At 69.5% G+C, this 56947-nt stretch carries 49 protein-coding genes and 2 pseudogenes (1 of these 51 only partly in view); 26 read left to right on the forward strand and 25 right to left on the reverse strand.

The annotated features are described in order from the left end of the window. From ACFYRY_RS00830 to ACFYRY_RS00840, 3 genes are all read left to right on the forward strand, one after another. Positions 1-239, forward strand: the 3' portion of a protein-coding gene (locus tag ACFYRY_RS00830) for a VOC family protein (RefSeq protein ID WP_389138662.1). Its footprint begins 190 nt before the window's first position; the window shows 239 of its 429 coding nt (coding positions 191-429); its start codon lies beyond the left edge, outside the window; the stop codon is at positions 237-239. A 723-nt stretch (positions 240-962) separates the two neighbouring features. Beyond that, the gene (locus tag ACFYRY_RS00835; RefSeq protein ID WP_389138664.1) at positions 963-1640 is read left to right on the forward strand and encodes a class I SAM-dependent methyltransferase; all 678 of its coding nucleotides are present in this window, start codon (positions 963-965) and stop codon (positions 1638-1640) included. A 470-nt stretch (positions 1641-2110) separates the two neighbouring features. Continuing rightward, the gene (locus ACFYRY_RS00840; RefSeq protein WP_389138665.1) at positions 2111-2635 is read left to right on the forward strand and encodes a hypothetical protein; all 525 of its coding nucleotides are present in this window, start codon (positions 2111-2113) and stop codon (positions 2633-2635) included. A gap of 213 nt (positions 2636-2848) precedes the next feature. On the opposite strand, the gene tpg is transcribed toward ACFYRY_RS00840, so the two are convergent. The 5 genes from tpg to ACFYRY_RS00865 all read right to left on the reverse strand — a co-directional run bounded on the left by tpg (position 2849) and on the right by ACFYRY_RS00865 (position 10304). Next, entirely contained in the window at positions 2849-3406 is a 558-nt protein-coding gene (tpg, locus tag ACFYRY_RS00845; RefSeq protein ID WP_389138667.1) for a telomere-protecting terminal protein Tpg, read from the reverse strand. A gap of 12 nt (positions 3407-3418) precedes the next feature. Further along, positions 3419-5659 carry a telomere-associated protein Tap gene (gene tap / locus ACFYRY_RS00850; protein ID WP_389138669.1) on the reverse strand — a complete coding sequence of 747 codons (2241 nt, stop codon included), beginning with the start codon at positions 5657-5659 and terminating at the stop codon, positions 3419-3421. A 1111-nt stretch (positions 5660-6770) separates the two neighbouring features. Next, positions 6771-7895: a PQQ-dependent sugar dehydrogenase gene (locus tag ACFYRY_RS00855; protein ID WP_389138671.1), complete on the reverse strand. Its 1125-nt coding sequence runs from the start codon at positions 7893-7895 to the stop codon at positions 6771-6773. Positions 7896-8431: 536 nt separating this feature from the next. After that, on the reverse strand, positions 8432-9334 hold the full coding sequence (locus ACFYRY_RS00860; protein ID WP_389138673.1) for an aminoglycoside phosphotransferase family protein: 903 nt from the start codon (positions 9332-9334) through the stop codon (positions 8432-8434). 142 nt (positions 9335-9476) lie between these two features. Beyond that, complete coding sequence (locus tag ACFYRY_RS00865) at positions 9477-10304, reverse strand: methyltransferase domain-containing protein (protein ID WP_389138674.1); 828 nt, start codon at positions 10302-10304, stop codon at positions 9477-9479. 188 nt (positions 10305-10492) lie between these two features. Here ACFYRY_RS00865 and ACFYRY_RS00870 point away from each other — a divergent pair, with 188 nt between their 5' ends. The 4 genes from ACFYRY_RS00870 to ACFYRY_RS00885 all read left to right on the forward strand — a co-directional run bounded on the left by ACFYRY_RS00870 (position 10493) and on the right by ACFYRY_RS00885 (position 15617). Then, positions 10493-10963: a DIP1984 family protein gene (locus ACFYRY_RS00870; protein ID WP_389140996.1), complete on the forward strand. Its 471-nt coding sequence runs from the start codon at positions 10493-10495 to the stop codon at positions 10961-10963. 610 nt (positions 10964-11573) lie between these two features. Next, the gene (locus tag ACFYRY_RS00875; protein ID WP_389138675.1) at positions 11574-12407 is read left to right on the forward strand and encodes a PIG-L family deacetylase; all 834 of its coding nucleotides are present in this window, start codon (positions 11574-11576) and stop codon (positions 12405-12407) included. A gap of 242 nt (positions 12408-12649) precedes the next feature. After that, a complete protein-coding gene (locus tag ACFYRY_RS00880) occupies positions 12650-13270 on the forward strand; it encodes an SRPBCC family protein (protein WP_389138676.1) in 621 nt (206 codons plus the stop codon). Positions 13271-13304: 34 nt separating this feature from the next. Then, positions 13305-15617 carry an FdhF/YdeP family oxidoreductase gene (locus ACFYRY_RS00885; RefSeq protein ID WP_389138677.1) on the forward strand — a complete coding sequence of 771 codons (2313 nt, stop codon included), beginning with the start codon at positions 13305-13307 and terminating at the stop codon, positions 15615-15617. A 145-nt stretch (positions 15618-15762) separates the two neighbouring features. Here the strand turns inward: ACFYRY_RS00885 and ACFYRY_RS00890 are convergent, their stop codons facing one another. Next, complete coding sequence (locus tag ACFYRY_RS00890) at positions 15763-18045, reverse strand: polyprenyl synthetase family protein (protein ID WP_389138678.1); 2283 nt, start codon at positions 18043-18045, stop codon at positions 15763-15765. A gap of 151 nt (positions 18046-18196) precedes the next feature. Here ACFYRY_RS00890 and ACFYRY_RS00895 point away from each other — a divergent pair, with 151 nt between their 5' ends. Beyond that, positions 18197-18805: an ABC transporter ATP-binding protein gene (locus ACFYRY_RS00895; protein ID WP_389138680.1), complete on the forward strand. Its 609-nt coding sequence runs from the start codon at positions 18197-18199 to the stop codon at positions 18803-18805. Next, positions 18802-19692, forward strand: a complete 891-nt coding sequence (locus ACFYRY_RS00900) for an ABC transporter permease (protein WP_389138681.1) — start codon at positions 18802-18804, stop codon at positions 19690-19692. Before ACFYRY_RS00895 ends, ACFYRY_RS00900 begins: the two co-directional genes overlap by 4 nt. 230 nt (positions 19693-19922) lie before the next feature. Here the strand turns inward: ACFYRY_RS00900 and ACFYRY_RS00905 are convergent, their stop codons facing one another. The 6 genes from ACFYRY_RS00905 to ACFYRY_RS00930 form a co-directional block, all read right to left on the reverse strand. Then, positions 19923-21542, reverse strand: coding sequence for a multicopper oxidase family protein (locus tag ACFYRY_RS00905; protein WP_389138683.1), 1620 nt, complete (start codon positions 21540-21542; stop codon positions 19923-19925). Positions 21543-21634: 92 nt separating this feature from the next. Then, entirely contained in the window at positions 21635-22069 is a 435-nt protein-coding gene (locus ACFYRY_RS00910; protein ID WP_389138685.1) for a DUF6153 family protein, read from the reverse strand. Between the two features lie 238 nt (positions 22070-22307). Continuing rightward, positions 22308-23009: a response regulator gene (locus ACFYRY_RS00915; RefSeq protein ID WP_389138687.1), complete on the reverse strand. Its 702-nt coding sequence runs from the start codon at positions 23007-23009 to the stop codon at positions 22308-22310. 66 nt (positions 23010-23075) lie between these two features. Then, positions 23076-25091, reverse strand: a complete 2016-nt coding sequence (locus ACFYRY_RS00920) for an FtsX-like permease family protein (protein WP_389138689.1) — start codon at positions 25089-25091, stop codon at positions 23076-23078. Positions 25092-25110: 19 nt separating this feature from the next. After that, positions 25111-25794, reverse strand: coding sequence for an ABC transporter ATP-binding protein (locus ACFYRY_RS00925; protein ID WP_389138690.1), 684 nt, complete (start codon positions 25792-25794; stop codon positions 25111-25113). A gap of 22 nt (positions 25795-25816) precedes the next feature. Continuing rightward, positions 25817-26188: a DUF4333 domain-containing protein gene (locus ACFYRY_RS00930; RefSeq protein ID WP_389138692.1), complete on the reverse strand. Its 372-nt coding sequence runs from the start codon at positions 26186-26188 to the stop codon at positions 25817-25819. 150 nt (positions 26189-26338) lie between these two features. On the opposite strand from ACFYRY_RS00930, the gene ACFYRY_RS00935 reads away from it, so the two are divergent. After that, positions 26339-27532 (forward strand): sensor histidine kinase, encoded by a 1194-nt coding sequence (locus ACFYRY_RS00935; RefSeq protein WP_389138694.1) that lies wholly within the window; start codon positions 26339-26341, stop codon positions 27530-27532. A gap of 224 nt (positions 27533-27756) precedes the next feature. On the opposite strand, the gene ACFYRY_RS00940 is transcribed toward ACFYRY_RS00935, so the two are convergent. Continuing rightward, positions 27757-28512: a TetR/AcrR family transcriptional regulator gene (locus ACFYRY_RS00940; RefSeq protein ID WP_389138696.1), complete on the reverse strand. Its 756-nt coding sequence runs from the start codon at positions 28510-28512 to the stop codon at positions 27757-27759. A gap of 250 nt (positions 28513-28762) precedes the next feature. Between ACFYRY_RS00940 and ACFYRY_RS00945 the strand changes: the two genes are divergently transcribed. After that, positions 28763-31003, forward strand: coding sequence for an MMPL family transporter (locus ACFYRY_RS00945; RefSeq protein ID WP_389138697.1), 2241 nt, complete (start codon positions 28763-28765; stop codon positions 31001-31003). A gap of 240 nt (positions 31004-31243) precedes the next feature. Here the strand turns inward: ACFYRY_RS00945 and ACFYRY_RS00950 are convergent, their stop codons facing one another. Both ACFYRY_RS00950 and ACFYRY_RS00955 read right to left on the reverse strand, forming a co-directional pair. Continuing rightward, positions 31244-31912, reverse strand: coding sequence for a Type 1 glutamine amidotransferase-like domain-containing protein (locus tag ACFYRY_RS00950; protein WP_389140998.1), 669 nt, complete (start codon positions 31910-31912; stop codon positions 31244-31246). Between the two features lie 681 nt (positions 31913-32593). Beyond that, positions 32594-34048 carry an APC family permease gene (locus ACFYRY_RS00955; RefSeq protein ID WP_389138698.1) on the reverse strand — a complete coding sequence of 485 codons (1455 nt, stop codon included), beginning with the start codon at positions 34046-34048 and terminating at the stop codon, positions 32594-32596. Between the two features lie 131 nt (positions 34049-34179). Between ACFYRY_RS00955 and ACFYRY_RS00960 the strand changes: the two genes are divergently transcribed. Both ACFYRY_RS00960 and ACFYRY_RS00965 read left to right on the forward strand, forming a co-directional pair. Continuing rightward, on the forward strand, positions 34180-35352 hold the full coding sequence (locus ACFYRY_RS00960; protein ID WP_389138700.1) for an ROK family protein: 1173 nt from the start codon (positions 34180-34182) through the stop codon (positions 35350-35352). 160 nt (positions 35353-35512) lie between these two features. Next, positions 35513-38266 carry an exo-beta-D-glucosaminidase gene (locus tag ACFYRY_RS00965; protein ID WP_389138702.1) on the forward strand — a complete coding sequence of 918 codons (2754 nt, stop codon included), beginning with the start codon at positions 35513-35515 and terminating at the stop codon, positions 38264-38266. Between the two features lie 147 nt (positions 38267-38413). Here the strand turns inward: ACFYRY_RS00965 and ACFYRY_RS00970 are convergent, their stop codons facing one another. Both ACFYRY_RS00970 and ACFYRY_RS00975 read right to left on the reverse strand, forming a co-directional pair. Further along, entirely contained in the window at positions 38414-39094 is a 681-nt protein-coding gene (locus ACFYRY_RS00970; protein ID WP_389138704.1) for a hypothetical protein, read from the reverse strand. Positions 39095-39198: 104 nt separating this feature from the next. Then, positions 39199-39478: pseudogene (locus ACFYRY_RS00975) on the reverse strand (RidA family protein). Here ACFYRY_RS00975 and ACFYRY_RS00980 point away from each other — a divergent pair. Continuing rightward, positions 39440-39991: pseudogene (locus tag ACFYRY_RS00980) on the forward strand (helix-turn-helix transcriptional regulator); the annotation flags it as partial. The pseudogenes ACFYRY_RS00975 and ACFYRY_RS00980 overlap by 39 nt on opposite strands. A gap of 89 nt (positions 39992-40080) precedes the next feature. Here ACFYRY_RS00980 and glpK read toward each other — a convergent pair. The 4 genes from glpK to ACFYRY_RS01000 all read right to left on the reverse strand — a co-directional run bounded on the left by glpK (position 40081) and on the right by ACFYRY_RS01000 (position 43637). Next, on the reverse strand, positions 40081-41598 hold the full coding sequence (gene glpK / locus ACFYRY_RS00985) for a glycerol kinase GlpK (RefSeq protein ID WP_389138706.1): 1518 nt from the start codon (positions 41596-41598) through the stop codon (positions 40081-40083). A 205-nt stretch (positions 41599-41803) separates the two neighbouring features. Beyond that, positions 41804-42637 carry an MIP/aquaporin family protein gene (locus ACFYRY_RS00990; RefSeq protein WP_389141000.1) on the reverse strand — a complete coding sequence of 278 codons (834 nt, stop codon included), beginning with the start codon at positions 42635-42637 and terminating at the stop codon, positions 41804-41806. Positions 42638-42933: 296 nt separating this feature from the next. Next, the gene (locus tag ACFYRY_RS00995) at positions 42934-43248 is read right to left on the reverse strand and encodes a DUF202 domain-containing protein (protein WP_389138708.1); all 315 of its coding nucleotides are present in this window, start codon (positions 43246-43248) and stop codon (positions 42934-42936) included. After that, on the reverse strand, positions 43245-43637 hold the full coding sequence (locus ACFYRY_RS01000) for a YidH family protein (RefSeq protein WP_389138710.1): 393 nt from the start codon (positions 43635-43637) through the stop codon (positions 43245-43247). Before ACFYRY_RS01000 ends, ACFYRY_RS00995 begins: the two co-directional genes overlap by 4 nt. Positions 43638-43902: 265 nt before the next feature. Between ACFYRY_RS01000 and ACFYRY_RS01005 the strand changes: the two genes are divergently transcribed. The 4 genes from ACFYRY_RS01005 to ACFYRY_RS01020 all read left to right on the forward strand — a co-directional run bounded on the left by ACFYRY_RS01005 (position 43903) and on the right by ACFYRY_RS01020 (position 48070). Beyond that, a complete protein-coding gene (locus ACFYRY_RS01005) occupies positions 43903-44508 on the forward strand; it encodes a PadR family transcriptional regulator (RefSeq protein ID WP_389138712.1) in 606 nt (201 codons plus the stop codon). A gap of 36 nt (positions 44509-44544) precedes the next feature. Further along, positions 44545-46323 (forward strand): sulfatase, encoded by a 1779-nt coding sequence (locus tag ACFYRY_RS01010; RefSeq protein WP_389138714.1) that lies wholly within the window; start codon positions 44545-44547, stop codon positions 46321-46323. After that, complete coding sequence (locus ACFYRY_RS01015) at positions 46320-47672, forward strand: MFS transporter (RefSeq protein WP_389138716.1); 1353 nt, start codon at positions 46320-46322, stop codon at positions 47670-47672. Before ACFYRY_RS01010 ends, ACFYRY_RS01015 begins: the two co-directional genes overlap by 4 nt. A gap of 71 nt (positions 47673-47743) precedes the next feature. Beyond that, positions 47744-48070 carry a glycoside hydrolase family 3 C-terminal domain-containing protein gene (locus tag ACFYRY_RS01020; RefSeq protein WP_389138718.1) on the forward strand — a complete coding sequence of 109 codons (327 nt, stop codon included), beginning with the start codon at positions 47744-47746 and terminating at the stop codon, positions 48068-48070. 146 nt (positions 48071-48216) lie between these two features. On the opposite strand, the gene ACFYRY_RS01025 is transcribed toward ACFYRY_RS01020, so the two are convergent. After that, complete coding sequence (locus tag ACFYRY_RS01025; protein ID WP_389138720.1) at positions 48217-49227, reverse strand: NADP-dependent oxidoreductase; 1011 nt, start codon at positions 49225-49227, stop codon at positions 48217-48219. Between the two features lie 111 nt (positions 49228-49338). Between ACFYRY_RS01025 and ACFYRY_RS01030 the strand changes: the two genes are divergently transcribed. Both ACFYRY_RS01030 and ACFYRY_RS01035 read left to right on the forward strand, forming a co-directional pair. Beyond that, positions 49339-49887 carry a TetR/AcrR family transcriptional regulator gene (locus tag ACFYRY_RS01030; RefSeq protein WP_389138721.1) on the forward strand — a complete coding sequence of 183 codons (549 nt, stop codon included), beginning with the start codon at positions 49339-49341 and terminating at the stop codon, positions 49885-49887. 177 nt (positions 49888-50064) lie between these two features. Further along, a complete protein-coding gene (locus tag ACFYRY_RS01035) occupies positions 50065-50754 on the forward strand; it encodes an NADPH-dependent F420 reductase (RefSeq protein WP_389138722.1) in 690 nt (229 codons plus the stop codon). 75 nt (positions 50755-50829) lie between these two features. On the opposite strand, the gene ACFYRY_RS01040 is transcribed toward ACFYRY_RS01035, so the two are convergent. From ACFYRY_RS01040 to ACFYRY_RS01050, 3 genes are all read right to left on the reverse strand, one after another. Next, complete coding sequence (locus ACFYRY_RS01040) at positions 50830-51243, reverse strand: cytidine deaminase family protein (RefSeq protein ID WP_389138724.1); 414 nt, start codon at positions 51241-51243, stop codon at positions 50830-50832. A gap of 96 nt (positions 51244-51339) precedes the next feature. Further along, positions 51340-51660 (reverse strand): GYD domain-containing protein, encoded by a 321-nt coding sequence (locus tag ACFYRY_RS01045; protein WP_389138726.1) that lies wholly within the window; start codon positions 51658-51660, stop codon positions 51340-51342. Positions 51661-51805: 145 nt separating this feature from the next. Then, positions 51806-52348 (reverse strand): MOSC domain-containing protein, encoded by a 543-nt coding sequence (locus ACFYRY_RS01050; protein WP_389138727.1) that lies wholly within the window; start codon positions 52346-52348, stop codon positions 51806-51808. A gap of 292 nt (positions 52349-52640) precedes the next feature. Between ACFYRY_RS01050 and ACFYRY_RS01055 the strand changes: the two genes are divergently transcribed. The 6 genes from ACFYRY_RS01055 to pqqE all read left to right on the forward strand — a co-directional run bounded on the left by ACFYRY_RS01055 (position 52641) and on the right by pqqE (position 56745). After that, positions 52641-52913, forward strand: a complete 273-nt coding sequence (locus ACFYRY_RS01055) for a hypothetical protein (protein ID WP_389138729.1) — start codon at positions 52641-52643, stop codon at positions 52911-52913. 604 nt (positions 52914-53517) lie between these two features. Next, complete coding sequence (gene pqqA / locus ACFYRY_RS01060; protein WP_389138731.1) at positions 53518-53658, forward strand: pyrroloquinoline quinone precursor peptide PqqA; 141 nt, start codon at positions 53518-53520, stop codon at positions 53656-53658. Positions 53659-53667: 9 nt separating this feature from the next. Then, a complete protein-coding gene (gene pqqB, locus ACFYRY_RS01065) occupies positions 53668-54582 on the forward strand; it encodes a pyrroloquinoline quinone biosynthesis protein PqqB (protein ID WP_389138733.1) in 915 nt (304 codons plus the stop codon). Continuing rightward, positions 54579-55340, forward strand: a complete 762-nt coding sequence (gene pqqC, locus ACFYRY_RS01070; protein ID WP_389138735.1) for a pyrroloquinoline-quinone synthase PqqC — start codon at positions 54579-54581, stop codon at positions 55338-55340. Before pqqB ends, pqqC begins: the two co-directional genes overlap by 4 nt. Then, entirely contained in the window at positions 55337-55606 is a 270-nt protein-coding gene (gene pqqD, locus ACFYRY_RS01075; RefSeq protein ID WP_389138737.1) for a pyrroloquinoline quinone biosynthesis peptide chaperone PqqD, read from the forward strand. Before pqqC ends, pqqD begins: the two co-directional genes overlap by 4 nt. Beyond that, positions 55594-56745, forward strand: a complete 1152-nt coding sequence (gene pqqE, locus ACFYRY_RS01080; RefSeq protein WP_389141002.1) for a pyrroloquinoline quinone biosynthesis protein PqqE — start codon at positions 55594-55596, stop codon at positions 56743-56745. The genes pqqD and pqqE overlap by 13 nt, the downstream gene beginning before the upstream one ends. The last annotated feature ends 202 nt before the right edge of the window (positions 56746-56947 follow it).

The following is a 56947-nucleotide window of genomic DNA, read 5'->3' on the forward strand; positions in this document are numbered from 1 at the left end:
GTGTGGGCCCTCGCCTGTACTTCCAGCGCGTCCCCGAGGGAAAGGCGGCCAAGAACCGGCTGCATCTTGACGTGCGGGTCGGCACCGGACTCGTAGGTGAAGAGCGCCTCGCCGCACTTGAGGCCGAGTGCGCACGGCTGGTCCCGCTCGGAGCGGTACACGTGCGAACGCTGTATGACGGCAATGATTCGTGCATCCCGATGCTGGACATCGAGGGCAACGAGTTCTGTATTGACTGAGGGGCCGCGAACGTGTCCTCGTTTCTGATGGGCCCAGTGGTCTGCGTCTCACTCCGTCTCGCCCACCGCAGCCCACCGGCGACGCTCGGCGCCAGGTTGGACACGAGAAGACCCGCCCGTGGTCTCAAGTGATCTGGTTCTCGGGGTGTATGAAGCGGGTGGTCGCTCGTTGGGGTGACACCTTCCGTATCCGGGGCAGGGCATCGCGTTGGATGTCCGACGCTCGCAGTGAGGGGCGAGCCTCGGGGAGGGAGCCGTGGGCGACCCTGCGGAGGCGGGATCCGGCTGGGATCACGCGTCGGACGTACAGGTGGGGTTCGTCGGGCTACGCCAGTCTCGTCGAGAGCGCCGACTACGTCCCCCTCGCACTGACCGGGGAGGGCTACGTCGAACTGCTGCCTGCGACCTGGCGTGCCGTCAACTCCCACTGCGTCAAGATCAACCACCGCATCTACGACTGGCGGAACTGGGCCCCTTTGGGCGCCAGCCTTCCGGGGTCACTCGCAAGCGGAACTTGTGGGTGGCCCACCGCAGACCCCTATGACGCCAACTGGATCTGGGTTCGCTGACCGTGGAGTTCGCCCGCTTCCTGGGCCTGCCCGTCACCACCCGGGCCAACATCACCGACGTCATCGAAGCCGTCTGCGGGTCGATCGTCAGTACGGCCCTTACTCTCGTACGCCGCCGGACAACCGTTGTGGCACGCCTCCGGCAGGTGCGACGATGCAAGTCGGCGATCGAAGGGACACCGACGTGAGGCACGAGGACCAACGGCCGCCCGCCGCCGTGCTGTTCGACGCGCTGGGCCACGACTACGAGAAGGCGTTCGCCCATGCCCCCGCGCACCTGTCCGCACTGGAGTGGCTGATCGAGCGGCTGCCGCCCGCCGCACGGACACTGGACGTGGGCAGCGGCACCGGGCGACCGACCGCGGCCGCGCTCATCGAGGCGGGGCACTCGGTGCTGGGCGTCGACATCTCCCCCGTCATGATCGAAATCGCCACCCGTCAGGTCCCCGAGGCCGAGTTCCGCTGCGGTGACATTCGGGAACTCCCGCTCGAAGCGGACTCGTTCGACGGCGTGTGCGTGTTCTTCTCGCTGCTGCAGATGACCCGCGCCGAGCAGTCGGCCGTGACGCGACGCCTGGCCTCGGCCCTGAAACCCGGCGGCCATCTGGTGCTGGCCACCGTGCCCGCGGACGTGGAGGACGTCGAATTGGTCTTCATGGGCCAACCGGTCCGCGCAACGAGCTTCGCCGAGAGGGACATCCCCGGCATCGTGGAGGCAGCGGGGCTGACAGTGCTGTCCGGGCACAGTACCTCCTTCACCCCACACCACCCCGACGCCGAACCCGAGCCCCACCTCTTCTTGCACTGCCGCCGGGAAGAAACCAGGCACTGACGCTCAGGAGGTCTTCCACAGGAGAGCCACTGCCCAAGTTCTTCGTGAGCGCGCGGTGCGCATGGTCGCGGAGATCCGTCCCGACTACCCCACCGAGTGGGCCGCGATGAAGGCGCCGGACCTTCTTGCGCAGAGAGCGGCGTTCTCCGCCTCCAACGAGGTCGGCGGCTCGGCCAGCACTTCGCCCGGAGCCCCCGGGGTCGGCTCCCTACGGCTGCCCGGCCCCAGTTCCGCAAGGTCTCGGGATTGATTCCGGCGGCGACCTGCCGGATCGTCGCCTCGGGCCGCGACCGGTACAGCGCGACCGCTTCCGCCTTGCACTGCTGCGGACAGTTCTTCATGGCCACGAGATGTCCGTTCTCAGATCCCCAGGATCCAGTGTCTCGTGTGTCCAGAATCAAGGGCCAAGGCCCGTTGCGTGACTGATCCCCAATGAGGGTTGTCAAGCAGCGAGCCATAGGCTGCGGTTCATGGAATCGTTGATCGCTGCCGTCCGTGAGCAGGAAGAAGCTGCCCGTTTTCTTGCTTGGCCGGGTGACTTCGACCTGGACCGAGGCGACCATGTCGAGGAAGTGCACCTCGCCTCAGGCGCCGCGCTCGAGGGGTTCGCCGGCGACGGTGCGGGCGGCACGTACTTCTTCTGCGGTGAAGGCGGCGAGGAACGTCCCGTCCTCTATGCCGGCTCCGAAGGAGGTGCGGCTCTGGTTGCCGTCGGCCTGCCCGAGTTGCTGCGGCTGCTGCTGGTCGTCCCGTGGTGGCGCGACTGCCAGGCATTCACGGACGAGGAGAGTCGCGAGCTTGAGGCCGAGTATCTGGAGGACATGCCGGACCTCGTGGCCCGGAGAGACCGCGCCGCCGCAGCCCTTGGCCTCGGGCTCCCGGACCAGGCAGAGGCCCTGGCCCGCTTGCGAGAGGTAGCCACCCAGTTGGGAGAAGACTTCGTGCTGATCTTCACGCCGGAGGGCCACCCCTATGAGCCGCTCTTCACGCCCTGAGCGCGCCACAGGCTCAAGCCGCGACGAGACCCCGCTGAGGGGGTTGAGCCTCGAAGGTTCGCTGATCACGTATGACTGCCCCTAGGACGGCCCGGCCCGCTCGCGGTCGTAGACGGGGAGGTGGAGGAGCCGCCGACCATGGCTGGTCAGGAGGGCGATCAGCAGAGCGCCCCGCCAGCCGCGTTCGGCGGTCCGGGGCGCGGTCGTCAGGATCTACAGGTCGAACTCGAGGTGTTCGACGTCGGTGAAGCGCACCTGCTCCAGCTGTCCGGCGCGGCGGCCGCCGTCCTGGAAGTACACCTCCTTGAGCGCCTCAGTGGCGATCTCCCTGAGGCGCTGCTCGGTGGCGCCCTGCTCCTGGGCCTCGAAGAGACGGGCGGCGTAGCGGGGCGGGAGTGCCACCGTGAGATGACGGAGCCGGTCCTCGTCAGTCGAGCCGATCGGCGCGGTGTAGCCGATCCGGGCCCGGGTGTCGATGACGATGCCGCCGGTGGTCGCGGCCTTCTCGCGGGCTTTGGCCCGGATCTGCGGCTGCCAGCGGGCCTTCACCTCGCGCTCCAGGCGCGCGGCGAGGTCCGGGCGCGGCTTCTTGATCTGGTCCTTCACGTACCGTTCGACGGTGCGCTGGGAGATGCGCAGCATCTGGGCGACGGCCTTGGTTCCCTTGAGCTGCTTGACCAGGTACCGCATCTGCGCGGGCGCGCTCTTGGGCGCCGGGCGGGTGAAGGACTTCTGCACCGCGGCGTCCAGGCCGTCCCCGAACAGGCTCATCGTCGCCCTCTCCTACTCTCCGTTGTCGACGTCGGTGACGGTGCCGTCCTTGATGTACCGGGCGAGGTTGAGCTCCGCGGCGTTGAACCGGTCGCGGACCTCTTCGCCCCACAGGACGCTCTGGGTGCCTTCATGCTTGACCAGGCCCGGGTTGATGCCGAGCTTGAACCCGCCGGGCAGCGGCTTGCCGTCCCGGTAGGGCAGGAAGTCCAGGGCCGATTCGCCGTTGGCCGCGTACACGACGCAGTCGGACAGGATCGCGACCGGGTACTGGCCGGTGAACGCCGCATGCTTGACGATTTTGCGGTGCAGGTTGATGCGCGTGCGGGCGATGACCGCCGCGCGGATGTCCGGCCGCCACGTCGGCCGGGCGAGGGCCCGCCACGGCTCACCCGGCCGCCAGCCCTCCCCGCGGGGGCGTTCGCGCAGCTTGCCCAGGCCTCCTTTGACCGTCGCCTTGACCGCCGAGACGACGATCGCCAGCTCGGGGTCGCGCTCCTTGTAGCCGTCCATCGCCGCCAGGAAGTCGGCCGGCGCCATGTCCGCGTGCACGCCGAGGTCGGCCATCGTGGCGAGGAAGGCATCGCGCAGGCGGTTGTACCAGCCGTCCAGGTACCGGCCGTTCTCGTACCGGACGTACGCCTCGATCGGCGCGACCTCGTAGCCGAGTTCCACCGCGTAGGCGACGGTGGGCGTGGCGTACCAGGCCGGGCCCTCGGGCCGCTCCCCCTTCGGCGTGAACGGGCTGGGCAGCAGACTCGCGTCCAGGTCCGCCCACTTGTCTTTGGCGATCTTCACCCGGGACAGGTCGACTTGGCTGAGGTCGACCAGCCAGGAGCCGGGCAGCTTCGGGTCGAACACCGGCGCCTTGACGTGCGTCGGCGCACCGAGACCGACGATCAGGCCGTTGGCGCCGGCGGCGAAGGCCATGTTCACGTCGATGCCGACCAGGTGCCGCAGGGTGCACTCGGCGTCCGTCATCGGCCGCGCCCAGTCGTAGGCCTCCTCGAACAGCTTCTCCGCCGGGCCGCGGACGTGGAAGCGCGGCAGGTCCGCCAGGAGTGGGTGCCCGTCCGGGGCCTCGCACGGTGCCGGATCGACCGGGTCCTTGCCCAGCGACCCGGGGTTGTGCTCGGAGTGCCGCTTACCCGTCGCGTCGGGCTCGGAGGCGCGGGTCGGAGGGTGCAGCGCGGTCATCAGCTCCAGGCCAGTGACGGCGGTGGAGCCGCGCGGCGTCATCACCCGCGACGCGTATACGCCCAGCACGCGGGCGAGTTCCGCCGGCGGAAGCTGCCCGGCCTCGCCCCAGTGGCGGGAGTCGAGTGCGTGCCAGGACGGGATGCACAGCTGGACGCAGTTGCGTTCCGGGCCCTGTGCCGGGCGGTAAATCCGCGCCCACGGCCCGAGCCCGCGCTTGGTCAGCTTCCAGTTGGCGCGGTCCAGCTGCTTGATGACCTTGTGGCCCTCCGGGATCCGCCCGGCGAGCCGCTCCTCATCGGTGAGGGCGGCCGGCAGGCCGTAGCGCTTCAGCGCGGCTTCGGTGAGTACGAGCAGCGGGTCGGCGTCGTTGCCGGGGCCGGACAGCTTCGGCTGCCCGAGCTGCGCCTCCTTGAGCGTCCAGTCCACCAGGGCCGGGATGGACTTGGCGGGCACGTCCAGGACTAGGCCGCCGGTGCAGTACGCGAGGACCTGGCCGTCATCGTCGACGTCGACGACGGCGAGCGGTCCGTTCGCGAAGCGCGGGTCGGTGCCGCCCGCCGGGGTTCCGGCCGGGACCGTCTTCCGCGCGCCCGGGCGGCGCGACGTCGATGTCGAGGTGCTCCCGGTGGTACGCGCAGGGCGCGGCACGGCTTGCTCAGCAGCGGCAGAGGCGGGGGCGGTTTGGGCGTTCTCGTGTTCGGCCAATACCGCAGCCTCGGAGGCCGGGGCCGCGGACAGCGTCCGTGCCTCCGCGGGGGCGGGCTGGCCGGTGAGCGTGGGGGGCACCGGATCCGGGGCGGGGGCGGGGGCGGGGTAGAGCTCCGCGAGTTTGTTCAGCAGCCGCGCGTACGCTTCACGTTCGGGGCCGCGTGGCTCGGTTGTCTTCTTGACCGACTCCCAGCCGGACAGCGTCGCCCGGCGCACCTTCAGCGCGGAAGCCACTTCGTCCAGCGTCAGCCCGTGGGACTGGCGCAGCCGCTTGCGCTCCTCCGCTGGCGGCAGCGGGGAGCGGGACGCGACCAGGGCGTCGACCGCGTCGAACAGCTCGGACATGGAGCACCTCCTGACTGACACCTTATCGAATTGACCGTACGAATCGCGCACAGCTCACGTACGTATCGCGCACGTCATTCGTTCGAAGGCCCCCTCTGTGCGCCAGCGTCCAGTGCGGGTCTCCTCGGGAATGGGCAGGCCAGCAGGTAGCTGAGGATTTCACGTACTCGGGGCTGTTCGCCGGGCCCCTTGGGGCGGGCCTCTGTGCCGCCGGGCGGTTGTCGGGTGCACTGAAGGCGGGCGAGGACGGTGTCGGGCACTACGGCGGCTTGTGCTGTCGCTGCGGCGCAGGCGCTGCAGGCGTCGGCGAGCCGCCATGGTCGTCCGCCGTGTTCGCATGCGAGGAGGAGGCGGATGGGGCCGGCGCAGCCGCGGTGGCGGGGGGTGCCAGTGGCAGCCGCGTTCATGACATTGGTAGATCCATCGGCGCGGGGGGGGGCGAAGATCGCCGCGTGCGTGCCGTGCGAGGTGGGCAAGGGCAGCCGCGCGTGCGGAGGCTGCGGTGATCTGCCCGCTGCCGTGCGGGCATTGCCGGCATACGAGAGCAAGTCCGCCGGTGGGCGAGCGCGGTTCCACGGTCCAGGCACGTGGTGTCGTCGGACATGCTGGGCGCACCCCACCCGACGAGCTCTTCAGCACCCTGTGCCGCGGGCACGACCTGCCCCGCCCGGCTCAGGACTGACTCCCGCCCGAGGGTCTGTCGCAGATCACCCGAACCGGCGAGGCCCGCCCGAATACTCAATCAAGCGTTTTGCCCGCCGAGTGCCGCTGGCATGTCAGCTCCGGCGTTGCCTCTAGGCAGCTTCTGCAAAAAGCAGCCCCTGCCGGGTTCCCGTCAGGGCCGTTGTGCGTCCGCGTCCTCCACTCACCACGGCACCGATGTCACGAGACGGCCCAGCCAGCCGACGGAGAGGGAGGAGGCGTTGACCTCCAGCGCGGTGCCGACGCCCCTGTACTGGGGGTCTGCCAGGCCGTTTCGTCGGCCGGCTCCGCGCTGGTCCGGGCCGGCCGCCGCGCCTGCGGCGACGGCCCGGTGGAGTTGTTCATGGTGCGCGCCTTCCTTTCGCGTGAAGGCGGGCTCACCCCTTCACGGGATGGGTGTGAGGGGGAGTCATTTGACGGCGATCCGCAGGATGCGGTCCTTGTTGTCGCCTCGGTCGGTCGTGCCGAGCCAGAGTTCGTCGGCGCCGGGCACCTTGGCGAGCGCCCGCAGTCGGCCGTAGGTGCCGCTGTAGTACGACCTGGCCGTTCCGACGGACTTGCCGGTGCTGTCGATCGGCAGGGCCCACAGGCGCTGACCGAGCAGCGTCGTGACGTAGATGACGTCGTGCTTGATCGCGATCTGGGCGGGCACGCCGCCCTGGTCCGGGTTCCAGACCTTCTTGGGGTTGGTCATACCGGCCTTGGCGCAGGACCCCTCGCAGGTGGGCCAGCCGTAGTTCCGGCCCGGCTCGACGAGATTGAGCTCGTCCCAGGTGTTCTCGCCGATCTCGGTCTCCCACAGTCTGCCGCGGGTGTCCCAGGCGAGGCCCTGCGCGTTGCGGTGGCCGAGGCTGTAGACGCGGTTGCCGAACGGGTTGCCGGGCGCCGCCGCGCCGCTTTTCGTGATGCGCAGGATCTTTCCGTTGAGGGAGTTCTTGTCCTGTGCGAGATTGCGCTTGAGGGCGTCGCCGACGCTGACGTACAGATAGCCGTCGGGGCCGAACGCGATGTTGCCGCCGTTGTGGTCGCCGCCCCGGGTGATTCCGCCGAGTACGACCTTGTAGTCGCTGAGTGAGCTGCCGTTGAAGTGCATTTTCGCGACCCGGATCGCGGAGGCGGCCGTGTGGACGAAGAAGATGTCCTTGTCCGTGGTGCCGTTCCAGGTCGGCGAGGGGGCGACGCCAAGCAGTCCGCCCTTGCCCCCGCTCGGGGACGGGGGGACCGTGTGGGGGACCGTGCCCACCTTCTTCTTCGAGCCGTCGCTCGCCTGGAGCCATACGGCGGCGGTGAAGCGCTCGGTCACCAGGGCTCGTTTCCCGCCGGGCAGGAAGGTGATGGCCCAGGGTCTGGTCCATTTGTCGGAGAGGACGGTAGCGCCCGAGGGCGCCCCGACAGCTCGGGTGTCTCCTGCGGGGTCGGCCGCAGCCGCCGACGCGGGCTGCAGGAGGCAGGCACCGAGTACAACGGTGACGGCGGCGATCGCGGCCCTGCCGGGCCGGAATCGGTGTGGTGCCGGTTGCGTCAAGGGTGGCATTCAGATGCCCTTTCCTGTCGTGGGGGCGACCGGCCGCTCAGTGCAAGGGAATTCGCCGCCGAATCGAACAAAAGGAGGGAAGCGGGCCAAAATATGGCAACGCCTCCCTCAAGGAGTATCGGGGCCAGGTTTTCGCGCTGGCCACCGGAGATCGTCCATCCTGCTGACGGCCCCGGCCGCCGGGCAGCCTCAGTCGGCGCCGGCTCGCCCGGCCGACCGATTCGGCCATCCTGACTGGGCAGTTGGGCCAGGACAGCAGCAGCGTCCACGAAGCGCTCCCCTGACGGCGTGGGAGAGCGGGTGGCATCGTGCGCGGCGGGCGGATGCCCGCACTCTCATGCCCGGCGCAGTCGAGGGGCTCCGGGTCAGCCTGACCGGCACCGAGGACACCTCCGCCAGCCCGATCGGGACCACAGGCAGCACACGGCTCTGATCCTTGGGACCCCCACCCCCCGGTGGGGGTCGATCAACCCACGAAAGCGGACTGCCCCACCGCCCTCAACCAACACCGAGCACACATTCAAGGGAAGCCCGCGTCAAGCGCCCTTCAGAACACGATCAAGCGCCGCCCGGCCTTCAGGCCCCCAGTGCGGCTTGCCGCCAGGAAGACCTCGAACACCGTTCTGCCCCATGAGCATCAGGAAGAGGCTCTTCACAACGGCCAGCCCCCGGGCGCGCCGGATCGCCGCCTCGTCTGCATGCGCGTACACGTCGAAGAACCGTGAGGCCATGCCCGCGGGCAGCAGCACCCACGCGGCAGCGAGGTCCCACGCCGGATCGCCGGCGGACAAGGCACCGAAGTCGACGATGCCCGAGAGCGTTCCGTCCGAGACGACAACGTTCGCGGGATGGAGATCGCCATGCACCCACACCGGCGGCCCCTCCCACTCGGGGGCCGCGACCGCATCGTCCCAGACCACCCGGACCTCGGCAGCGACCCCGTCAGGGACTACAGCCTGGAAGAAACTCTCAAAGCCGTCCGTGCAGTCCCTGGGATGCACACCGAAGTCCGCAGAGACCGGCGCCTCAGCAGGCGCCTCCACATGAAGCGCCCGGAGAAAACCCGCCAGCGTGTCGGCCGCGTGAACGCCGCGGCTGATCGAGCCGTGATCCAGCGGCTCCCCGTCAACCCACGTCATCACGGTCCAGAGCTTGGGGAAACGCTCTGACGGTTCACCGAACAGCACCGGAACCGGCACCGGAAGCGGCAGACGCGGAGCCAGCACGGGCAGCCATCGCCGCTCCTTGAGCTGAACCTCCGGGGAGGGGTCCATCCGCTGCACCCGCACAGCCAGCTCCTCCCCCAGTCGCCACATCTGGTTGCCCCAGCCGCCCGCCACCTCGCGGATGGCCAGCCCCGCAAGGTCTGGATGCTGCTCCCGCAACACGTCACGAACCAGATCCGCAGTGATCTCGAAATCGGTGCCCGTATCGGTCATGCGACGCCACAGTACTGACGGGACAGTACTGACGGGACAGACGAAGCGACTCCCACGCTCCTGAACACCCCACTGTGATCCCCCCGGACCAGCCCAGCCAGGCCGCGCCGCGGCCGACAACTCAGAGATCGGCCCCAGGCCCTCACCCGGCGCGCTGTCCGACACGCAAGACGCTCAGATAACGACGTGACGCCCGATCGCCCAGTCGCGTGCGGATGCGCCCGGCGATGGCGTCCAGCAGAGGCTCACGGACATCCCGGTCGAGCCTGCGATACAGCGACTGCGAGCGAAGGTGATCGGCGAAACCGTCCCCGTCGAACCACTGAACGGTCGGATACCAGCGCACGATCGCCGGGCCGAAGAGTCCTCCGGGACCGTCGACCGGGCCCCACCCCTCGTCAGTGGTGCGCACCTCGTCCTCCAGCGGCGGATGACCCCAGTCGGGGTTGCCGGGACAGAACCGCTCGTGGAGATCGGCGGTCTCGGCATACACCTCCGGCTCTCCCGGCCGGCGGACCACCACGTGGCCCAGCAACGCCATCCAGCCCCCGGGAGAGAGCACGTCGTGCGCCCGCGGCCAGCCGATCAACGGGTCGACCCAGTGCCACGACGACGCGGCCACCACACCATCGAAACGCCGACCGCGGTCATCCCACTCCTCGAACGTCGACGTCTCAACTTCGACATTACGGAAGGAGGCAATCCGGCGGCGAGCGAGTGCGGCCATGTCCACGCCCGGCTCGACGGCGGTCACTGAGTATCCGAGCGCTGCCAGCGAGCGCGTAGCCTGACCGGTACCGCAGCCCACCTCCAGCACCGACGACCCTTCGCCCATGCCACTGACCACGCCGAGATCCGCGAACAGCTCGTCGGGGTACCCCGGCCGGACCCGGTCGTAGAGCTCCGGCACCTCATTGAACACCCGGCCGAGGCCATGCCGATTCGAGAACGCCTTCGGATCATCGGTCACGACGACACAAACTACGCCCCTCGCCCATGGGGACACCACTCATTCCCCAGCAACCACTGACGTGCCAAGGGGCTGTCCGCCCTCACTCCCGTGGCTGGTCAGGGCCCTGGCGGAGCAAAATCCAGGTGCGTATGAGCCGGTTCGCACTCGTATACTCGTGCGGGCTCATGGAGGGGGAAGCGGAGACAGTGAAGCTTGCTGAGGCACTGGCGGAACGTGCGGAGGCGACGCGCCGTGCAGAACAGCTGCGAGCGCGTGTCGTCAGCAGTGCGCGGTACCAGGAAGGGGAGACGCCAGCCGAGGACGCGGCTCAACTGTTGGCTGAGGCCGGTGAGGTGCTGGACACTCTGGAAACGTTGATCCGGCGGATCAACCGGACCAATGCCACCGTGGAGATGGGTCCGGACGGCACGCTCACCGATGCCCTCGCACGCCGGGATGTCCTGCGGTTGCGTCACTCCGTGGTCACCGCGGCAGCGGACGCGGCGGCAGGCAAGGGCGAGCGGGGATACGGCCGGCAGCTCCGGTCCGAGCTGATGATGCTTTCCGCGCTTCCGGTCGCGGAACTGCGCGCTCAGGCGGATGCCCTCGCCCGGGAGATCCGCGAGGTCGATGTGCGGATCCAGCGTACGAACTGGGAGGTCGATCTGCTGGACTGAGTAGTCCAGCAAGCTCGATGTGGAGCAGGTAGCAGCTTCGGAGGCGTGCACACACCGAGGGCCGGCGGTTTTCCAGCCCACTCCTGGCGCGTGAAGAGCAACGCGGGGGTTCGACTCCCCCATCAACAGCGCAGCTCAGCATCGCGTACAGGTAACGGTGCACATCGCACAGCACATCACCACGTGCAGATCCGAGGCGGCGAGGGCGGGTTCGGGGCTTTCCACATCGCAGCACCATGGAGACGGCGATCTCCGGCGGCTACTGTGGCGATATTGGCGGCGCTCCTCCATCTGTCGCGATCGAGACTTCCGCGACATCCAGGTCGTTCGAGAGCGCTGGCCACTGGCCCCCTCAGACGACCTGGCAACCGCGCTGGTCAGCAGCCCGCCCCTCGTTCGCGGCGAAACGCCCACACCTGGGAGATCAAACGGCCGCGTCGGGAACAGCCGGCCCGGTCGGCACGGTTGCATCGACCGAGGGACCGGCGCCGCGCGGGCGGGAAAGACGGAGACCAGCGGGTCGTCCGCCCCACCAGGATCCAGTTCCCAGGAGCGGTACACCCGCCGCCCAGTCGGACCCAGACGAATTTCTGCAGGAGGACTGTTTTTCATGACTGACCGGCCCTTGACGCTCATGGCAGTACACGCCCATCCCGACGACGAGGCCACCAGCACCGGAGGGGTCCTCGCGCGATACGCGTCGGAAGGCATCCGCACGGTTCTCGTGACATGTACCGACGGCGGCTGCGGTGACGGACCGGGGGGCGTCAAGCCGGGCGATCCCGGGCACGATCCGGCGGCGGTGGCCCTGATGCGCCGTCAAGAACTCGAGGCGAGCCGTGACGTCCTGAAGGTCAGCGATCTGGAGATGCTGGACTATGCCGACTCCGGCATGATGGGCTGGCCCACCAACCATGCCCCCGGATCCTTCTGGCAGACCCCCGTCGAGGAAGGCGCGGCCCGACTCGCGGAACTCATGGAGCACCACCGACCTGATGTGGTCGTCACCTACGACGAGAACGGCTTCTACGGCCATCCCGATCACATCCAGGCCCACCGCATCACGATGGCGGCGCTGGAGATGACCGCGCTGACACCGAAGGTGTACTGGACCACGATTCCCCGCTCGGGGATGCAGCGGTTCGGGGAGATCATGCGCGAGTTTCAACCGGACATGCCGGAGCCGGACCCTGCCGAAGCCGCCGCGTTGGCCGAACTCGGCCTCCCCGACGATGAGATCACCACGTGGGTCGACACCACCGCGTTCAGCGGGCAGAAGTTCGACGCGCTGGCCGCGCACGCCAGTCAGGGCGAGAACATCTTCTTCCTCAGGATGGGCAAGGAGAGGTTCGGCGAGTTGCTGGGCACGGAGACCTTCGTACGTGTCCAGGACGCCACCGGCGCGGCCGTACCCGAGACCGATCTCTTCGCCGGACTGCGCTGATCCACCCATCCGGAGCGGAACTCGGGGAAGCTCACCGGCCGCACGGCACGATCGAGCGGCTTACGGAGATGGGCTCCCTTCGATCAGGAATCCTGGTCGGCGGCGCCGGAGCAACGACGGGTCCGGCGGCACAGGGAGGACTCGAAGTGCGCGATGGGGGAACCGGAGGAGAAGCCCTGACGCAGGAGGGGAAGGCCGGGCGCCTGGACTACCGGCTCCCGTACCCCGGAAGAGAGAACGCGATGGCGCACGAAGACGACGCCCGGCAGGCCGTGCCGAACGTGCCGGGGATGCGTACGGACGGCGACGGTGTCACGCGCCGCCGTCCGCTGCGGGAGCGGCACGTCGAGGAGACGGTCGAGGTCGCGGTGCCGGTTCGGACGGCGTACAACCAGTGGACGCAGTTCAAGAGCTTCCCGCGCTTCTCGACCGTGGTGCACGGCGTCGAGCAGATCAGGCCCACCGTGACCGCCTGGACCATCGGCTACGGACCCCTGCGCCACCGCTTCGCGGTGGAGATCGTGGAGCAGGACCCCGACGCCTACCTGGCCTGGCGGGGGCTGGAGCAGACCCCCTCCCACCAGGGCGAGGTCGAGTTCAGGCCGACGGAGTCCGGCGGCACCGCGATCACCGTCCGGATGCTCCTGGAACCACGGGGAGCCGCGCGGATCCTCACCCGCTCGTCCAGGGCGGCCCGGCTGACAGCCCGTCTGGTGCACGGCGAACTCATGAACTTCAAACAGTTCCTGGAGGGAATGGGGCAGGAGGGCGGGGCCTGGCGCGGCACCATCCGCAACGGCCGCGTGCAGCACGATCACCCGGAACCGCCCAGGAGCCGCGTGGCCCAGTGGCCTGTCGGCTGACGGCGTGCCGGACACGGCGAGAGAAAGGCGAACCATGCAGAACGCGCCCGGCGAGGAGCCCGAGACAACCCTCTCCGTGACACCGCCGAAGAAATGGGCGGCGGGAGTCCCCGCGGTCGTGCACGCGCTGGAGTACTCCCTGGAGCAGACCTCCCCGCGCAAGACCGGGGTGGACCTGCTGACCATGAACCAGGTGGGCGGGATCGACTGTCCCGGCTGCGCATGGGCGGACCCGGCCCCTGGCCGACGCCATCGCAACGAGTACTGCGAGAACGGCGCCAAGCACATCAACGACGAGGCCACCACGCGCCGGATCACCGCCGACTTCTTCCGTGAGCACAGCGTCTCGGACCTCGCCGGCCGCTCCGACATGTGGCTCAACCAGCAAGGCCGGCTCACCGAGCCGGTGATCAAGCGGCCCGGCTCCGAGCACTATGAGCCCATCAGCTGGAACGACGCCCTGGGCGTCCTCGCGGGTGAACTGAAGGCGCTGTCCTCCCCCGACGAGGCCGTCTTCTACACCTCCGGCCGCGCCAGCAACGAGGCCGCCTTCGTCCTGCAGCTCTTCGCCCGCGCCTTCGGCACCAACAACCTGCCGGACTGCAGCAACATGTGCCACGAGTCCAGCGGCTTCGCCCTGAGCGAGACCCTGGGCACCGGCAAGGGCACCGCCAGCCTCGACGACCTCCACCACGCCGATCTGATCTTCCTGGTCGGGCAGAACCCGGGCACCAACCACCCGCGCCAGCTCAGCGCGTTGGAGGAGGCCAAGCGGGGCGGCGCCCGGATCGTGGCGGTCAACCCGCTGCCGGAGGCCGGGCTGCGGCGCTTCAAGAACCCGCAGACGGCGCGCGGGGTCGCCGGACGCGGCACCCAGATCGCCGACCGCTTCCTGCACATCAAGCCCGGCGGCGACCTCGCCTTGTTCCAGTCCCTCAACCGCCTGCTCCTTGAGGCCGAGGACGCCCGGCCCGGCAGCGTCCTGGACCACGACTTCATCGACGCCCACACCACCGGCTTCGAGGAGTTCGCCCAGCACGCCCGCACCGTCGACTGGGACGACGTGCGCACGGCGACCGGACTGACTCGCGAGGAGATCGAGAAGGTCCGCGACGAGGTCCTCAGGAGCGAACGCGTCATCGTCTGCTGGGCGATGGGCGTCACCCAGCACAAGCACGGCGTGCCCACCATCCGGGAGATCGTCAACTTCCTGATGCTGCGCGGCAACCTGGGGCGCGCCGGCACCGGCGCCTGCCCGGTGCGCGGTCACAGCAACGTCCAGGGTGACCGCACCATGGGCATCTGGGAGCAGATGCCGGACACCTTCCTGGACGCCCTGCAGAAGGAGTTCGGCTTCGACCCGCCGCGCCCGCACGGCCTGGACTCGGTGAACTCGATCAAGGCGATGCGCGAGGGCCGCGTCAACGTCTTTCTCGCTCTGGCCGGCAACTTCGTGCGCGCCGCTCCCGACAGCGAGGTCACCGAGGAGGCGATGCGCTCGTGCCGGCTGACCGCCCACATCTCCACCAAGCTCAACCGCTCGCACACCGTCTGCGGCGACACCGCGTTGATCCTGCCGACCCTGGGGCGCACCGAGCGTGACGTCCAGGCCGACGGCGAACAGTTCGTCACCGTCGAGAACTCCATGAGCGAGGTGCACACCTCCCAGGGTCGCCTCGAACCGGCCTCCACGCTGCTGCTCAGTGAAGTCGCCATCCTGTGCCGGCTCGCCCGCCGCACCCTGGACGGCAAGGCGGACATCCCCTGGGACGAGTTCGAGGGCGACTACGGCACCATCCGCGACCGCATCTCCCGCATCGTGCCGGGCTTCCACGACTTCAACGCGCGGGTGACCCGCCCCGGGGGCTTCCAACTGCCCAATCCGGTCAACGAGGGCGTCTTCAACAACAAGGTCGGCAAGGCCCTGTTCACCTGCAACGAACGCGTGGTCCCCCGGGCACCCGAGGGTCACCTGCTGCTTCAGACGCTGCGCTCGCACGACCAGTGGAACACCGTCCCCTACACCAACAACGACCGCTACCGCGGCATCCACGGCAGCCGCCACGTCGTGCTCGTCAACCCGGCCGACCTGACCGAACTCGGCCTCGCTCAGGGCGATCACGTCGACCTGGTGAGCGTCTGGTCGGACGGCTCCGAGCGCCGGGCCGAGAACTTCGCAGTCGTGCCCTACCCGGCCGCCAAGGGCTCGGCCGCCGCCTACTACCCGGAGACGAACGTCCTGGTGCCGCTGGACAGCGTCGCCGACATCAGCAACCAGCCCACGTCGAAGGGCATTGTGGTGCGCCTCGAACCCACCTTTGACCGGAAACCGTCCACACCCGCCTGACCGGCTCTCCCCCTCCATGCTGCGCCTGGTACCCCTCGGCGCCGACGCGCGAGGCGAGCGCGGGGTCGGGGTCGGCTGTACGGGTGGCACCGTGGGCCTTTTCGATCTGCCGACTGCGGACCGGTAGCCGCCAGAGCTTCATCCGTCAGTGGAAGACTCGGTCGGTCTCACGTTGAGCGGCGTACCAGCCCAGGGCGCGCACCATGGCCTTGTGCGGGGTGGGCGGGAGGAGAGCGTCCAGGTTCGTCCAGGCTTCGTCGACGAGGGTTCGGGCTTCGGTCGTGCAGGCTTCGAGCGCCCCGCTCCGGAGGATGAGCTGGGACGCTGCGCGGGCGCCGGCGTCGGAGCGCTGCCGGAGCGTGTCGCGCAGGCGTCGGCGGTCGGTCGCGTCGAGGCGTGCGACAGCGTGGGCCACCGGGTAGGTGACCTCGCCGTTGCGCAGGTCCTCGGCGGGCGATCGGGTGGTGATGCCCTGCTGGTGTTCCTCCGCGGTGACCAGTCCGTACAGGTCGGCGACGTCGTCGGTGATCTGGTAGGAGGTTCCGACGGCTTCGAAGTACCGGCAGACGGCGTCGAGTTGCCGCTCGTCGGCGCCGCCGAGGATCGCGGCGACTTCGGCGGTGCTGCGCACCAGCATCCCGGTCTTGAGGCGGTGTGCGGTGCGGACCTCGTCGAGGAGCGGACGGGCGTCGCCCGTGGTGACGGCTTCGTCGAACGCTGTGTGGTGTCCGGCGATGTCCAGGGCCTGGCCGGCGTGGGCGGCGCGCAGGTCTCGAAGGTAGAGACGGTAGATGCGCAGCATGGTGGCCGGGTCGGCCTGCGGGACCCGCTGCATGAGGGCGTCGAAGGTGTAGTAGCCGAGGGTGCCCGCGGTGATGGCGGGGGCGGTGCCGAAGACCTCGTGGACGCTGGGACGGCCCCGACGGGTGGGAGAGTCGTCCTGGATGTCGTCGATGACCAGTGCGGAGACGTGGAGGAGCTCGGTGATCGCGGTGAGCGGCCGGTAGGGCTCGGGGTCGGCGTCGAGGAGACACAGGACGGCCGCGGCGACGTAGGGGCGCCAGGACCGTCCGGGGTTGTTCAGCAGGTGGAGGAGCGGAGCGGAGACCGCTTGGTGGAGTCGGGCCCGTGCGCTCGCGTCGAGGCCGGTCAGGCCGCTGGTGCCGGTGAGGAGTCCGAGCGCGGCGTCGTCGCGCGGGTCCGGGGAGTACAGAGCCGCGGCTTCCGCGCCGGCGATGTCGTGGGTACGGCGCATGTAGTGCTCGATGTCGCCGATGGTGTTGGTCGGCAGGGTCTGCAGGAAGGCGGTGCCGCTGACGGGTGTGGTTCCCATGGTGCCGTGGACGGCCGCGGGGCTCTCCCACATGGCGCGGCCCACGACCAGGGTGCGCACCTCACCCTCGGCGATGGTCGCGGTGATCTCGGCTTCCAGGCCGAGGTCGGGCACGCTCACGTGCACCGTGGTGGGGTAGGTGTTGAGGGTGGCCAGTGAGGTCCAGTGCGTCAGGGGCCGCCACGTCAGGTCGTGGTAGCTCACGGTTCCGTCGGGGGCGACCGCTGTGGCGCGGGTGAGTTCCAGTCCGTCGGCACCGGTGGTGGGATCGCTGGTACGCGAGTGGATGCAGCTGATCTCCCAGCCGTTGTCGAGCTGGATACCGGCCCACTCCCAGGTGTGGTCCGGTGTCCCCGGGGTTCGTTGGGCGTCGTAGTAGGTCGCACCCCAGTCCTGCTCGAACCAGGCGTGGCCCTCCAGCTGTATCTGTGTGCCGTCTTCCCGGTGAACCGTGCCGTGGGCGCGCAGCCTCGGTACGAAGTACGACGTCATCGCGTCCGCGTCGGTGGGCAGCCGGCCCGGGTGGCGGCCCTGGTCATCGAACTGCGGGGCCGCGTTCTTGGTGGGGGCGAGGACGAGTTCGAAGCGTTCCCCGTCCTCGAGGACCAGTCGGTATCCGCCGTCCTCCTGGCGGCGCAGGGCCGCCAGGTCGCCGAAGGAGATGTCCAGGGTGTCGGCCGATTCGATGACGGGCTCGGCCAGCAGCCGGTCGGGCAGCAGGGGGCCTTCGGCGAGAGCCTGCGTCAGTGCTTCGCGGACCCGGGGATCCTGTGCGGTGTCGCCTGCGAGTGCCTTGCGGACCGTGTCGTGCATGGAGGGCGTGAGCCAGGTGCTCCGGGACACACCGGTCGGGCCCGAGCGGACGGACACCAGGGCGTGGCCGGGGGCGGCGTCGTCGTCATGGACGTCGTGGTGGCGCAGCATGCTGATCATCCACGTGTACGCGTTGCCGTCCTCGTCGCGCAGATGACCGTTGAGGTACCACGCTTCGGCGCCGGCGGAGGGGTGGGGTAAGCCGAAGACCGCCGGGTCGCCGGCGTCACGCGGTGTGGCGTGCGAGGGAACATGCGCTGCGGGGCGGGAGGAGGTGGCCATGCGGGGACCATAGATGTCCGTCGCTTCCGTGACGGGCCACCGGTTGTCCGACCATCAGATCGGATGAACGTCCCGTCGATAAACATCCGAATCGCCGTGTCGTAGCCGCACCCTGCTCGTTGGGTGGAACGCCAAGGGGAGGAGGCCATCGATGGACGTACGAGGCGTGCACCACGCCTACGGCCGACGTGAGGTCCTGCGCGGCATCGACTTACGGCTGGAGGCTGGGGTTCTGGCCGGTGTCGTCGGGGAGAACGGCGCGGGCAAGTCGACTCTGCTGAAGATTCTCTCGGGCGAACTGGCCCCCGATCGAGGCACGGTCACCCACGAGGGCGGGTTCGGGTACTGCCCTCAGACAGCTGTCCTCAACGACGCGCTGACCGTCCGCCAGCATCTGGACTACTTCAAGGTCGCCTACGGCCTGAGCGACCTGGGCCGCGCCGAAGAGGTCATGGACGCACTGCAGTTCAGCGAGTACGCCGACGAGCGGACCGCGGTCCTCAGCGGCGGGACCCGGCAGAAGCTCAACCTGACCCTCGCCCTCATGCACGACCCGCAGGTCCTGCTGCTGGACGAGCCCTACCAGGGCTTCGACTGGGACACCTACCAGCGGTTCTGGGACCTGGCCAGGTGGCTGCGCGACGCGGGCCGGTCCGTGCTCGTGGTCTCCCACCTCGCCTACGACGCCGAACGCCTCGACGTGTTGTGGCGCCTGGACGGCGGTCTCCTGCATGAACAGACCACGGAGCGTGCGGCATGACGTCCCTCCGGACCTTGCGCCGCCACCGCACGTTCTTCACGACCGCGGCCCGTTACGCGCTGACCGAGCATGTGCGCAACCGCTTCGCCGTGGTGCTCGTTGCCCTGTTCATTCCGGTGTGGACGGCGCTGGCGTTCTTTTCCGTCCCGGACACCCGCACCCGCTTCCGGCTGCGCGCCACCGGACACCTGCTCGCCCCTCACGGCAACCAGCTCACCGAGATCACCGGCGCCCTCAACGCCGTCACCCTGATCATCGGCTTCATGATGTTCGCGGCCTCCTTCGTCAACGGCCGCTTCGACCGCCGCCTCGCCCTGGCCGGCTACCCCCGCACCCACCTCGTCCTGGCCAAGCTCATCTCCCTGACACTGATCTCCGCAGCCGTGGCCGCCTACGCGACAGCTCTCACCTGCGTCTTCTGGAAACCCCAGCAACCGGCCCTGCTCGCAGCGGCCCTCTTCCTCGCCGGCATCACCTACGGCGCCCTGGGCGTCGCCTTCGGCTCTCTGCTACGCCGCGAAGTGGAAGGCATGTTCGCCATCGTGATGACCAGCGTCATCGACCTGGCTCTCCAAAACCCCCTCTACAGCTCCAGCTCAAACGGCAGCGTCGTGCGTTTCCTGCCCTCCTACGGCGCCATGCAGGCCGCCACGGGCGCCGGGTTCTCCGCCACTCCCCTGCCGAAGTACCTGGCCATCCAGGCCGGATGGTTCACGGCCACCGCCCTCACCGGTCTGCTCGCCTTCCACATCCGCACCCGAAACAGCCTCAACGGCCCACGACCGCGCATCACCGCGCAGCGCACCGCTGACACCACCCCACCGACTGCCCCCGGGCCCGTTCCAGCACCCAGCGGGCCCCCACAGCAACAGGACGGTCCGCGGTGACCCGGCCCGCACGGGTGGAGGGCGTGGTCGGTTGCTGATGATGCTCAAGTCCCCAGGCTGAGGCCATGACGGCGGCAAGGATGTCGCGGTGACGGGCGTTGGCGTCGCGCTCGGGGTCCGGGGACTCCTTCCAGGTCTTGGTCCGCTGGAAGGTGACACCGCGGCGGGCGCGCAGACTCATGTGGCGGGCACCGGCAGGCGGCCGGTGCCCCTTCCTCACGGGACTGCGGTCACGCCCGGTAGGCGACGAGGGCCATCATGCCGGCCTCACCGTGGTAGACGTTGTGGCAGTGCAGCATCCACTGTCCCGGATTGTCCGCGTCGAAGACGACGGACACGGTCTTCTTCGGCAGCACGATGGTGGTGTCCTTGCGCGCACCGCCGCTGCCGAGCTGAAAGGTGTGGCCGTGCAGGTGCATCGGGTGCCACATCTGCGTCGTGTTGGCGAAGTCGAGCCGGACCCGCTGCCCCTCCTCGACCAGGAAGGGGTCGGCGTCGGGGTTGTTCATGTCGAACTTCTTGCCGTTGACGGCCCAGTCGTACTTGTCCATGCCACCCGTCAGCTCGACGCGGTGCACGACGTCCACCGTCTTCGCGGACAGCCGCACGTCGTCGGCCGCCTTCAGGGCGGGCGCGGTGAGGACCGCGCCGTCCAGTTCCTTCGGGCGGACGGTCGCGTCCGGCGCGCCGCCGGAGCCCGTACGCACCAGGGCCATGGCGGTCGCGTTCTTGCCCTCGGCGAGCGCGACGAGCGGGAAGACGCCATCGCCGAGCGTCACGAGGACGTCGTAGCGCTCGCCCATGCCGATCAGCAGGGCATCGGTCTGCCGGTGCTCGACTGGATAGCCGTCGGTGTGGGTGACGGTCATCCGGTGCCCGCCCAGCGCCACCCGGTACGCGGTGTCGCCCCCCGCGTTGATGAAACGCAGCCGGACGCGCCGGCCCGGCTTGCCCCTGTAGACGTCCGGGTCGGCGGCCACCTTGCCGTTGATGAGGTGGTACGGGTACTTCACGTCGCCCGCGTCGCCACCGAGGAGGTCGCTGGTGGCGCCCATGAGCATGAACTTCATCGACATACCGTCGCCGGAGGCGGACGCGGACGGTGAGGCACCCGTCCCGTCCATGTCCATGTCGCCCATGTCGTGGCCGGACATGTCATGCCCGGGCATGCTGCTGGAACTGGACGAGCTGTCGCCTCCCATGTCCATCCCGCCCATGCCCTGGCGGAGTTCGGCGAGAGCCTCGTCCGGGGTTCCCGTCACACCGTCGAGCCAGTCGTCGAGGACGATGACCCATTCGTCGTCGTAAACGAGCGGCTCCCTGGGGTCCTCGACGATCAGCGGCGCGTACAAACCGCGGTCGAGCTGTACTCCGGAGTGTGGGTGGAACCAGTACGTGCCGGGGTCCGCCGCGACAAAGCGGTAGGTGAAGGAACTGCCCGGGCGTACGGCGCCCTGGGTGACCATGGGCACGCCGTCCATGTCGTCGCGCAGGGCCAGACCGTGCCAGTGGACGGACGTGGCGGTCCTGGTCGGGAGCTGGTTGGAGAGTTCGGCGACGAGGGTGTCCCCGGCGGAGATACGGATCTCCTTGCCGGGGGCCTGACCGTCGTAGGCCCACGTCCTGGCCTTGACGCCGCCGAGGTCGAGCGTGACGGGCGCCGCGGTCAGGGTGACCTTGCGTTCCGTGCCCGTGCCACGGCGCTTCTTGTCTGCGCGGGCGACGGCCGAGCCCGACGGGCCGACCAGGGCGGGGGTGTTCGACGAGGCGCTGGTGCAGGCGGCGAGCGTGCCGGCGCCCGCGGCGCTGAGACCTGCGAGCAGGAGGGAGCGACGGTTGATGCTGTTCACGGTAGGGGTCCTCTTCTACGGATGCGCGGCGTCGCGTACGGGCGTGACGCCATGGCTGCGGACGGATCCCGGCGATGCCGGGGAGTCGCGGCCTATATGCGCAGTCGGGAGAGGACAGACAGATCGGGTGGGGCGCGCTCGACGGAGGCGGTGGCCGCTGGGCGGCCGGAGGGGCCCGGATCCGTCCGGGGGGCCGTTCGGAGGGCCTCCGAGGGTGGGGCGTACTTGGCCGTCTGGACGCTTGCCGCGGCGCAGTGCTGGGCGGCGGCGCCCGAGCAGGACATCGCGTCGTCGGCGTTCACGGCCTTCGCGCTGCCGTGAGCCGACGGCTGGGGCGAGGCGGGCATCCCCCTCGTCGTGGACATGGAGGACATGGAGGACATGGAGTGTGGACTCGCCGGCGCGGTCGCGTCGTGATGGACGAGGACGGCCAGCGCGACCCAGAGCGCGGCCAGTGCGACGAGCGCCGAATGGCCGGCGTTGCGAGCGAGCGCCAGCTCACGGTGCCGCCGTTTCCGCGTCCCCACCTGATCCGTCCCCTGTCACCCAACGCTTCCGACAATCCGACTGTATACCCCCTACGGGTAGGGGTTGCACCGGTGGCACCATGCCGCGGTACTGCCACGCGCCCGCAGGGCGAGACTCGTCGCGGGACCCCCAATGGCCGACCGCGAGGCGTTCGGGACCGACACCTGGCGAAAGGCGACAGTCCTCGCCGCCATGGAGACTGCGCCTCGTCCGGCCGCCGGCATACGCGCCGGCGCCTCATGCGCCGGGTTGCGCGTACCCGTTCTGCCAGGCCCAGGCCGCGATCCCGACCCGGTTCCGGGCTGCCAGTTTGAGCTGGACGCTGGACAGGTGTGTCTTGACCGTGGACAGGGAGACGTACAGCTCGGCGGCGATCTCCGCGTTCGTACGGCCGAGGGCGACCTGACGGACGACATCGAGTTCACGGTCGGTGAGGGGTTCCGGGGGCGGGGCCGTCGGCTTCGCCGGGGCGGCAGAGGCGACCTGCGGGGCGGTGATGTGCTTGAGGAGGCGGACCGTGACCGACGGCGAGACCAGCGAGTCACCGGCCGCGGCGGCACGGACCGCCTCCGCGAGGAGCGTCGGCCCCGAGTCCTTCAGCAGAAACCCACAGGCGCCGCCGCGCAGTGCCCCGTACACGTACTCGTCGAGGTCGAAGGTGGTCACCACGACCACCCGCATGGGGTCGGCCACGTCCGGCCCTGCCAGCAGTCGGGTCGCCTCCAGCCCGTCCAGCTTCGGCATCCGGATGTCCAGCAGACACACGTCCGGTCGCTCCCGCCGGGCCAGCGCCACCGCCTCCTCGCCGTCGGCGGCCTCGGCGACCACGGTGATGTCGGGCTGGGCGTCGAGGAAGAAGCGGAAGCCGGTGCGGACCATCTCCTGGTCGTCGGCGATCAGGACCCGGATGGGCACCCCGTTGGCGGTTGGACTGGTCACGACAGGATCATGCCTCACGGGCAGGGGCGTCGGGGGGCGGATCCGCCGTCCATATGTTTTACGGGGTCAGTCCGCTGTCTGTGCCGGACCGGCCGTCACCTTCCGCAGCAGCGGCCTGCTGCCGACGATCGCGGCGAGCATGGCCAGCGCGCCGACGGCGACGCAGATCGCCAGTTGCACGGCGCCGGAGGTGTTGATCGTGGTGCCGGCCGCCTTGTTGAGCTGCATGGCGCCGAAGGCGCCCATGGCGGTGGTGCCGCCGGCCAGGGCGGCCAGGGGGATGACGGTCTCGCGGATCCGGGCCCGGTCCAGCATCTGAAGCGGGGTGCCGGCCAGGCGCAGCAGGCGGTACACGCGGCGCCGGTCGAGGACGTTCGCGGCGGCCGTGAGGCCGGCGGAAGCGGCAGCGACGAGGAAGCTCAGTACGAGGGTGGCGGTGCTGACGGTGGCGATACGGGCGGTGGCCGTGTCGTCCGCCGCGGACACGTACTCCTGCGTGAGGGGATACCTGCCCGACCCGAGGGGTGTCAGGGCGGTGACAGCGGTGTCGACGCGCTCCCGCCCGCCGGAGACATGGGCGATCACGCCGTCGACACCGCCGAGCAGGCCGTCGTAGTCGTCCTCGCCCGCGACGGCGACGGTCGCGGTGACGCCTGCCCGGTGCAGCGCCGTACGGGCCTCGGCGGCGGTGTGCCGTGCGTCGGCGGCGTTCGCGGTGATCACCGCCACCTGGCCCTGGTGGCTCGGGCCGTCGAGGCCCAGCGAGCTGACGGAGAAGAACCCGGCCACGAACCCCGCCAGCACCAGGCCGCTGACGGTGCGCCAGGCCCCGCGCGGGTCGTCGCTGAGCCGGCGCGCGGCCAGCAGCGTGGCCGGACGCTTGGCCCGGCGGCCCACGATCCGCCCGAGCCGGTCCACGACCCAGGGGCCGAGCAGCCAGAACGCGCCGTAGAAGAGTGCCAGCAGGGCGAGCAACTGCCGGGTCTTCAGCTGTCCGCTGTCATCCGTGGTCGCCCGGATGTAGACCAGGACCGCGACGAACAGCACCAGACGGATCGCGCGGGTGCGGCGCGGGTTCGCCTGCTGGGCCACGCCCAGGGGCGAGGTGGCCACCTGGCGCAGCATCGTCACCGCGCTGACGGTGATCAGCACGGTGACCGCCGCCACCACGGCCGCGAGCCACGGCAGCCCCACCCACAGCTGACCGGTGTACCAGGTGCCGACGCCGTAGGGGAGTTCGGCGAGCGCGGGCAGCAGTGCCGTGTGGGCGAGTGCGCCCGCCAAGGCCCCGGCGGCGCCGACTCCCGCCGCCTCGACGGCGGTCATGGCGAGGATCTGCCGCGGGGTCGCCCCGGCCAGCCGCAGTGCGGCGAGCCGCTGTTCGCGCCGGGCCGCGCCGAGCCGTCCGGCGGCCGAGGCCAGCACCACGACCGGCATGACCAGGAGCACCACGCCCAGCAACACGGTCCCCTGGTCGGTGCCGGTGAACACGCTCGCCTTGGTGCCGGAGAACCCGGAGACCGGTGCGCGCTCCGTCAGCCCCTCGTCGTAGTAGTTCTGCTCCCCGGCGGCCTTGGAGACGGCCGCGTCGCCGGGCGCCCGTCCGACCACCGCGACCAGCTCGTCGGGCGAGGCCAGTCCGGCGGCGGCGATCGTGCCGTAGGACTTCGTCTTCGGGAGGCGGTCGGCGAGTTGGCCGGCGGGGAGCTGGTGCAGCAGCTCGGCCAGCGCCGGGGAGACGTACACCTGGCCCTGCTCCGGGAAGCCGCTCAGACCGGGCGGTGCGGGGGTTGCCGTGCGGCCGGGCAACTGGGCCAGGTTCACGACGGTGACGGGTTCGTGGCGGACGTAGGTCGTGGTGATGGCCTGGACGGCCGTCGCTTCCTCGGCCGATACGGCGTCGGGGGTGCGCCAGGTGGTGTGGCCGGCGCGGGCGCCGGCGCCGAGGGAGGCGGCGATCATCACCAGCAGCAGGAACGAGCCGACGGCGGCGGCCCCGGCCGCGAGCAGCTGGGACTGCAGACCGCGGCGGCCGGAGGACCTGGCGAGATGCCAGGTCAGGGGCAGGACGGGGGAACGCATGGCAGTTACTCCTGCGGGCTCAGGCGACAGTGAACTGGCTGTGGCCGCTGATCCGGCCGTCGCGGACCTGGAGGACCCGGTCGCAGTGGGCTGCGACGTCGGCGTCGTGGGTGACCATGACCAGGGCGGCACCCGTGTCCCGGGTGGCGAGGGTCAGCAGCTGGATCACCTCGGTGCTGGTGCGCTGGTCCAGAGCGCCGGTGGGTTCGTCGGCGAAGACCACGTCCGGCTCGACAGCCAGCGCGCGGGCGATGGCGACCCGCTGCGCCTGGCCGCCCGAGAGCTGGCCGGGGCGACGGTGCTCCAGCCCCTCCAGACCCAGCGGCCCGAACCAGCGGCGGGCGCGGGCGACGGCCTCCTTGCGCGGCATGCCCTCCAGCATCAGCGGCAGCGCGACGTTCTCCTCGGCGGGCAGCTCCGGCAGCAGCTGGCCGAACTGGAACACGAACCCGAACCGCTTGCGGCGCAGTGCGCTCAGCCGGTTCTCGCCCAGCTTGTCGATACGCTCGCCGCGCAGCAGCACCTGACCGTCGTCGGGGCGGATGATGCCCGCGAGGGTGTGCAGCAACGTGGACTTCCCGGACCCCGACGGGCCCATGATTGCCAGCGAGTCGCGCTCGCCGACCTCGACGTCCACGCCGTCCAGGGCGGTGGCGGAGCCGTACGTCTTGACGAGACCGTATCCGGCCAGAGCGGTGCTCATGATGTGTCTCCCCTGCCCCTTCTCAGCGCTCGAACGTCCAGGTGACGCTCTTGGCGTCGGCCTTGGTCACCCGGACGGGGATGCGGACGGTCCGGCCGCCGCTCTCCGTGCCGGTGCAGGTGAGGGTGGCTCCGGCCACGGCTTTGAGAGCGGTCGGGCAGGTGACGTCGGAGACTTTGTCGCCGACCCAGGGCAGCGGGTGGTACCTGCTCTCGGTGCGGCCCGCGACGATCTTCGCCGCGAGCGCCTTGTGACCGTCCACCGACGTCGTGCTGAACTCTTCCAGGCGGCTGGTGGACTCGGTGCCTGCGAGCAGGTACGTGCCGAGTCCGCCCAGAGCGACCACTGCGGTCACGCCGCCGACGGCACCGACGAGGAACGTGCTGCGTTGCATGGCGTACTCCTGAGGTCCGGGGTGAGGATGCGCTCCACCCTCACCCGCGGGTCCGGGCACGCGCCTCGGCCGAACGGTCAGGGTCGTGGTCCGGGCCCCTCGGCCGTTCGGCCGATCCCGCCGCCGGGGGCCTGACCTACGGTGAACGGCATGAAATCTGCTTCCGTCCGGGGCTGCGCGCACGGCCTCGCCGTCGGCGTCCTGCTCGCCGCGTCCGTCGTCGACGTGCTCTACGCCGGCAATGACGGAACGAGCGTCCTGCCGCTGGCGAACCCCGTCTGGCCGACCCTGGCCATGGTGCTCGTCGGACTGGCCGCCGTGCTGTGGCCGGCCGGACGGCGGCCCGAGTGGCTCACCCCGCAGGTGCGCACGGCGGTGCCCGCTCTCGCCTCGGCCCTCCTCACCGCTGCTTCGTTGTGGGTCCGAGGGGTTGTCGTGCTCGGCCCCGGCGAGATCACGATCCTGCTGACCCTGCTCTTCATCGCGGTACGGCACTGCCCGCCGCGCTGGGCCCTGATGTGCGGCACCCTCGACGCGGGCGCGCTGCTCCTCCTGCCGGTACGCGGCGACGTGACGCTGAGCAGTGACGTGATGGGGCTGGAGATCATCGGGCTGCTGCTGGTCGGCCTCGTCTCCGGACTCGCCGGCTATCTGCGCTCGATGGACTACCGCCGCACCGTCGCCGTCACCGAGACCCGCCGCAGCGAACGCCTGGCCATAGCCGCCGACCTGCACGACTTCGTCGCCCACCACGTGACCGGCATCCTCGTGCAGACCCAGGTGGCCCGCATGATGGCCACCACCCAGTCACAGGACCACAAGCAGGACCTGGATCCCGTCCTGGCCGGCATCGAACGCGCCGCGACCGAGGCCCTCGCCTCCATGCGCCGCACGGTCGGCGTCCTGCGCGACACAGGCCCCGAAGCGGCCGACCGCCGCCCGGTCGGCGACCTTGCGGGCATCGCCGAACTGATCGAAGGCTTCGCGACACCGGGCCAGAGGGTCGTCCTGCGCCGCGACCCCGCCGTGTCCCACGCCCTCCCCCACGAGGTGCAGGCGGCTGCCTTCCGGGTCGTCCAGGAGGCGCTCACCAACATCCGCCGGCATGCGGCCGACGCCCTGCACATCGATGTCCGCCTGCGCGAGGACACCGGCCGCCTGGAGGTGACGGTGGCCGACGACGGCCGCGGCAGCACCCAACTTCCGGCGGCCGCGCACGGCGGCGGCTTCGGCCTCGTCGGCCTCACAGAGCGGGTGAGCGCCCTGGGCGGCGAACTGGACGCCGGACCACGGTGCGGCGCGGGATGGCAGGTGCGGGCGGTGTTTCCGGCACGGAATTCCTGAAGTCGCAGGAAATGGGCGGTTGCCCCCATTGACTCTGATGAGCGGGGCTTGGCACGTCCGGCTGCAAGGCGAGGCCGGACCTAAGGCCTCACAGCTCGCGCACGTGACGAGATCTGCGCCAGGGGGTGTCCGTGAAGTCCCGCCCGACGGGCGCACGACGCGACGTTGCGGACACCCCCACGCTGCCGGGCATCCCGGCGCCGCTTGTCGGGGCGCAGCCGGTGTCAGGGCGCAGCCGGTGTCCCCTTGGGCAGCGTGGGGATCCTGCGATGAACGTCCTCGATCAGGTCTCGCATCGCCATGTGGAAGATCTCGGCCTGGTGTTCGCCGATGAAGGAGGTGTGCCCGAAGACCTCCAGGACGACCATGCCGTGCATGTGTCCCCACGCGCTCAGGATGAGAGCGCTTGCAGGGGGCGGCAGGGTTTCCGGGCCGAACGGAACCAGGAGTTCCAGATGTGCCCGGAGAGCCGGCGAAAGCACCGGGGTGTCGGCCGCGGCCAGTTGTGCCGTGGTGAATCCGTCGAACATCTCGCGCTGGAAGACCTCGCCCATCCGGCGCAGTGCCTGAGTGGTCGGGCCCTCGGCAGGTGCCTCGTAGTGCCGCAGCGGCGCTCCGTAGAGCAACTGGAATCGCTCGACGTGGGTGATGGCCCATCGGCGATACCCCTCGGCGGCGGCGAGGAACCGCAGCGTGGCCGGTTCGTCCGCCGCTGCGTCGACGGCTGCCTTCACGGCGTCCGCCAGATCCTCGTACGCCTTGGCGACGAGAACCGTGACGAGGGCGTCCCGGTTCGGAAAGTAGTGGTAGAGCCCCTGCACGGTCATGCCGAGGCCGCGGGCGACCGCCCTCAGGGACAGGGCGTGCAGCCCGTGCTCGGCGAGGTGGCTCTCGGCGGTGGCCACGATCTCCTGGGTGGCCACCGCCCGGCGTCGCTGGCGAAGGGAGGGCAGAACCGTCGCGTTCTCGTCTGCGGACATGCGGTGATCCTAGGACGGCTGATTCGACAGGGCATCAGAAAAAGCAGTGGCCTGGACTAGAAACCTAACAGCGTCAGGTAAATCTCCCCCTGCTAAAAACCTTGTTCTCTCACTAGCGTCTTTCTCGGCGACGAAGAGCCTGACGCCGCGCCCTCTCTGACGGGGTGACGGGGCTCTGCGACGCCGCGCGCCGGCTCCTGCCTGGCCGGCCCATCCCGTCTTTCAAGAAGGATTCGAAGGAGATCAGCCCGTGTTCGAACATATGGCCGAATTAGCGATTCGCCGATCTCGGCTCGTCCTGGTCGTCGCGGCTCTGGCCGTGGCCCTCATGGGCGTGGTCGGTGCGGGCGCCTTCGACAAGCTGAAGGGGGGCGGCTTCGACGACCCCGCCTCGCCGTCCACCCGGGCGGCGAAGGTCATCGACGAGAAGTTCGGCGGCGAGACCAACCTCGTCCTGCTGGTCCGCTCCCCCGACGGCCGCATCGACACGCCCGCCTCCACAGAGCGCGGCCGAGGTCTGGTGGCCGACCTCAAGAAGGACAAGCGGCTCAGCAACGTCGTCTCGTTCTGGGAGACGAACAGCCCCGACCTGCGTTCCAAGGACGGCCATGAGGCCATGGTGCTCGCCCATGTGAGAGGCGACACCACGGAGCAGCGGAAGAACGCCATCGAGATCCTCGACACCTACAGCGGCACCTACAGGGACACCCTCACAGTCCAGGCCGGAGCAGGCGCCGCCGTAGGCGCCGACCTGTCGAACCAGGTGGTCGAGGACCTGATCCTCGCCGAAACCATCGCCATACCGCTGACCCTGGTACTGCTCATGGTCGTCTTCGGCAGCATGGTCGCGGCCCTGCTGCCCCTGGCCATCGCGCTCATCGCCATCATCGGCTCATTCGCCCAGCTCTTCCTGCTCGGCAGCGTCACCGATGTCGCCGACACCGCGACCAACCTCACCACCGCCCTGGGCCTCGGACTGGGCATCGACTACGCCCTTCTGATGGTCAGCCGCTTCCGGGAACAGCTCACGGCCGGGGCGAGCGTGGACGACGCCGTCCGGCACACGGTGCGCACCGCGGGCCGCACCGTCGCCTTCTCCGCCGCGACGGTCGCGGCAGCCCTGGCGGCGCTCCTGGTGTTCCCGCACTACTTCCTGCGCTCGATGGGCTTCACCGGAGTCGGTGTCGTCGCCCTCGCCGCCCTCAGCACCCTGCTCGTGATGCCGGCCCTGCTGAAGGTTCTGGGCCACCGGGTCAACAGCGGGCGGCTCCCGTGGGCGAAGGGTCAGCGCTCCGACGCCCGGGAACCTCTGTGGGGACGGCTGGCGCGCGGCGTCATGCGGCGGCCACTGCTCACGGCACTGCCCGTCCTCGCCGTGCTGCTGTTCGCGGCGAGCCCGCTGCTGAACATCACCTTCGGCACGCCGGACGAACGCGTGCTGCCCAAGGACGCCGAGAGCCGCCAGGTCTCTCAGGTACTGCGCGAGCACTTCGGCAGCAGCGAGGACTCGGCCCTCCACATCGTCATCGGCCGGCCCGTGGACAGAGCCCCACTGGCGTCGTACGCGAGCCAACTGGCCGCGCTCAAGGGCGTCGAGCGTGTCGAGACCAGCGCGGGCGTCTACACCCCGGGACAGTCCGCGGCGACCGGCCCGGCCAACGCCGCCCTCGGCCGGCCCGACGCACAGCGCATCAGCGTGGTGAGCAGCCTGACACCGAAGTCGGACGCGGCCCAGAGCCTGGTCAAGCAGGCGCGCTCAGTCACCCCGCCCCCTGGGACCCACCCTCTGGTCGGGGGAAATGACGCCGTACTCGTCGACGCCAAGGAATCCATCGCCGACAAGCTCCCCCTGGCCGTGGCCCTGATCGTCCTCACCACCTTCCTCCTGCTCTTCCTGTTCACCGGCAGCATCGTGCAGCCGCTGCGCGCCCTGGTCCTCAACCTGATCAGCCTCGGCGCCACCCTCGGCGTCATGACCTGGATCTTCCACGACGGCCACCTCTCCTCCCTCCTCGGCTTCACCGCGCAGCCGATGGAGATGACGATGACCGTGCTGATGTTCTGCATCGCCTTCGGCCTCTCCATGGACTACGAGGTCTTCGTCACCAGCCGGATCAAGGAACTCCACGACCAGGGAGCGGACAACGAGACCGCCGTGGTCAACGGTCTCGGCCACACCGGACGCATCGTCAGCGCGGCCGCGTGTCTGCTCGCGGTGAGCTTCTTCGCCTTCGGCACCGCCAGGATCAGCTTCATGCAGATGTTCGGCCTGGGCAGCGGGCTGGCCGTCCTCCTCGACGCCATCGCCGTACGCGGGGTCCTCGTCCCCGCCGCGATGCGTCTGCTCGGCCGCTCGGCGTGGTACGCGCCCGGCTTCCTGCGCAGGTTGCACGGTCGCTACGGCCTCAGCGAAGGCGGCCCCGAGCCGACATCCGTACCCGGACCTGCGTCAGCGGCTTCGACCCACACGGAGAACCCGACCAGGGTCTGACCGGCCTGGTCCGCAGCCTCGGGCCCCTGACGATCCCTCGGAAATTGACCTCCGCAGTCGGTAATCGTCGTACGCGCAGGCGGCCTTCGGCTGGTCAGGGGCTCCTCCCAAGGGGACCTGACCAGCCGAATCTCCGGATCGTCCGCGCCGACTCCGCCTACGCCGGGGTCCGTCCGTCGGCCATCCGCAGCAAGCCCCGTCCCGCCGAACGGCGAAACGGGCTCTCCAGCACGCGTTGAGTCACGGATGGAACCGCCACTGGCCTTCGGAAACCACATCCACCTTGCCGTCCCGGACGCGAACGGCCGTCTCGTCGTCGATGAAGTAGATCGGGAAGTCCGCCCGCGCAACGATGCGATCAGCCCAGGCGTCGTCCCGCTCGGGGAAATCCGGCGAGTACAGGTGAGGCTTGAGATACCAGTCGAAGAGGCCGAACGGCGGCTCCACGGTCGTCGCGCCGAGCACGTGGAGGTCCGTGGTGTCCCCGATGACGTCGGCGGAATGTCCGGTGAGATGACGGCTGAACATCATTGATCCGGCGCTGAACCCCACATAGACCCGGCTCTCCAGCGCCTCCAGGATGCTGTCGGCCAGGCCGTTGCCGGTGATGCTGCGCGCGAGGTGGTAGTGGCTGCCGCCCCCCACATAGATGACGTCGGCGTGGAGCAGCCGGTCGACCACCATCTGCCGGGGCAGTCCATTGAGCTCCAGGACGTCGAACTCCCGCCAGCCAAGGCTGTGCAGCCGGTTCAGGTCCGCGACGAACCACCCGTGATCCCCGCCCTCGGCGAGTGATGCCGTGGGAATGTACACGACGTTGGCCGATCCGAATGGCCTGCCCAGCATGTCCCGCAGCGCATCCCGCTGCGACTCGTTACGCAGGCCACTCGCAGTCAGCAAAAAGTTCATCGGGCGAGCCAAGCACGACTCACGGACCCGTGCAACGAACCCAGGATCCACCCATGCCGAGCTGGCGTGGCCGCCTCAGGAACAGGCACCGTGCCTGTTTCCAGGCCCCCGGTCTGAGGAGCATCGCGCCCTACGTCTGCCTGTCGTCCGCGGCATCCGGCGCAGCGGCTACCGCGGTGACCGGCGACATCTCGAACCTGGCCGACCTGGACCGGCTCTACGAGACGATCCGCAGCCGGGAACGGGGCCTGGACGCACTGTTCGCGAATGCCCCCGTCGCCGCGCTCCTGCCGCTGGAGCAGACACTCTCGACGCGGACGGTCCGACCGGAACCTTCCAGGACGAAAACGGGGAAGTGCCCTGGTAGCCCCCTGGAATGGGTCGGGGGGGGGCCCCCCCGGGCCCCCCCCCCCCCCAAAAAAAAAAATTATTTGATAAGGGGGGGGGGGGGGGGGGCGCCCACAAAACAACCCCCCCCCCCCCCCACAAAACCCCCCCCAACACCCCCGCGCGGGGGGGGCCCCCACCCAAATTTCATTCCCTTATTGGGGGGGGGGGGGGGGGCCCCCCGGGGGGGGGGGGGGGGGGCCCCCGGGGGGGCCCCCCCCCGACCCATTCCTCATCACGTACGGGTTCCGGGAGTCCGGGGGCGGCAGCACCCAGAACGGCACCGACGGCCCGTCAAAGCACCGCCCGATCCCCCTCCGCGGACGCCCCCGCGAGGAACTCCTCGCTGATCTCCTTCTCGCCGAACGGCCACACCTTCTCGAACCGGGCCCACAGCACGAATGCCACACACCCCAGGGCGAGCCACGCCAGGGACCACTCGATGGGGTGGCGGCCCGGCGAGTTCTTGTCGGCGTAGCCGTAGATGACCAGCCATCCCACCAGGGCGACGATGCTCGGGATCGGATAGAGCCACATCCGGTACGGCCGCTTGAGGCCGGGCTGCCGCGACCGCAGGACGCTCACCGCGAGGATCTGCGCGAGGGCCTGGACGAGCACCATCACCGTGGTGAGGAGCTGTATGAGGGTCGCCAGATCGGTGTGCCGTCCGATGAGGAACCCGATCGCGGTGACCACGCCCATGGTCGCGAGGCCGAGGGTCGGGAAGCGGTGCCGAGGGTGCAGCCTGGCGTAGGGCTTGAAGAACACCCGGTCTTTCGCGGCGTCGTACGGTACCCGGGACCCGCCGAGCAGTCCGGCGAACACCGAGGCGAACGCGGTGATGAGGATGAGCACGGTGACGGTGTCGGCCGCTCCCTTGCCCCAGGTCTCCTCCAGGACCGCCGAGGCGACCGAGGTGGAGGCGATGTCGTTCGGGTTGGTCATCCGGTGCCAGTCGATCACGCCGAGCGTGCCGATCTGCAGCAGCAGATAGATCGCCATGATGCCGAGGATCGAGAAGATGATGGAGCGCGGCAGGGTGCGGCCGGGGTCCTTGATCTCGGCGCCCATGTAGGCGGTGGTGTTGTAGCCCAGGTAGTCGTAGATGCCGATGGTGAGGCCCGCGGCGAAGCCGATCCAGAACTGGTTGCTGGTCAGTTCGAAGGCGTGCGCGGGGTAGGTGAACGCCAGGTGCGGGGAGAAGTCGCTCGCCGCGGCGACGATCACCAGCAGCACGGAGGCGATCATCACGGCCCACATCACGGCAGTGATCCGTGCGATGTGCTCGATGCCCCGCCACAGCAGCGCGATCACCAGCGCGATCACGCCGAGCCCGATCAGGTCGCCGCTCGTCTGCCCCAGGTCCGGTGCCAGATAGCCGAGGTACTGGACGAAGCCGACCACGCCGGTGGACATGATCAGCGGGATGAACAGCATCGCCGTCCACACGAACAGGAACGGCATCAGCCGTCCGGTGCGGTACTGGAAGGCCTGGCGCAGATACACATAGCTGCCGCCGGAGCCTGGCATCGCGGCGCCCAGTTCGGCCCAGATGAGCCCGTCGGCGAGCGCCAGCACGGCTCCGGCGACAAAGCCGACGACCGCCTGCGGCCCGCCGAACGCCGCCACCATCAGCGGGATGGTGACAAACGGCCCGATGCCACACATCTGGCTCATGTTGATGGCCGTGGCCTGGAACAGCCCGACGCGGCGGACAAAGCCGCCCTCGGGAGGCGGGCTACCGGACATGGGGACCTCCTGGAACAGGACGCGGAGAGAAAGAGCGGAACGGGGCGATTCGACCGGGCAGGCTGGCGATATAGTTAAGTACCTTTACTTAGCCCGTCAAGAGGCCGCACCCAATAGGTGAGAATGGCGGCATGTCCGACAGCGTCGTCGCAGATCAGCCCTGGAACCGGCAACGGCTGCGCAGCGCCAACGAGCGGCTGCTGCTCGACCGGCTGCGCAACCACGGGCCCGCCTCGCGTGCCCAGCTCGCCCGGGAGACCGGCCTTTCCAAGCCCACGGTCTCCAGCGCGCTGGCCGCCCTGGAGGATGCCGGGCTGGTGCACGAGGCGGGCACCCTGGCCCCTGAACGGGGCCGGGTCGCCGTCCTGTACGCCGCCGACCCGGCGGCCGGTTACGCGCTGGGCATCGACATCGGCCGCAGCTGGCTGCGGATCGCCGTCGCGGACCTGGACGGCCAGGTGGTCTCGCGCTCGGACGTACGCAACCGGGCCCGCACCTCCGGTGCCATGGCCGACCTGGTGGTGGCCACCGCGCAGCGGGTGGTCGCGGGCTCCGGTGGCGACCCGGCCGCCGTCGCGCACGCCGTGGTGGGCACCCCGGGCGTCTACGACGAGGAGCAGCGGCGGGTCAAATACGCCATGCATCTGCCGGGCTGGGGCCGGGCCGGGCTGTTCGACCGTATGCGGGAGGGTCTCGGGGTTCCGCTGGAGGTCCACAACGACGCCAATCTCGCCGCGCTCGGCGAGTACACCTACGGCGTGGGCGCCGGCAGCCGGCTGTTCGCATACCTCATGATCGGCACCGGACTCGGCATGGGAGTGGTCAGCGAGGGACGGCTGTTCACCGGGGCGCACGGGGGCGCGGGCGAGATCGGTTTCCTGCCCTGGGCCGGATCGCCCAGGCCCCGGACGCTGGAGGACGCGGTGTCCGGCGAGGCGGTCGTCGAGTCGGCCCGCTCGTTCGGCATGACCGGGCAGCTCACCGCGAAGGCAGTGTTCGACGCGGCGCGGTCCGGGCAGCCCGCCGCGGTCAAGGCGGTCCGGCTGGAGGGCGAACGGATCGCGCACACCGTGGCGGCCGCGGCGGCCGTACTCGATCCCGATCTCGTGGTGCTCGGCGGCGGGGTGGGGCACAGCGTGGATCTGCTGCTGCGGCCCGTACAGGAGACGTTGCGCGCTCTGACCCCGCTGCGCCCGAAGATCGTGCCCGGCCGGCTCGGGGAGGACGCGGTGCTGATGGGGGCCGTGGCGACGGCCCTGAGCACGGCACGGGAGGTGGTGTTCGACCGCCACGCCACGGCCTAGGCGGCTCGGCGGCGCCCGAACGGCCCCACTCGGCACGGTGATTGACAGTCATCGCGGGAGCTTCTAGCTTGAGCGCAGTTAGTAAAGTTTCCTAACTTTGTCGCCCCTCTCCTAGTTCAGTACCGAAGCGCGGACCGCCTCCCCCCAAGAGGAGATCACCGTGTTCCACCGCCCTGCCCTCACCCGCCGAAGGCCGCTGGCCACCGCGGCCGTCGCCCTGGGGCTGCTGTGCACCCTCTCCACCAGCGCCTGGGCCGGCGCGCACCCGCCGGGGCACCGGTCGGCGGGGCCCCCGCAACCGACCGTGGTCGCGGCGGCGCCCGGCGGCACGACCGCGCTGTCCGGCTACCGGATCCAGTCCTCGGCCAAGGTGGCCGACGCCGCAGCCGACATCTCCAGCCCGGGCTACCCGGCGAACGGCTGGTATTCCGCCGGCCCCCGGTCCACGGTGCTCGCCGCGCTGCTCGCGGACGGGGTGTACGCCGACCCGTTCTACTCCACCAACCAGCAGAAGATCCCCCGGGCCGACTTCCAGGTGCCCTGGTGGTACCGCTCGGACTTCACGCTCGGCGACACCTCCGAGCGTACGTATCTGGACTTCAGCGGGGTGATCTCGGCGGCCGACGTGTATGTGAACGGCACCCGGGTCGCGAAGGCCGCCGATGTGGCGGGCGCCTACACCCGGCATGAGCTGGACGTGACCTCCCTGGCGCGCAAGGGTACGAACACGGTCGCCTTCCGTATCGAGCCCAACGACCCGGACAAGAACCTCACCATGGGCTGGATCGACTGGCTACAGCCTCCGCCCGACGAGAACATGGGCATCGTCCGCGATGTGCTGGTACGCCGCGGCGGCCCCGTCGCACTGCGGGACGCGCACGTCGTGACCAAGCTCGACACCTCCGCGCCGGTCTCCGCGGACCTGACGGTCAAGGCCAAGGTCAGGAACGACACCGACGCCGCCGTCACCACCACGGTCTCGGGAAGCGTCGCCCCGGACTCCGGCGGCGGCGCGCCGATCCCCTTCAGCCGCTCCGTCAGCCTCGCCGCCCACGAGACGAAGACGGTGACCTTCGCCCCGGCCGACGTCCCGGCGCTGCGGCTGGCCTCACCGAAGGTGTGGTGGCCCGCGGGCATGGGCGAGCAGCCGCTGTACGGCCTCGACCTGACCGCCACCGTCTCCGGCACCGCCTCGGACACCACGCACGAGAACTTCGGTATCCGGGACGTACAGGCGCCGCTGAACTCCGACGGCGCCCGGCAGTACCGCATCAACGGCCGCCCGTTGCTGATCAGGGGCGGCGGCTGGTCGCCCGACGAGTTCCTGCGCTGGGACCGCACCTATGTCGAGGACCGGCTGCGGTACGCCCTCGACCTGGGCCTCAACACCATCCGTCTGGAAGGGCACATCGAGCCCGACGAGTTCTTCGACCTCGCCGACCGGTACGGCATCCTGACCCTGCCCGGCTGGGAGTGCTGTGACAAGTGGGAGGGGAACGTCAACGGCGACGAGTCCGGCGGCAAGTGGACAACCGCCGACTACACCGTGGCGAAGGCGTCGATGGCGGCGGAGGCCGCCCGGCTGCGTGACCATCCCAGTGTCATCTCGTTCCTCATCGGCAGCGACTTCGCCCCGGACGCGACGATCGAGAAGAACTACCTGGACGCACTCTCCGCGGCCGACTGGCCGACGCCGGTCGTCCCGGCGGCCTCTGCCAAGTCCTCCCCGAAGCTGGGGAGTTCGGGCATGAAGATGACCGGCCCCTACGACTGGATACCGCCGAACTACTGGTACGCCAAACGCGAGGGAGGAGCCACCGGCTTCAACTCCGAGACCAGTGCGGGCCCCGACATCCCCACCCTCGACACCCTCAAGCGGATGATGACCCCCGCCGAGCTGGAGACCCTCTGGAAGGACCCGAGTGCCCGCCAGTACCACCGCTCGCCGTCCTCGACCTTCGGCAACCTCAAGCTCTACGGTGACGCCCTCGCCGGACGCTACGGCCCGCCCACCGGGCTGACCGACTATGTGCGCAAGGCGCAGCTCGCCCAGTACGAGAACGTGCGCGCCCAGTTCGAGGCCTACGGCCGGGGCGCCGCCGACACCTCGAAACCGGCCACCGGGGTCATCTACTGGATGTTCAACAGCGGCTGGACCTCGCTGCACTGGCAGCTGATGGACCGTTATCTCGACCAGGGCGGCGCGTACTTCGGCGCCAAGAAGGCCAATGAGCCGTTGCACATCCAGTACTCCTACGACAACCGCTCGGTCGTCGTGGTGAACCGGCGCCATGCCGCGGCCTCGGGGCTGACCTCCCGGGTCACCCTCTTCAACACCGACGGCACCCAGAGGTACGACCACACCACGACGGGTCTGAACGTCGGCGGTGACGGGGCCCGTACCACCGCCGTGACCCTGCCGTCGTCCGTGAGCGGGCTGTCGACGACCTACCTCGCGCGGCTGGTGCTGACCGACGCGGACGGCAAGGAGGTGAGCCGGAACGTCTACTGGCTCTCCACCAAGCCGGACACCCTCGACTGGGACAACACCGACTGGTACTACACCCCGACGACGAGCTACGGAGACCTGAAGGGCCTCACCTCCATGGCCAAGGCGCCGATTTCCGCTTCGGCGGCCACGGTACGGGGCCAGGACGGGACGTCCACGACGACGGTCACGGTACGCAACACCGGCACCGGCAAGGTTCCTTCACTGCTCACCGACGTCCATCTCGTGGACGCGGACGGGAAGCCCGTACTGCCGGTGCGCTGGACCGACAACCAGGTCAGCATCTGGCCGGGCGAGTCGACGACCCTGACGGCCACCTACCGCACGGCCGATCTCCACGGGTCGGCGCCCAGCCTGCGGATCTCGGGCTGGAACACGTCGGAGCGGACGGTTCCGGCAACGTAGGGCCAAGGCAACGGAAGGCGGGCCCGGCCAGGGAGGCCGGGCCCGCCGCCCTGAAGAGGGTCTCAGCGGTCGAATATCTCTAGTCGTCCACGCACGTGGGGTACTTCGAGCGATCGACTGTGCCGTTCACCAAGAGGTGACCGCACCTCAGGCGAGGTGGAGGGTGGCCAGGGCCGTGGTCCAGTCGGTGACTATGGCGTGCTGCGCGGCTGCGAGGGTGACCTGGCCCTTGCAGACCGCGGTGTGCAGCTTCGTCTCCACCGGGTCCTTCTTGTTGTTGACCCCGGCGCCCGTGCGGTGGCCGGGGTCGGCGGGTTCCACCCACAAGTTGCGGTAGTCGTTGGGGTCCCCGCCCAACTGCAGGCTGATCAAGTGGTCGTACTCGGCATCCCCCATGCGGCCGGTGAAGCCGTAGGAAGCGGCGTTCAACTCCTTTTCCTTGCCGGTGACGTAGGTCGACGGCCGGATGTCGGAGGTGTAGCCGCCTTTGCGGCATATGGTCGACGCCAGGTTCGCCTGCGTGACCGCCGGCGAGATGGCGCCGGGCGTGCACTTCGGGTCCTCCAGCGGCTCCCCGTGCTCATGGCGGTAGTGGCAGGAGCCAGCCGGCGGCTGCTGCTGCGTCGTGTACGTCTTCTGCGGACCGGCGCCCACCGGGATCGCCCGCCCACCTGGCCCAGCGGAGGCGGCGCTCCCCGATGGGCCCGCTGACGGGGTCCCGCTCGCAGACGGGGACAGGCCGTCAAGCGAGTCGGGCGAGCAGCCCGCCACGAACAGGGTGGCGAGAAGCAGGGCGGACGAAGCAGCACGGCGGGTGTAGGAGCGCATGACGACCTCACGGGCAGGCGGTGGCTGAGCAGATACTCCCCCACCCGTCTGCCTCTGCTTCACTCGGGGTCCGCACGAGGGCCCACGCGTGTGAGGAGGCCGCGTCAGGCGACGGCGGTCCCCTCGATCTCGACCAGCTGGCCGGGGATCGCCAGTCGCGTCACCCCGAGCATCGTGGTGGTCGGCGCCACGCCTGCCGCCAGCACTCCGTCCGAGGACGGCCTCCAGGTTGTCCGTGCTCAACGTCAACTGCGCCGCCATGTCGCCGTCGTGCTGGGGCTTTCCGTCGCCGCTCATCGCGGTCTGCCCCGAGATGTACAGGGTCCGGGTGTGCCCGGAGACGACCTCGCCCTGCTGACCGCCGGATCGGCGCGCGGCGAGCAGGTGTTCGGCCTGCTCGCACGCCGGGTGGTCACCGATGAGGTACCCGACACCACGATGATCGTGGTCCGGCGTGCGGTGCTCGCCGGACACAAGCTGCGCATCCACTACGCGGCCACGGGGCAGTCACCGCAGTGGCGCACGGTGGACCCGGTCGGCCTGGTCCCCGTCCGCGACCGGGCCTACTTGCCGGCCACGAGAGCCGGCGCGGACCGCACCTACCGGCTGTCGCGGGTGTCGGCCGCCGAGGAACTCCCCGAAACGGCCGGGCGACCGAACCGAGTCGATCTGGACCGGATCTGGCGGGAACGCTCCGCGCGGTTTCTCTCCGACAGCGACCACATCACCGTGCTGGTACGCGTGAACCCGGCGCGGCGGGAGGACCTGCTGGACACCGCGCTGGCCGTCCGTGCGGAGGAACCCGGCGCGGACGGCTGGAGGTGACCTGGCCCGCGGTCGTTGCGCGCCTTCCTGCGCGACCGCGCCGCCACGTTTGCCAGCCACTACGGAGACTGACGGTGCGTGGGTCTGCGCCCGGTGCGGGGAGAGTGCGGGGAGAGTCTGGAAACCGCCCTCGCGACCACCTTGGAACCGGGCGCCGGTCGTCAGGTGACCTTGACCCAGTCCAGGGTGCGCTCCACGGCGCGCTTCCAGCCCTCGTAGCCCTCCTGGCGCTTCTCCTCGCTCCACTCCGGGCTCCAGCGCTTCGACTCCTGCCAGTGTGAGCGCAGTTCATCCTCGTCGCGCCAGAATCCGGTGGCGAGCCCGGCGGCGTAGGCGGCGCCGAGCGCGGTCGTCTCGGCGACCACCGGCCGGCTGACGGGCACGCCCAGCACGTCCGCCTGGATCTGCATGCACAGGTCGTTCGCGGTCACGCCACCGTCGACCTTCAGTACGTCCAGGTGCACACCCGAGTCCTGCTCCATGGCGTCGACCACGTCGCGGCTCTGGTAGCAGATGGCTTCCAACGCGGCCCGGGCCACGTGCCCACCGGTGTTGTAGCGGGAGAGACCGACCATCGCTCCACGAGCGTCGGAGCGCCAGTACGGGGCGAAAAGACCGGAGAAGGCCGGGACGAAGTACATCCCGCCGTTGTCCTCCACCGTGCGGGCCAGTTGCTCGCTCTCCGCGGCGCTTCCGATCACCTTCAGCTGGTCACGCAGCCACTGGACGGCCGCGCCGGTGACGGCGATGGATCCCTCCAGCGCGTAGACGGCGGGGCTGCCCGCGAACTGGTACGCCACGGTCGTCAGCAGGCCGTGCTGCGAACGCACCAACTCCGTACCGGTGTTGAGGACCAAGAAGTTGCCGGTGCCGTAGGTGTTCTTGGCTTCACCGGGGGCGAAGCACACCTGGCCGACGGTCGCCGCCTGCTGGTCGCCGAGGACACCGGCGATCGGGACGGCGGCGTTCAACGGTCGTGACGTGCGGGCCTGGCCGAACGCCTCAGGGTCGGACGAGGGCCGGATGACGGGCAGCATCGCGCGCGGGATGTTGAAGATCTCCAGCAGCTCGTCGTCCCAGTCCAGGGTCTCCAGGTTCATCAGCATGGTGCGGCTGGCGTTGGTGACATCGGTGGCGTGCACTCCCCCGTTGGGGCCGCCCGTGAGATTCCACAGCACCCACGCGTCCGTGTTGCCGAAGAGAGCGTGCCCCGCTTCGGCGGCCTCGCGCAGTCCGTCCACGTTCTCCAGCATCCACTTGATCTTGCCGCCGGAGAAGTAGGTGGCAGGCGGCAAGCCTGCCTTGTGGCGGATGGTCACGCCGTGGCCCTCGCGTTCGAGGGCTGCGGCGATGCTGTCGGTGCGGGTGTCCTGCCAGACGATGGCGTTGTAGTAGGGGCGCCCGGTGCGCGGGTCCCAGACCACGGTCGTCTCGCGCTGGTTGGTGATGCCGATCGCTTTCAGGTCGGCGGCGGACAGCCCTCCGCTTCGGAGAGCGTTCTGGATCACCGTGTTGGTGCGCTCCCAGATCTCCACCGGGTCGTGCTCGACCCAACCGGACTGCGGCAGGATCTGGTGGTGCTCGAGTTGGTGCTTGGCCACTTCGTTGCCTGCGTGATCGAAGATCATGAAGCGCGTGCTGGTGGTCCCCTGGTCCACCGCGCCGACGAATTCGGGCATCGATGCCGCCTCTTCTCATGGTCCTGGCGTCATTACGCTCTGGGTGACGTTTCGGGTCAGGCAGTGCTGTCGCCCTCTCCCGCACCATCGAACGAGGCCCGGTGCGCGCGCCTGCGGAGTACCGCCATTCGGGTGAACCGGGGTGCGGGAGGAGAGCGTCGTTCGCCGGCCGGTGCCGCACGCCCGGACGGTGCCTGCCCTGTGTTCAGAACTCTTCGGTGGCGGGACCTTCTTCGACCTCTCCATGCCTGGCCTTGATCAGCGGCTTGATGAGCAGGTCGTACACACCGACACCGGCGATTCCGCCGATGAGCGGGCCGACGATGGGAATCCACCAGTAACTGCTGAACCAGCCGAACGTGCCGGGGAGAGCAATGGAGCCCCAGCCTTCGAAGTACGTGAACAACCGCGGGCCGAAGTCACGTGCGGGGTTGATCGCGTACCCGGCGTTGGTGCCGAAAGTCAGGCCGATCGCGACGACCACCAAGCCGATGATGAACGGGTGGAGGTTGGCCATCGGAGCCGTGTTGCGCGTGTCGATGAGTGCGCAGATCAACAGCAGCAGGATGCCGGTCCCGACGATCTGGTCGAGGAAGGGACCCCACCAGGAATCTCCGAAATATTCGGCGGGGAATGTGGCGAAGATCGAGTACGTCGGCAGCGATTTGTCTCGCGGGACACCCGACTTCGTGATGGCGGCGTCGATGGCCCACCTGTAGGTCGCGTAGATGAGAGCGGCGGCGACGAAGGCGCCGAAGACCTGCGCCAGCCAGTAGGGCAGGACCTTCCGCCAGGGGAAATCCCGTCGAACCGCGAAGGCGAGTGTCACCGCGGGATTGAGGTGGGCGCCACTGACGCCTCCTGCCACGTATACGCCGAATACCACGGCGAGGCCCCAGCCCCACGAGATGATGAGCCAGTTGGCGGGCCCGAAGTCCACGGCTTGGCGACCTGATCCCGGCAGGCCGACCACTGCGACAGCCACCGACCCGATACCCAGCAGAAGCAGGACGAACGTGCCAAGGAACTCGGCAGTCATCTCGCCGCCGATGCCTTCTCGATATCCGCGTCGATGAACAGTGCTCTGAGCCATCGAGCCTCCTCGGTAGGAAAGCAATAGAACTGTCCATTCCTTACCCAAAACGCAGGCGAAAGGACGCTCATCCGCGCAGATGTACCGGTGATTTCGCGGATTTCCCCGCTATGGAGCAATCCGAAGTGCCATTTCCCTGGCAGTAGTGCATGATCTCGCGGGGCAGGCTCAGTTCTGTGCAGGGGTGGTCCACGCGGCCCGGCAGGGATGCGGAGGTCGGCCGAGTGGGCGCGTGGCCGATGTCAGCGGGCGAGCAGTGCCACGTGCGCGGTGGCCAGGAGGCCGGCGACCGTGGCGCAGGACGCGACGGTCCGCAGCCGGTGCCGACGTTCCCCGGACGACCTGGTGGTCAGGCCGGCCGTCGCGACGAGGCATGCGCCCGCCGCGGTGACCAGTGGGGCCGCGTGGGTCAGTCCGAAGCGCAACGCGAGTGCGGCGGCGACCAGCGCCGAGAGCGCTGTGCGGCGGCGTGCGAGTGCGGTCCGCTCCGCTTGAAGGCCGGGGTCGGCGGGCCCCGCTGAATGCGGAGTTGCTCCCGCGCGGCGCCAGGTGCTCACCGTGCCGTCCACACCAGCAGCAGCACCGCGATGCCCGCCGAGGAAGCGCCCCAGGTCAGCGCGGTCAGCAGTCGGGTCATCGGCAGTGGGCGGTTGTGCCGCATCGCGCGCTGCACCCGCATCCAGCGTCCGTAGGACGAAGCGCACAGCACTGTCCCGGTCGCGGCCAACAGCACCCCAAGCGTCGCGCCTGCTTCGCTGTGCGCCGTCGGCTGGACGAACTGGGCGACGGCCACGGCACCGGCCAGCAGCGCCAGGCCGGTTCTGATCCATGCGAGGAACGTGCGCTCGTTGGCCAGGGAGAAACGGTAATCCGGCTCTTCACCCTCCTCATGCCAGGGTGCGGCCGCACCGGATCGCGGCCCGTGGGGTCGGATGCGGCGGCTCATGGTCGCCTCCCCTCCGTGTCGGTGGTCCGGTCGGGCAGGAGGGCCCGCGCACGCCTGGAGGGGGGCGGGCATGCTCCGGGGGCGGCGCGGGTCGGACGCTCGACCCTGGGCCGCGGCGCGTGGGGTGCTGTTGTTTTCGGGGTGTCCGACCTCTTGCGGAGGCATTCGACTTGTGTCATGGTCTCTGCATCTTAGCCATTCCACTTGTGGCATGCATAGCCCGCGGGCAGGGACAGTCCAGCGGAGCCGCCGTAAGGATGACGCGATGAAACTCGAAAGCATTCTGCTGGGTGTGCTCGCCCGACATCCGAGCACCGGGTACGACCTGAAGAAATACCTCGACACCCATGGGCGCTTTCTGCGTTCCAACACCCAGATGAGTCAGGTCTACCGGTCACTGGCGAAAATGGAATCCAGTGGGTGGGTGACCCACACCGTCCAGCAGCGGGCCGGTGCCACCGACGCCAAGACGTACCGGATCACCGACGAGGGAATGACGGTATTCCTGGATTGGCTCACCGGGCCCTACAACCCGCCGACGCGTTACGAGGACCCTGATTTCGGTACGCGGCTCGCCTTTGCGGGATTCATGACGCGGGAGCAGCTCTTGCGTCTCATCGACACCGAGCTCACCGCGCGCCGCGAGCAAGTGGCCCGCTACCGCTTCCGCGACCGCCGCGAAGCCGTCGAGGCCTCGGCCCCCTTCGACGAAGACCTGGCATCGCTCGTGGCTGAATGGTCCCACGAGTCCGGCGCACAGGCGATAGACGCATACCTGGAGCGCCTGGAGATGCTGAGGCGAGTGCTGCTCGACTCTCCGTCGGTGGCCGACACGACGGAAGTGCCCTCGTATCTCCGCGACGTTCACTGAACGAAGGACATTCTTTTCGTGCGCGCCATTATGCTCATGTTCGACAGCTTGAACCGGCACATGCTCGCTCCGTACGCGGATACGATCGTGGACGCGCCGAATTTCGCGCGCCTGGCCTCCCGAGCGGTGACATTCGACAACTTTTACGCCGGATCGATGCCCTGTATGCCGGCTCGCCGGGAACTGCACACCGGACGTCACAATTTCCTGCATCGTTCCTGGGGGCCTTTGGAGCCTTTCGACGACTCGATGCCTCAAATCCTGCGGGACGCGGGAATCCACACCCACCTGGTCTCGGACCACCCGCACTACTGGGAGGACGGCGGGGCGACGTACCACACCCGCTACACCACATGGGAGTTCTTCCGCGGTCAGGAAGGCGACCCGTGGAAGGGCGTCGTCGACGGGCTCCGCGAGGGCGAAGGCCCGCTCATGCACCGGCAGGACCTGATCAACCGCACCTACATGCCCACCGAGGCGGAACACTCCCAGACCCGTACCGTCGACGCCGGTATCCACTTCCTGCAGACCAACGTCGATGCGGACCGCTGGCTGCTGCAACTGGAGCTCTTCGACCCGCACGAGCCGTTCTTCGTGCACGAGCCGTACACCTCCCGCTATCCGGACGACCACGTCGGCCCCGAGTTCGACTGGCCCGGCTACGCGAAGGTCACGGAACCGGAGGACCAGGTCGAACACGCACGGCGTCGGTACGCCGCGCTCGTGTCGATGTGCGACCACTCGCTGGGCCGGGTGCTCGATGTCATGGACGAGTACGACATGTGGGACGACACCCTGCTGATCGTCAACACCGACCACGGGTTCCTGCTCGGCGAGCACGGCTGGTGGGCGAAGTCGGTGATGCCATGGTTCAACGAACTGGTCCATCTGCCGATGTTCATGTGGGACCCGCGTACCCGGGGCGCGGACACCCGCCGGGGCACGCTCGCGCAGACGATCGACATCGCGCCGACCCTGCTGCGCTACTTCGGGCTCGAGGCCCCGCCCGACATGCAGGGGCGTGACCTCGCACCGGCTCTCAAGGAGGACCGGCGGCTGCGCGAGGGCGCGCTGTTCGGTATCCACGGCGGTCATGTGAACGTGACGGACGGCCGCCATGTGTACATGCGCGCCGCGGCGACCGCCGAGAACGGCCCGCTGGAGGAGTACACCCTGATGCCGACGCACATGCGGGCGCGCTTCGGCGTGGAGGAACTCACCGACTGGGAGCCCGCCGACCCGTTCCCGTTCACCAAGGGGCTGCGGACCCTGCGGATTCCCGCCGCCGGAGGGTGGATGAACCCGTGGCGGCACGGAACCCTGCTCTTCGACCTCGCAAGCGACCCGGGGCAGCAACACCCCCTCGACGACCCGGAGACCGAGCTGCGGATGCTGCGCCTGCTCGTTGACCTCCTCCACGCCAATGACGCCCCCCGCAGCCAGTTCGACCGGCTCGGCATTCCGTACGACGGCGAGATCACCGAGCGGCACCTGTTCGTCCGGGACCAGGCGCCACGCGCGGCCGCACTCGCGGAGCCGATGCCGACGCGGGAAGAACTGCCGAACGGTGGTCTCCTTGAGCGGCCGCTGCTCGAACTGCTCCGCGATCCCGCCGTCAGGACGGTCGTCGAGAAACACCTTCCGGACGTCACACGGACCGAACTCATCGCCTTTCCACCGGGGCTGAGCCCGCTCGATCTGGCACGGTCGGCCGTCATTCCGGCCGGCACGCTGCGATCCCTCGCTCGCTCCCTGCAGGACCTGCTGCCACCTTCCCGGTCTCTGCCGGACGACGTCGACAGGAACACACGATGACGACGCAACACTCCGCCGCTCCTACCACCGCACCCAACACCGCCGCCGCTTCCCAGGTCCCGCACCGCTGGCGCAATCTGCTGACGCTCACCGGTGTCATCTCCGTGGACAACACCGAGAGCAGCGCGACCTCCGTCCTCTTTCCGTCCATTTCCAGCGCACTCGGTCTCACCAGCGGCCATCTGGGAACGCTCGCGGCGCTCGGCAAGGTCGCCTCCGTGCCGACCGGTCCGTTCTGGGTGTGGATGGCGGGACGGGTGGGCCGCCGCGCCACCCTGGTGCTCACCACCGTCCTCGGCGGTGTTTTCGGAGTCCTCGCGGGATTCGCTCACGGCTTCGGCACCCTGCTGCTGTTCAACACGCTCATGGCCGCGTGCCTGATAGGCGCTTCCCCGATCGCCAACGCCGTCATCGCCGACTCCTTCACCGACCGCGAACGAGGAAAGGCGGTCGGCATCCTCTACGGCATCGCCAACGCGTTCGGGCAGGTCATCGGCCCGGTCGTCGCCCTCTTCACGGGCTTCACCGACGGCTGGCGCTACGGGATGTGGGCGATCGGCGGTGTCTGCGTCCTCGCCGGACTCATGATCGCGGTCCTCTTCAAGGATCCCGGCGTCGGAGCCGCCGAGGAACAGCTCGCGGATCTGAACGAGACGGCGCGGGTGAAGCACACCGTCACCGTGAAGTCCGTGCTCGCCCTTTTCCGCATCCCGACCTACTCGGTGATGATGCTCTCGCGCCTCCTCTCCGGGCATCTGCTCATCGTCATCTTCGGAATCCAGTTCCTGGTCACCGAACGCGGATTCAGCAACGCCGTCGCGGCAGCCGTGGGCATTCCGTTCGGTGTCGGTTACCTCGCCGGGACGATCGGCGGCGGCTACTTCCTGGTGGTCGTCGACCGGTGGTGGCCCCAGCGGGGCCGGGTGGCCTACCTCCAGCTCGCGCAGGTTCTCTTCGCCGTCGTGGCCTTCTTCGGAACCCAGTTCCACTACTCCGGCGGGATCGGGATCTACTGCGTCTTCTGGGCCCTCATGGGCTTCGGCCAGGGGGTGAACCCCTCGGTGAACCGCCCGCTGGTGACGGCGGTCGTTCTTCCCGAACTCCGTGGCCAGGCATTCGCCATCTGGCTGTCCGTCTTCGAGACGATGGCCTGGGCCCTCTTCGCCCTCGCCGCCGGCCAACTCGCCGAGAGCCTCGGCCTCCAGGAGGTCTTCCTCTGGGTGATGGTGGTCTGCATGCTCCTCAACGCCGCGGTGCTCGGCGTGCTCCACACCACCTACCCGCGGGACGCGCGGCGTGTCAGGCACGCCCTCGAAGAGCGCCGCAAGCTCGCCCACGGTACCGCCTGATCCACAGGCATCCTTCTCCGGCGGCATCCGTCCGCGCACCCGGCCCGCGCATTCTCACGCTCGCGGTCCGGGTGGGCGCTCTGGACGGCACCACGCCCGCGAAGCCGGCGGTGACGCCCGACTCCGGCACTGTGTTCGCGCGCGAAGCGGCGGCCGAGGGGATGGTGCTGGTGCGCAACACCGGGATCCTGCCGCTCGACCCCGGTGCGGTGACCCGGATCGCCGTCATCGGGCACAACGCGGATCGCGCCCGTACGCAGGGCGGCGGCAGCGCCACCGTCGTACCGGAGGAGGTCGTCAGCCCCCTCGACGGCATCATCGCCGCCTTCCCGGACGCCCAGGTCGAATATGCACTCGGCGCCGTGGTCCAGGAGGGCCTCGCCGAACTGGGCTCATGAGCCGGGAGAGTTCACGCTGCACGTGGGCTCCAGCGTCGAGGACCTGCCCGTCTCGGTGCGGGTGCGGCTGCGCAATTGACGTGCTCCCCTCCCGGAGGGGGGAGGGAAACGGACGGGCGCCGGACGCGACGTGAAACGGCTCGTTCCTACGCGACCGTGAGCACGATCTTGCCCTGGATGTGCCCTCGGGCGGCGCGTTCGTGCGCTGCTCGGGTATCCGCGAGCGCGAACGTGCTGTCGATCGCGACACGGACCGTGCCCGCGTCGAGCAGGCGTCCCAGTTCGGCGAGTTGCGGGCCGTTCGAGCGGACCTGGGCGATCGAGACCGTGACGCCCAGCTTCGTGGTCTCCTCTTCGTCGAAGTCCCCTGGGAACACGGGGAACTGGGCGCCGCCCCGCTTGAGCGTACGCAGGAGACGCTTGCTGCCGGGGCCGCCGACGGTGTCGAGGACGACGTCGACGTCCTTCACGAGTTCCTCAGGGCGACTCTTGGTGTAGTCGATGATCTGGTCGGCGCCGAGTTCGCTCAGGAACGACGCGTGCGCGCCCGATGCCACCGCGATGACATGTGCGCCCTTCCATTTCGCCAGCTGGAGCGCGAAGTGCCCCACGCCGCCCGCGGCGCCGTTGACGAGCACCGACGTGTCCGCGTCGAGTGCCCTCGGGCGATGCCCTGTCTCCTGGAAGGGCGACGGGTGATCGTGTCCGACCTCGATCAGGAACTGCCACGCTGTCAGCCCGGCCATGGGCGCCCCGGCGGCCTGCACGTGGTCGATGCCGGCCGGCTTGCGTGCGAGGTCCGACGCGGGCGCCGCCACGTACTCCGCGTACGCGCTGCCGTGGAAGCTGGGAAAACGCAGAAGACCGAATACCTCGTCGCCGACGGAGAAACCCTCCACGTCCGCGGCGACGGCCTCGACGACGCCCGACACGTCCGTCCCCGGGATCACCGGCAGGCTGACCGTCGACTCCGTCTCCCCAGGCATGGTGGTCAGTCCGCCGCGCAGGTACCAGTCGGGAGGATTGACGCCGACCGCGTGCACGCGAACGAGCACCTCACCCGGTCCCGGCTCGGGTATCGGCACCTCGTCGTAACGCAGAACCTCAGGGCCGCCATGCTCATGGAGTCGGACTGCCCTCATCGTGTGTGTCGGCATCATTCTCTCCTGCCCGCGCTGCGGGATAGACTCATCCGGATCAGTGCTCCACATAACTGGAGCACTGATCCGAATATATGGACCACTGATCCGGATAGTCAAGAGGGGCAGATGCGGGCCGACGCCAGGAAGAACCGCGACCACGTGCTCGCCGTAGCGGGCACCGCCATCACCGAGCAGGGCGTCGACGTATCCCTGCGCGACATCGCGCGCAGGGCCGACGTCGGGCTGGCGACGCTGCTGCGTCACTTCCCGACGCGCGAGGCACTGCTCGAGGCCTTGCTCCACACCAGTTTCGAAGAGCTGACGGCAACCGCGAGCGACCTCGAGACGTCGAGCTCACCCGAGGACGCTCTCGGTTCGTGGCTACGCGACTGCGTCGCGTGGACGACCGAGTATCGGGGCGTGACCGTGCTGATGGCGGCGGCCATCGAGGACCCCGACTCCGCACTGCACGCGTCGTGCGTCACCCTGCGCGCGGCCGGTGCGCGGCTCCTCACCCGCGCCCAGGCCGCGGGCACGGCGCGGACCGACATGGACGGCACCGACCTGTTCGCGCTGATTGCGGCGCTCGCGTGGCTCGGCGACCAACCCTCGCTCGCACCACGCGCCGATCACCTCTTCGATGTTGTCGCGAGTGCGATCCTGACAAAGGGATGACAAAGGGATGACATCGAATCCGCCGTCATGACCCCATGACCACGCCTGGGCGACCGTCGACTCCTTGGCGCGCTCATCACCCTGCCGGGCAGCGCCCTCGACATGACTCTCGTCCACAACGGCAAATACCATGACAATACGTCCGATCTCGCGCTCGCCCGGAAAGGACCCACCCGCATGCGTTACGCCGTCCTCGGCACCGGCATCGTCGGCCGGACGATCGCCGCCAAACTCGCCTCGCTGGGCCACGAGGTCGCCATCGGCACCCGCGACCCCCAAGCCACCCTCGCGCGCACCGAGCCGGACGCCATGGGGAACCCGCCCTTCGCCACCTGGTACGCCGACCACGCCTCCGTGCCTCTGCGGACCTTCGCGGAGGCCGCCGCTTTCGGCGAGACGGTCGTCAACACGACCGCGGGCGCCGCCTCGCTCGACGCCCTGCACACCGCAGGCAGCGACAACCTGGCCGGCAAGGTGCTCATCGACGTCACCAACGCGCTCGACTTCTCCCATGGCATGCCGCCGACGCTGAACCCGGTCAACACCGACAGCCTCGGCGAACAGGCCCAGCGCGCGTTCCCCGACGCCCGAGTCGTGAAAACCCTCAACACCATGAACTGCGTCGTCATGGTCGAGCCGGGCCGCGTCACCGGAGCCCACAACGTCTTCGTCTCCGGCGACGACGCCGGCGCCAAGAAGCAGGTTTCCGAGCTGCTCGTCTCCTTCGGCTGGCCCGAGAGCAGTGTCATCGACCTCGGCGGCATCGAGACGGCCCGGGGCGCCGAGATGCTTATGCCGATCTGGCTGCGCCTCTTCGGCGCCCTCGGCCACGCCGACTTCAACTTCCACATCGCCGGCGCACGCTAGTGCGCTGCGCCGGTTGTTGATCGCTGGTAGTGCCTGCGTGCGCGGATTTGCCGGTGGGTGAGGGGCCGCCGCGGTCTACTCGGCGTCGAGCTGGTGGTCGGCCCAGACGTAGCTTTCGGGCAACAGGTCGGCGACAAGGGCGGTTCGGACGCCGTCGCGCCCGGGGACGATGACCTCGAGGCCGGGAAAGTAGTCGAGAAGGACCTGACGGCACCGGCCGCACGGAGGAACGACCCCCCGATCGCGGTCGCCCACGGCGACGATCGTGTCCAACTCATAGACGCCCTGGGCGGCTGCCGCGCCGATGAGGACCAGCTCCGCGCACGGACCTCCGGTGAAGTGGTGGACATTCACCGCCGTAACGATCCGGCCGTCCCCGGCGCGTGCCGCTGCGGCCATGGTGTGGTTGTCACCCCGGCAGCGAAGGCGAGCGACTCGGTCCGCTGCCTGGATGACTTCCTCGTCGACGTGGTGGTCCTGGCTGGTCATCTTCTCCGCCTTCCTCAGGTGTCAGGCGACGTTGACCCGAGTGACGACGGTGCGCAAGCGAATATCGCCGGTGTGTTCGCTGCGCCGGCCGGTCCTCTACGCGCCGGGGGCGCGGAAGGCGACCTGGCGGCGGGCGGCCTCATCGATCTCGTCGAGGGTGAGCAGAACGGTGGCCCGGGTACGGAGCGCGCCGCTGGCCTTGACCTTGAGGCTGACGGCGGCCATGGAAACCGAGTCGGGGAAGTCGAGGATGAGGATGGCGTCGTCCTCCCCGAAGGCGAAGTACATGGCCTCGACCGTGCCGCCGAGGGCCGTGACGACCTGGTCGACGGCGGCGCGACGACCACTCGCGCCCTCCTCGAGCAGCCCTTTGGTGCCCTCGGGCGTGTAGGTCGCCTGGATGAGGAACTTCGGCATCGGGACGCTCCCTGCGCATCGCTTGTCCGGTCTACGCAAGGGCCTTCCCAGGGGCACGTCGGTTGCCCCAGCCGCGCGGCCGGAATCACCCGCCCGGCGGCGGGCCACGGTCGCCGTCGGCGGCGCGGCCCGCCCGAGGAGGGCGTCAGACCCGCTCCAGAGGCCGGTGCGGCCCGCTGGGTAGCTCCGCTTTGATGGTGTCACCGGGGCGCACCGTGCCGCCCTCCTTCACGATGCTCATGATCCCGGCCTTGCGCACGATGTTTCCGGCCTCGTCGCGGCCCACGACCCGCTTCAGCAGGCCGTCTTGGAAGTTGTCGATCTGCAGGCAGGGATTGCGCAGGCCGGTCACCTCCAGTACCGCGTCGTCGCCGATCCGCAGCACGGTGCCGACCGGGAGGCCGAGCAGGTCGATGCCGCGGGTGGTGATGTTCTCGCCGAGGTCACCGGGCGCCACGTCGAACCCCTCCGCACCGACCTCGGCGAAGAGCTCTTCATGAATGAGATGGACCTGACGCAGGTTCGGCTGGGTGGGATCCTGCGCGATGCGCGAGCGGTGCTTCACCGTCACACCGGCATGGACATCACCCTCCACACCGAGCCCGGCGAGCAGCGTGACGCTGTCCCGGTTCGGCTTGGTGAACGAGTACTCGCCGTTGCTGCTGACTGCCGTCACCATCCCGCTCATCCTCGGGTCCCCCTCCTGTTGGCAAATGATCAGTCACCACCCTAGCTTTCGGACCCTGCCGCGCAGTAGTAGACGGTCGTTCACAGGAGAAGTGGCGATCTTGGCCACGGTCGCGTTCTGGCCAGAGTCCTCACTGGTCAGCGCGATGTCCTGGGGGCGTGGACCGCGACTTTTCGCATCGGCCATACGACAGAGATCAACCCCAATAATCACATATCAGGCAAAACGGGTGAATAGGGGTGGCCGATGCGAGGAACACGGTCGGGGAACCTCTGCGAGAACGGAGCACAGCATGGTCATCAAGAAGATGCACGACATGGGCATCCGCAGCGAACACGCCTACATGGCAGCCCTCGGCAGCATCGGTCTCTCCATCGCCACCTGGGCAGGCAGCCTCAAGATGGAGCCCGGCGCCGGCCTCGACCGCGCCGACAGGTGGGGCATCTTCGTCGGCCAGTGGGCGCCCACCTTCTTCGGCCTCGGCGTCGCCCTCTCCCACTACGAGCAGCAGGACGGAACCCTCACCGCCACCGTCCACGAAATGCGCGAACGCAAAGCCGGCTGACCCTCCAACGTGCGCCGTCCCACGGCGACAGTACGCGGCAGCCAACGGTAATCCGGGCGTCGTCGACGGCGTTCCGCTCGGGCCCAGGTGGTGAAGGGCGCACCCGACGGCGAGGGGCGGTGAGACTCGTTCTGTCACCGCCCCTGCCGGACCGGAAGCCCCGCATCGGGGTGAACCGGGCGCCTCCAGATGGCCGACTTCGGGTGGTCCGCGCGGAATTCTGTGCGCAATACTCCCTGCAGGAGTGATGGGCCGCGCTTCGGCTCTCGCCCCTGCTTTCTCTTTGGGTTCGTTGCCGGAATTCGGTCGGTCGTCTCCAGGACAGGACGGACATCGAAATGCCACGCTCGGCGAATTCGGCGCTGCACCGAGTCCGTCCAGCACGCGGCGTTCCCCGCCGTCGGCCACCGACCGCCCGGATCGCCGTCAAGCACGACGTCACCCACGTCTCGGCGACGCTCACGAAGGCCCCCTGCCCGGACCAGTTCTGGCCGGCCACGAGCGGCCGCGGCGACGACAAGGACCGCATCTCGAGATCGCCATCCAGTGCCCCCCCTTCTCACGAAGGGGTGAACCCCCCTCCCCCGAAAGGAAGACGCACACCATGAACGAGACCATCGAGCACACGGAACAGCCCGCTGCGACCACCGCGGAGCAGCTCGACACCATCGCCTGGCAGACGCCCGGGTACACGGTCGTCGACTGCGCGTTGGAGGTCACCGCCTACTCCCTGTCCAACCGCTAGTCGGCCGCCGTGCTGCTGCAGGTGCTCGGCACCGCGGCCGGCGGCGGCGTCCCCCAGTGGAACTGCGCGTGCCCCGGATGCTCCGGGGCACGCGCCCATCCCGAGCGCCGCCGCCGCCACGCCTCCCTCGCCGTCCGTACGAGCGAGGGCCGCTGGTACGTCGTCAACGCGACCCCGGACATCGGCGACCAGATCGAGGCCCACCCGGCACTCCACCCCGGCCCGCAGCCCCGGCAGACGCCGATCGCCGGAGTGGTACTCACCGATGCCGAACTCGACCACACCCTGGGCATCGCCCGGCTGCGCGAGGCCGACGGTCTGGACATCCTCGCCACCGCCCCGGTCCGCCAAGCCCTGGAGGACCGCCTGCGCCTCGGCGATGTGCTGGGCCCCTACACCACTCTGACCTGGCGTGAGCTGCCGACCCACAGCGCACGGCCACTGAACGGCGACTCCCTGGGGCCCGCCGACGACGGCCTGCACATCAGCGCCGTGCCCGTGTCCGGGAAACGCCCGAGATACGCCGCCGACGCCCCCGAGGACGACGCCTGGGTCGTCGCGCTGCGCCTGTACGACCCAGCCACCGGCAAGTCGGCCGTGTACGCACCAGCGGTGGCCGTCTGGTCCGACGCCCTGCACCGGGTCGCCGCCGAGGCCGACTGCGTCATCGTCGACGGCACCTTCTGGGACGACGAGGAGCCGCGCCGCACCGGCATCTCCTCCCGCACCGCCACCGGCATGGGCCATCTGCCCATCGACGGACCGGACGGCACCGCCTCCCTCCTCGCCACGCTGTCCGCCCGCTGCCTCTACACACACCTCAACAACACGAACCCCCTCGTCGACCCGGCCGCGGCCCAGCACAAGCGGCTCGCCCGGCTGGGCATCGAGGTCGCCGACGACGAAATGGTGATCGAGCTGTGACCACGGCACTCGCCCCCTTGACGGAGCCCTGGAGTCCCGCCGAGTTCGAGGCCCGCCTCCGTGCGGTCGGACAGGAGCGGTACCACGACCGGCACCCCTTCAACGTCCGTATGCACGAGGGCGATCTGACCCCGGAGGAGGTGCGCCGCTGGATCGCCAACCGCTTCCACTACCAGCGCCACATCCCCGTCAAGGACGCTCTGATCACCGCCAAGCTGGACTCCGCGCGGCTGCGCCGCATGTGGCTGCGCCGCATCGAGGACCACGACGGGCGCCGGGACGGCGAGGGCGGCATCGAACGCTGGCTGCGGCTCGGTGAGGCGGCCGGACTGGACCGCGGGAGCCTGCTGTCGGGTGAGTCCGTACTGCCGGGCGTGCGGCTGGCCGTGGAGGGTTACGTGAACTTCTGCCGGCTGCGTCCGACCCTGGAGGCCGTCGCCGCGTCGCTCACCGAGCTCAACGCTCCCGATCTGATGCGCCGTCGCATCGACGCCTTCGAGCGCCACTACCCCTGGATCGCGCCGTCCGGACTCGCCTACTTCCGCACCCGCGTCGACCAGGGCCGGCGGGACAGCGCCGAGGCACTCCCCCTCGTACTGGAGTGGGCCCGCACCCGGGAGGACCAGGAACGGGCGGTGGCCGCGCTGGCCTTCAAGTGCGACGTGCTGTGGACGTTGCTCGACGCCGTGCAGCAGGGCGAGCCGTGGGAGCACATGGACCGGTCCGAGCCGGACGGCGGACGGGGGCGGACCCGGTGACGGCGTCCGAGAACCAGTGGCGACCCGCCCTCGCTCCCGCCCTGGTGCTGCGGCACGACCGTGTGCGTGGCGCTGACCTGCTGGTCCTGCCGGAACGGGTGGTCGTACTCGAGGGACACGCCGCCCAGGTCGTGGGCCTGTGCGACGGCACGCGCACCGTGCGCGGGATCGTCGACGAACTGTCCGAGCGCCACCCCGGCGCGCCCGTGGCCACCGAGGTCCCCACCTTCCTCGACCGACTGCGCCAGGAAGGCTGGCTCACGTGACCGCTCCCCAGGCCCCTAACGCGGCACCCGCGCCCCCGTGGGCCCTGCTGGCCGAACTCACCCACGCCTGCCCGCTCCACTGCCCCTACTGCTCCAACCCGCTGGAGCTGGCACGCCGTTCGAACGAACTGAGCACCGACCAGTGGACGGACGTGCTGCGTCAGGCGGCCGCGCTGGGCGTCGTCCACACCCATCTCTCCGGTGGCGAGCCGCTGCTGCGCCCCGACCTGGAGCAGATCGTCGCCGGCGCCGAGGCCGCCGGGATCTACACCCAGCTGGTCACCAGCGGCACCGGCCTGGACGAGACCCGGTTGACCACGCTGCGCTCGGCGGGGCTGCGCAGCGTCCAGCTCTCCGTCCAGCACGCCGACCCACAGGCCAACGACCGGATCGGCGGACGCCCGTCCTCCTTCGCCGTCAAGGAGCGGGCGGCGGCCCTGGTCCGCCGGTCGGGGCTCCCTCTCGGTCTCAACGTCGTCCTGCACCGGGACAACCTCGACGACATCGACGCCCTCATCGAGCTGGGCGTGTCGTGGGGAGTGGACCGCATCGAGCTGGCCAACACCCAGTTCTACGGCTGGGGCCTGCTCAACCGCGCCGCGCTGCTGCCGAGCCGTGAGCAACTGGACCGTGCCCGGGAGTCCGTCGAACGCGCTCGGGAGCGGCTCGCCGACCGGATCGACCTGGTCTGGGTCGTCCCCGACTACTTCGACGGCGTCGCCAAGCCCTGCATGGGCGGCTGGGGAGCGGTCTCCCTCACCGTGACACCCGATGGCACCGCCCTGCCCTGCCCGGCCGCCGCCTCGCTGCCGGACCTCGACGCACCCAACGTGCGCGACCGTCCGCTGGCGTGGATCTGGGGACAGTCACCGGCCTTCAACCGCTACCGCGGCACTGACTGGATGACCGGGCCCTGCGGCACCTGTCCCCGCCGCGAGGAGGACTTCGGCGGCTGCCGCTGCCAGGCGTACGCCCTCACAGGCGACGCCGCCCGCACCGACCCGGCGTGCGCGCTGTCCCCCGACCATGACCTCGTCCGCACCCTCACCGGCGGCAGCCCGACGCAGGAACGACCTCCGTATGTCTACCGCCGCCCCGGAGCGGCACCCGATACGCCCGGAGCGCTGGTGACCGGCTGACCGGCGTTCCCCCTCGGGGAGATAGGCCGACGTCATGCCCCACCGGGGTGAACATTCCCCACCGCTCGGACCAAGCTCGGTGGCGCTGCCTCCCTCATCACACTTCCGTTCGTCACCTTTACCTATCAGCACCATCTCGTGGAACTGGAGGCCGAGGTGCGCTCAGTGATGTGCCGCAGCCGTTTCACCGGCCGGACCTCAG

It is taken from the genome of Streptomyces sp. NPDC005263 (genome assembly GCF_042872365.1).
GTDB lineage: Bacteria > Actinomycetota > Actinomycetes > Streptomycetales > Streptomycetaceae > Streptomyces.

What these genes read in the sequence shown, in the direction of transcription:
- ACFYRY_RS00955 (WP_389138698.1), bottom strand. Translation starts at nt 34,048, where the DNA reads ATGTCCGGTAGCCCGCCTCCCGAGGGCGGCTTTGTCCGCCGCGTCGGG.
- ACFYRY_RS00900 (WP_389138681.1), top strand. Translation starts at nt 18,802, where the DNA reads ATGACGTCCCTCCGGACCTTGCGCCGCCACCGCACGTTCTTCACGACC.
- ACFYRY_RS00875 (WP_389138675.1), top strand. Translation starts at nt 11,574, where the DNA reads ATGACTGACCGGCCCTTGACGCTCATGGCAGTACACGCCCATCCCGAC.
- ACFYRY_RS01000 (WP_389138710.1), bottom strand. Translation starts at nt 43,637, where the DNA reads ATGAGCCGCCGCATCCGACCCCACGGGCCGCGATCCGGTGCGGCCGCA.
- ACFYRY_RS00940 (WP_389138696.1), bottom strand. Translation starts at nt 28,512, where the DNA reads ATGTCCGCAGACGAGAACGCGACGGTTCTGCCCTCCCTTCGCCAGCGA.
- ACFYRY_RS01035 (WP_389138722.1), top strand. Translation starts at nt 50,065, where the DNA reads ATGCGTTACGCCGTCCTCGGCACCGGCATCGTCGGCCGGACGATCGCC.
- ACFYRY_RS01005 (WP_389138712.1), top strand. Translation starts at nt 43,903, where the DNA reads ATGAAACTCGAAAGCATTCTGCTGGGTGTGCTCGCCCGACATCCGAGC.
- ACFYRY_RS01030 (WP_389138721.1), top strand. Translation starts at nt 49,339, where the DNA reads ATGCGGGCCGACGCCAGGAAGAACCGCGACCACGTGCTCGCCGTAGCG.
- ACFYRY_RS00840 (WP_389138665.1), top strand. Translation starts at nt 2,111, where the DNA reads ATGGAATCGTTGATCGCTGCCGTCCGTGAGCAGGAAGAAGCTGCCCGT.
- ACFYRY_RS01025 (WP_389138720.1), bottom strand. Translation starts at nt 49,227, where the DNA reads ATGCCGACACACACGATGAGGGCAGTCCGACTCCATGAGCATGGCGGC.
- ACFYRY_RS01050 (WP_389138727.1), bottom strand. Translation starts at nt 52,348, where the DNA reads ATGAGCGGGATGGTGACGGCAGTCAGCAGCAACGGCGAGTACTCGTTC.
- ACFYRY_RS00855 (WP_389138671.1), bottom strand. Translation starts at nt 7,895, where the DNA reads ATGCCACCCTTGACGCAACCGGCACCACACCGATTCCGGCCCGGCAGG.
- glpK (WP_389138706.1), bottom strand. Translation starts at nt 41,598, where the DNA reads ATGCCCGAATTCGTCGGCGCGGTGGACCAGGGGACCACCAGCACGCGC.
- pqqA (WP_389138731.1), top strand. Translation starts at nt 53,518, where the DNA reads ATGAACGAGACCATCGAGCACACGGAACAGCCCGCTGCGACCACCGCG.
- ACFYRY_RS00835 (WP_389138664.1), top strand. Translation starts at nt 963, where the DNA reads ATGCAAGTCGGCGATCGAAGGGACACCGACGTGAGGCACGAGGACCAA.
- ACFYRY_RS01015 (WP_389138716.1), top strand. Translation starts at nt 46,320, where the DNA reads ATGACGACGCAACACTCCGCCGCTCCTACCACCGCACCCAACACCGCC.
- ACFYRY_RS00895 (WP_389138680.1), top strand. Translation starts at nt 18,197, where the DNA reads ATGGACGTACGAGGCGTGCACCACGCCTACGGCCGACGTGAGGTCCTG.
- tap (WP_389138669.1), bottom strand. Translation starts at nt 5,659, where the DNA reads ATGTCCGAGCTGTTCGACGCGGTCGACGCCCTGGTCGCGTCCCGCTCC.
- ACFYRY_RS00885 (WP_389138677.1), top strand. Translation starts at nt 13,305, where the DNA reads ATGCAGAACGCGCCCGGCGAGGAGCCCGAGACAACCCTCTCCGTGACA.
- ACFYRY_RS00925 (WP_389138690.1), bottom strand. Translation starts at nt 25,794, where the DNA reads ATGAGCACCGCTCTGGCCGGATACGGTCTCGTCAAGACGTACGGCTCC.
- ACFYRY_RS01055 (WP_389138729.1), top strand. Translation starts at nt 52,641, where the DNA reads ATGGTCATCAAGAAGATGCACGACATGGGCATCCGCAGCGAACACGCC.
- ACFYRY_RS00935 (WP_389138694.1), top strand. Translation starts at nt 26,339, where the DNA reads ATGAAATCTGCTTCCGTCCGGGGCTGCGCGCACGGCCTCGCCGTCGGC.
- ACFYRY_RS01045 (WP_389138726.1), bottom strand. Translation starts at nt 51,660, where the DNA reads ATGCCGAAGTTCCTCATCCAGGCGACCTACACGCCCGAGGGCACCAAA.
- ACFYRY_RS00930 (WP_389138692.1), bottom strand. Translation starts at nt 26,188, where the DNA reads ATGCAACGCAGCACGTTCCTCGTCGGTGCCGTCGGCGGCGTGACCGCA.
- ACFYRY_RS00960 (WP_389138700.1), top strand. Translation starts at nt 34,180, where the DNA reads ATGTCCGACAGCGTCGTCGCAGATCAGCCCTGGAACCGGCAACGGCTG.
- ACFYRY_RS00860 (WP_389138673.1), bottom strand. Translation starts at nt 9,334, where the DNA reads ATGACCGATACGGGCACCGATTTCGAGATCACTGCGGATCTGGTTCGT.
- ACFYRY_RS00950 (WP_389140998.1), bottom strand. Translation starts at nt 31,912, where the DNA reads ATGAACTTTTTGCTGACTGCGAGTGGCCTGCGTAACGAGTCGCAGCGG.
- ACFYRY_RS00890 (WP_389138678.1), bottom strand. Translation starts at nt 18,045, where the DNA reads ATGGCCACCTCCTCCCGCCCCGCAGCGCATGTTCCCTCGCACGCCACA.
- tpg (WP_389138667.1), bottom strand. Translation starts at nt 3,406, where the DNA reads ATGAGCCTGTTCGGGGACGGCCTGGACGCCGCGGTGCAGAAGTCCTTC.
- ACFYRY_RS01010 (WP_389138714.1), top strand. Translation starts at nt 44,545, where the DNA reads ATGTTCGACAGCTTGAACCGGCACATGCTCGCTCCGTACGCGGATACG.
- ACFYRY_RS00920 (WP_389138689.1), bottom strand. Translation starts at nt 25,091, where the DNA reads ATGCGTTCCCCCGTCCTGCCCCTGACCTGGCATCTCGCCAGGTCCTCC.
- ACFYRY_RS00990 (WP_389141000.1), bottom strand. Translation starts at nt 42,637, where the DNA reads ATGACTGCCGAGTTCCTTGGCACGTTCGTCCTGCTTCTGCTGGGTATC.
- ACFYRY_RS00970 (WP_389138704.1), bottom strand. Translation starts at nt 39,094, where the DNA reads ATGCGCTCCTACACCCGCCGTGCTGCTTCGTCCGCCCTGCTTCTCGCC.
- ACFYRY_RS01040 (WP_389138724.1), bottom strand. Translation starts at nt 51,243, where the DNA reads ATGACCAGCCAGGACCACCACGTCGACGAGGAAGTCATCCAGGCAGCG.
- ACFYRY_RS00880 (WP_389138676.1), top strand. Translation starts at nt 12,650, where the DNA reads ATGGCGCACGAAGACGACGCCCGGCAGGCCGTGCCGAACGTGCCGGGG.